Source organism: Nocardioides sp. YIM 152315 (assembly GCF_029210375.1).
Taxonomy (GTDB): Bacteria; Actinomycetota; Actinomycetes; order Propionibacteriales; family Nocardioidaceae; genus Nocardioides.
The window spans coordinates 1-55,634 of the sequence record NZ_JARGER010000012.1 but is presented as its reverse complement, the minus strand read 5'-3'; the positions used below and the strand labels follow the sequence as shown (position 1 = coordinate 55,634).

The 55,634-nt window shown below is 72.1% G+C and carries 57 protein-coding genes (1 of these 57 running past the window's edge); 23 read left to right on the top strand and 34 right to left on the bottom strand.

Annotation, left to right across the window (positions count from 1 at the left end):
- Positions 1-64 carry the beginning of a PP2C family protein-serine/threonine phosphatase gene (locus PZ894_RS02505; RefSeq protein WP_275742137.1) on the bottom strand. 1,046 nt of this gene lie to the left of the window's left edge, so 64 of the gene's 1,110 nt are visible here — the first part of the coding sequence; the start codon lies at positions 62-64; the stop codon falls past the left edge of the window.
- 164 nt (positions 65-228) lie between these two features.
- On the opposite strand from PZ894_RS02505, the gene PZ894_RS02500 reads away from it, so the two are divergent.
- The 5 genes from PZ894_RS02500 (at position 229) to PZ894_RS02480 (ending at position 6,368) form a co-directional block, all read left to right on the top strand.
- On the top strand, positions 229-1,266 hold the full coding sequence (locus tag PZ894_RS02500; RefSeq protein WP_275742136.1) for a LacI family DNA-binding transcriptional regulator: 1,038 nt from the start codon (positions 229-231) through the stop codon (positions 1,264-1,266).
- Positions 1,267-1,369: 103 nt separating this feature from the next.
- Complete coding sequence (locus tag PZ894_RS02495) at positions 1,370-2,995, top strand: alpha-amylase family glycosyl hydrolase (protein WP_275742133.1); 1,626 nt, start codon at positions 1,370-1,372, stop codon at positions 2,993-2,995.
- Between the two features lie 59 nt (positions 2,996-3,054).
- Positions 3,055-4,428: a sugar ABC transporter substrate-binding protein gene (locus tag PZ894_RS02490; RefSeq protein ID WP_275742132.1), complete on the top strand. Its 1,374-nt coding sequence runs from the start codon at positions 3,055-3,057 to the stop codon at positions 4,426-4,428.
- 75 nt (positions 4,429-4,503) lie between these two features.
- A complete protein-coding gene (locus PZ894_RS02485) occupies positions 4,504-5,394 on the top strand; it encodes a sugar ABC transporter permease (RefSeq protein WP_275742129.1) in 891 nt (296 codons plus the stop codon).
- Positions 5,391-6,368, top strand: a complete 978-nt coding sequence (locus PZ894_RS02480; protein ID WP_275742127.1) for a carbohydrate ABC transporter permease — start codon at positions 5,391-5,393, stop codon at positions 6,366-6,368. The genes PZ894_RS02485 and PZ894_RS02480 overlap by 4 nt, the downstream gene beginning before the upstream one ends.
- Before the next feature lie 6 nt (positions 6,369-6,374).
- Here PZ894_RS02480 and PZ894_RS02475 read toward each other — a convergent pair whose 3' ends face one another.
- The 6 genes from PZ894_RS02475 to PZ894_RS02450 all read right to left on the bottom strand — a co-directional run bounded on the left by PZ894_RS02475 (position 6,375) and on the right by PZ894_RS02450 (position 15,198).
- On the bottom strand, positions 6,375-9,092 hold the full coding sequence (locus tag PZ894_RS02475; protein ID WP_275742126.1) for a LuxR C-terminal-related transcriptional regulator: 2,718 nt from the start codon (positions 9,090-9,092) through the stop codon (positions 6,375-6,377).
- A gap of 43 nt (positions 9,093-9,135) precedes the next feature.
- Complete coding sequence (locus PZ894_RS02470) at positions 9,136-9,420, bottom strand: DUF4242 domain-containing protein (protein WP_275742124.1); 285 nt, start codon at positions 9,418-9,420, stop codon at positions 9,136-9,138.
- Between the two features lie 147 nt (positions 9,421-9,567).
- A complete protein-coding gene (locus tag PZ894_RS02465; protein WP_275742123.1) occupies positions 9,568-10,137 on the bottom strand; it encodes a hypothetical protein in 570 nt (189 codons plus the stop codon).
- 57 nt (positions 10,138-10,194) lie between these two features.
- Positions 10,195-12,552 carry an FAD-dependent oxidoreductase gene (locus tag PZ894_RS02460; RefSeq protein WP_275742121.1) on the bottom strand — a complete coding sequence of 786 codons (2,358 nt, stop codon included), beginning with the start codon at positions 12,550-12,552 and terminating at the stop codon, positions 10,195-10,197.
- Positions 12,553-12,676: 124 nt separating this feature from the next.
- The gene (locus PZ894_RS02455) at positions 12,677-13,591 is read right to left on the bottom strand and encodes an LPS biosynthesis choline kinase (protein WP_275742119.1); all 915 of its coding nucleotides are present in this window, start codon (positions 13,589-13,591) and stop codon (positions 12,677-12,679) included.
- Between the two features lie 2 nt (positions 13,592-13,593).
- Positions 13,594-15,198 carry an amino acid permease gene (locus PZ894_RS02450; protein ID WP_275742117.1) on the bottom strand — a complete coding sequence of 535 codons (1,605 nt, stop codon included), beginning with the start codon at positions 15,196-15,198 and terminating at the stop codon, positions 13,594-13,596.
- Positions 15,199-15,344: 146 nt separating this feature from the next.
- Here PZ894_RS02450 and PZ894_RS02445 point away from each other — a divergent pair, with 146 nt between their 5' ends.
- From PZ894_RS02445 to PZ894_RS02415, 7 genes are all read left to right on the top strand, one after another.
- Positions 15,345-16,079, top strand: coding sequence for an FCD domain-containing protein (locus PZ894_RS02445; protein WP_275742115.1), 735 nt, complete (start codon positions 15,345-15,347; stop codon positions 16,077-16,079).
- A gap of 11 nt (positions 16,080-16,090) precedes the next feature.
- Positions 16,091-17,461, top strand: coding sequence for a glutamine synthetase family protein (locus tag PZ894_RS02440; RefSeq protein WP_275742342.1), 1,371 nt, complete (start codon positions 16,091-16,093; stop codon positions 17,459-17,461).
- Positions 17,462-18,820 (top strand): aldehyde dehydrogenase family protein, encoded by a 1,359-nt coding sequence (locus tag PZ894_RS02435; protein WP_275742113.1) that lies wholly within the window; start codon positions 17,462-17,464, stop codon positions 18,818-18,820.
- A gap of 113 nt (positions 18,821-18,933) precedes the next feature.
- On the top strand, positions 18,934-19,713 hold the full coding sequence (locus tag PZ894_RS02430; protein ID WP_275742111.1) for a 3-oxoacyl-ACP reductase: 780 nt from the start codon (positions 18,934-18,936) through the stop codon (positions 19,711-19,713).
- Positions 19,714-19,723: 10 nt separating this feature from the next.
- On the top strand, positions 19,724-20,461 hold the full coding sequence (locus tag PZ894_RS02425; RefSeq protein ID WP_275742109.1) for a gamma-glutamyl-gamma-aminobutyrate hydrolase family protein: 738 nt from the start codon (positions 19,724-19,726) through the stop codon (positions 20,459-20,461).
- Positions 20,458-21,153: a glycerophosphodiester phosphodiesterase gene (locus PZ894_RS02420; RefSeq protein ID WP_275742107.1), complete on the top strand. Its 696-nt coding sequence runs from the start codon at positions 20,458-20,460 to the stop codon at positions 21,151-21,153. Before PZ894_RS02425 ends, PZ894_RS02420 begins: the two co-directional genes overlap by 4 nt.
- Entirely contained in the window at positions 21,150-22,139 is a 990-nt protein-coding gene (locus PZ894_RS02415) for an alpha/beta hydrolase (RefSeq protein WP_275742105.1), read from the top strand. The genes PZ894_RS02420 and PZ894_RS02415 overlap by 4 nt, the downstream gene beginning before the upstream one ends.
- A gap of 13 nt (positions 22,140-22,152) precedes the next feature.
- Here the strand turns inward: PZ894_RS02415 and PZ894_RS02410 are convergent, their stop codons facing one another.
- On the bottom strand, positions 22,153-22,812 hold the full coding sequence (locus tag PZ894_RS02410) for a nitroreductase family protein (protein WP_275742103.1): 660 nt from the start codon (positions 22,810-22,812) through the stop codon (positions 22,153-22,155).
- Between the two features lie 52 nt (positions 22,813-22,864).
- Here PZ894_RS02410 and PZ894_RS02405 point away from each other — a divergent pair, with 52 nt between their 5' ends.
- A complete protein-coding gene (locus PZ894_RS02405) occupies positions 22,865-23,224 on the top strand; it encodes a DUF4267 domain-containing protein (RefSeq protein WP_275742101.1) in 360 nt (119 codons plus the stop codon).
- Between the two features lie 13 nt (positions 23,225-23,237).
- Here PZ894_RS02405 and PZ894_RS02400 read toward each other — a convergent pair whose 3' ends face one another.
- From PZ894_RS02400 to PZ894_RS02385, 4 genes are read right to left on the bottom strand one after another with little or no spacing between them, the layout of a single operon-like run.
- Positions 23,238-24,002 (bottom strand): sulfite exporter TauE/SafE family protein, encoded by a 765-nt coding sequence (locus PZ894_RS02400; RefSeq protein WP_275742100.1) that lies wholly within the window; start codon positions 24,000-24,002, stop codon positions 23,238-23,240.
- The gene (locus PZ894_RS02395; protein WP_275742098.1) at positions 23,999-25,120 is read right to left on the bottom strand and encodes an SPFH domain-containing protein; all 1,122 of its coding nucleotides are present in this window, start codon (positions 25,118-25,120) and stop codon (positions 23,999-24,001) included. Before PZ894_RS02395 ends, PZ894_RS02400 begins: the two co-directional genes overlap by 4 nt.
- A 33-nt stretch (positions 25,121-25,153) precedes the next feature.
- Entirely contained in the window at positions 25,154-25,615 is a 462-nt protein-coding gene (locus PZ894_RS02390; protein WP_275742096.1) for an NfeD family protein, read from the bottom strand.
- Positions 25,616-25,624: 9 nt separating this feature from the next.
- On the bottom strand, positions 25,625-26,419 hold the full coding sequence (locus PZ894_RS02385) for an ABC transporter ATP-binding protein (protein WP_275742094.1): 795 nt from the start codon (positions 26,417-26,419) through the stop codon (positions 25,625-25,627).
- Positions 26,420-26,473: 54 nt separating this feature from the next.
- Between PZ894_RS02385 and PZ894_RS02380 the strand changes: the two genes are divergently transcribed.
- Positions 26,474-27,208 (top strand): hypothetical protein, encoded by a 735-nt coding sequence (locus PZ894_RS02380; RefSeq protein WP_275742092.1) that lies wholly within the window; start codon positions 26,474-26,476, stop codon positions 27,206-27,208.
- A 21-nt stretch (positions 27,209-27,229) separates the two neighbouring features.
- On the opposite strand, the gene PZ894_RS02375 is transcribed toward PZ894_RS02380, so the two are convergent.
- Positions 27,230-27,586 (bottom strand): VOC family protein, encoded by a 357-nt coding sequence (locus tag PZ894_RS02375; RefSeq protein WP_275742090.1) that lies wholly within the window; start codon positions 27,584-27,586, stop codon positions 27,230-27,232.
- A 60-nt stretch (positions 27,587-27,646) separates the two neighbouring features.
- Here PZ894_RS02375 and serB point away from each other — a divergent pair, with 60 nt between their 5' ends.
- A complete protein-coding gene (gene serB / locus PZ894_RS02370) occupies positions 27,647-28,861 on the top strand; it encodes a phosphoserine phosphatase SerB (protein WP_275742089.1) in 1,215 nt (404 codons plus the stop codon).
- Positions 28,862-28,870: 9 nt separating this feature from the next.
- Here the strand turns inward: serB and PZ894_RS02365 are convergent, their stop codons facing one another.
- From PZ894_RS02365 to PZ894_RS02350, 4 genes are read right to left on the bottom strand one after another with little or no spacing between them, the layout of a single operon-like run.
- Positions 28,871-29,377 carry a histidine phosphatase family protein gene (locus tag PZ894_RS02365; RefSeq protein ID WP_275742086.1) on the bottom strand — a complete coding sequence of 169 codons (507 nt, stop codon included), beginning with the start codon at positions 29,375-29,377 and terminating at the stop codon, positions 28,871-28,873.
- 4 nt (positions 29,378-29,381) lie between these two features.
- A complete protein-coding gene (fabI, locus tag PZ894_RS02360; RefSeq protein WP_275742084.1) occupies positions 29,382-30,155 on the bottom strand; it encodes an enoyl-ACP reductase FabI in 774 nt (257 codons plus the stop codon).
- 4 nt (positions 30,156-30,159) lie between these two features.
- A complete protein-coding gene (locus PZ894_RS02355; RefSeq protein WP_275742082.1) occupies positions 30,160-30,891 on the bottom strand; it encodes a beta-ketoacyl-ACP reductase in 732 nt (243 codons plus the stop codon).
- A 53-nt stretch (positions 30,892-30,944) separates the two neighbouring features.
- Positions 30,945-31,157: a dodecin gene (locus tag PZ894_RS02350; protein WP_275742080.1), complete on the bottom strand. Its 213-nt coding sequence runs from the start codon at positions 31,155-31,157 to the stop codon at positions 30,945-30,947.
- A 43-nt stretch (positions 31,158-31,200) separates the two neighbouring features.
- Between PZ894_RS02350 and PZ894_RS02345 the strand changes: the two genes are divergently transcribed.
- Positions 31,201-31,542, top strand: a complete 342-nt coding sequence (locus PZ894_RS02345) for a DUF3099 domain-containing protein (RefSeq protein ID WP_275742078.1) — start codon at positions 31,201-31,203, stop codon at positions 31,540-31,542.
- Between the two features lie 138 nt (positions 31,543-31,680).
- The gene (locus PZ894_RS02340) at positions 31,681-31,878 is read left to right on the top strand and encodes an acetone carboxylase (protein ID WP_275742076.1); all 198 of its coding nucleotides are present in this window, start codon (positions 31,681-31,683) and stop codon (positions 31,876-31,878) included.
- Between the two features lie 27 nt (positions 31,879-31,905).
- Here PZ894_RS02340 and moaA read toward each other — a convergent pair whose 3' ends face one another.
- Positions 31,906-32,895 (bottom strand): GTP 3',8-cyclase MoaA, encoded by a 990-nt coding sequence (gene moaA, locus PZ894_RS02335; protein ID WP_275742074.1) that lies wholly within the window; start codon positions 32,893-32,895, stop codon positions 31,906-31,908.
- Positions 32,896-32,940: 45 nt separating this feature from the next.
- Here moaA and PZ894_RS23485 point away from each other — a divergent pair, with 45 nt between their 5' ends.
- The gene (locus PZ894_RS23485; RefSeq protein ID WP_345799130.1) at positions 32,941-33,918 is read left to right on the top strand and encodes an SURF1 family protein; all 978 of its coding nucleotides are present in this window, start codon (positions 32,941-32,943) and stop codon (positions 33,916-33,918) included.
- A gap of 263 nt (positions 33,919-34,181) precedes the next feature.
- Here the strand turns inward: PZ894_RS23485 and PZ894_RS02320 are convergent, their stop codons facing one another.
- From PZ894_RS02320 to PZ894_RS02290, 7 genes are all read right to left on the bottom strand, one after another.
- Positions 34,182-36,050, bottom strand: coding sequence for an ABC transporter ATP-binding protein (locus PZ894_RS02320; RefSeq protein WP_275742340.1), 1,869 nt, complete (start codon positions 36,048-36,050; stop codon positions 34,182-34,184).
- Positions 36,051-36,073: 23 nt separating this feature from the next.
- Positions 36,074-36,871, bottom strand: coding sequence for an enoyl-CoA hydratase/isomerase family protein (locus tag PZ894_RS02315; RefSeq protein WP_275742070.1), 798 nt, complete (start codon positions 36,869-36,871; stop codon positions 36,074-36,076).
- Positions 36,872-36,897: 26 nt separating this feature from the next.
- Positions 36,898-38,496, bottom strand: a complete 1,599-nt coding sequence (locus PZ894_RS02310; protein ID WP_275742068.1) for an ABC-F family ATP-binding cassette domain-containing protein — start codon at positions 38,494-38,496, stop codon at positions 36,898-36,900.
- 161 nt (positions 38,497-38,657) lie between these two features.
- A complete protein-coding gene (locus PZ894_RS02305) occupies positions 38,658-39,503 on the bottom strand; it encodes a mechanosensitive ion channel domain-containing protein (RefSeq protein ID WP_275742066.1) in 846 nt (281 codons plus the stop codon).
- The gene (locus PZ894_RS02300; protein ID WP_275742064.1) at positions 39,500-40,411 is read right to left on the bottom strand and encodes a phosphotransferase; all 912 of its coding nucleotides are present in this window, start codon (positions 40,409-40,411) and stop codon (positions 39,500-39,502) included. Before PZ894_RS02300 ends, PZ894_RS02305 begins: the two co-directional genes overlap by 4 nt.
- Positions 40,412-40,421: 10 nt before the next feature.
- On the bottom strand, positions 40,422-41,993 hold the full coding sequence (locus PZ894_RS02295) for a hypothetical protein (RefSeq protein WP_275742062.1): 1,572 nt from the start codon (positions 41,991-41,993) through the stop codon (positions 40,422-40,424).
- Positions 41,990-42,898: an ABC transporter ATP-binding protein gene (locus PZ894_RS02290; RefSeq protein WP_275742060.1), complete on the bottom strand. Its 909-nt coding sequence runs from the start codon at positions 42,896-42,898 to the stop codon at positions 41,990-41,992. Before PZ894_RS02290 ends, PZ894_RS02295 begins: the two co-directional genes overlap by 4 nt.
- Before the next feature lie 52 nt (positions 42,899-42,950).
- On the opposite strand from PZ894_RS02290, the gene PZ894_RS02285 reads away from it, so the two are divergent.
- Positions 42,951-43,409 carry a MarR family transcriptional regulator gene (locus PZ894_RS02285; protein WP_275742059.1) on the top strand — a complete coding sequence of 153 codons (459 nt, stop codon included), beginning with the start codon at positions 42,951-42,953 and terminating at the stop codon, positions 43,407-43,409.
- A gap of 15 nt (positions 43,410-43,424) precedes the next feature.
- On the opposite strand, the gene PZ894_RS02280 is transcribed toward PZ894_RS02285, so the two are convergent.
- The 9 genes from PZ894_RS02280 to PZ894_RS02240 form a co-directional block, all read right to left on the bottom strand.
- Complete coding sequence (locus PZ894_RS02280) at positions 43,425-44,030, bottom strand: acVLRF1 family peptidyl-tRNA hydrolase (protein ID WP_275742057.1); 606 nt, start codon at positions 44,028-44,030, stop codon at positions 43,425-43,427.
- A 61-nt stretch (positions 44,031-44,091) separates the two neighbouring features.
- On the bottom strand, positions 44,092-44,460 hold the full coding sequence (locus PZ894_RS02275; RefSeq protein ID WP_275742055.1) for a metal-sulfur cluster assembly factor: 369 nt from the start codon (positions 44,458-44,460) through the stop codon (positions 44,092-44,094).
- Positions 44,453-44,905 carry a Fe-S cluster assembly sulfur transfer protein SufU gene (gene sufU / locus PZ894_RS02270; RefSeq protein WP_275742053.1) on the bottom strand — a complete coding sequence of 151 codons (453 nt, stop codon included), beginning with the start codon at positions 44,903-44,905 and terminating at the stop codon, positions 44,453-44,455. The genes PZ894_RS02275 and sufU overlap by 8 nt, the downstream gene beginning before the upstream one ends.
- 3 nt (positions 44,906-44,908) lie before the next feature.
- Positions 44,909-46,159, bottom strand: coding sequence for a cysteine desulfurase (locus tag PZ894_RS02265; RefSeq protein ID WP_275742051.1), 1,251 nt, complete (start codon positions 46,157-46,159; stop codon positions 44,909-44,911).
- 1 nt (position 46,160) lies between these two features.
- Complete coding sequence (sufC, locus tag PZ894_RS02260; protein WP_275742049.1) at positions 46,161-46,919, bottom strand: Fe-S cluster assembly ATPase SufC; 759 nt, start codon at positions 46,917-46,919, stop codon at positions 46,161-46,163.
- A gap of 67 nt (positions 46,920-46,986) precedes the next feature.
- Positions 46,987-47,337, bottom strand: a complete 351-nt coding sequence (locus PZ894_RS02255) for a non-heme iron oxygenase ferredoxin subunit (protein WP_275742047.1) — start codon at positions 47,335-47,337, stop codon at positions 46,987-46,989.
- Positions 47,334-48,470 carry a Fe-S cluster assembly protein SufD gene (gene sufD / locus PZ894_RS02250; protein WP_275742044.1) on the bottom strand — a complete coding sequence of 379 codons (1,137 nt, stop codon included), beginning with the start codon at positions 48,468-48,470 and terminating at the stop codon, positions 47,334-47,336. Before sufD ends, PZ894_RS02255 begins: the two co-directional genes overlap by 4 nt.
- A 26-nt stretch (positions 48,471-48,496) precedes the next feature.
- Complete coding sequence (gene sufB / locus PZ894_RS02245; RefSeq protein ID WP_275742042.1) at positions 48,497-49,915, bottom strand: Fe-S cluster assembly protein SufB; 1,419 nt, start codon at positions 49,913-49,915, stop codon at positions 48,497-48,499.
- Entirely contained in the window at positions 49,915-50,619 is a 705-nt protein-coding gene (locus tag PZ894_RS02240; protein ID WP_275742040.1) for a helix-turn-helix domain-containing protein, read from the bottom strand. The genes sufB and PZ894_RS02240 overlap by 1 nt, the downstream gene beginning before the upstream one ends.
- A gap of 100 nt (positions 50,620-50,719) precedes the next feature.
- Here PZ894_RS02240 and PZ894_RS02235 point away from each other — a divergent pair, with 100 nt between their 5' ends.
- The 4 genes from PZ894_RS02235 to PZ894_RS02220 all read left to right on the top strand — a co-directional run bounded on the left by PZ894_RS02235 (position 50,720) and on the right by PZ894_RS02220 (position 55,609).
- A complete protein-coding gene (locus PZ894_RS02235) occupies positions 50,720-53,071 on the top strand; it encodes a xanthine dehydrogenase family protein molybdopterin-binding subunit (RefSeq protein ID WP_275742038.1) in 2,352 nt (783 codons plus the stop codon).
- Between the two features lie 72 nt (positions 53,072-53,143).
- A complete protein-coding gene (locus PZ894_RS02230) occupies positions 53,144-53,956 on the top strand; it encodes an ABC transporter ATP-binding protein (RefSeq protein WP_345799131.1) in 813 nt (270 codons plus the stop codon).
- Positions 53,949-54,722, top strand: a complete 774-nt coding sequence (locus PZ894_RS02225) for an ABC transporter permease (RefSeq protein ID WP_275742035.1) — start codon at positions 53,949-53,951, stop codon at positions 54,720-54,722. The genes PZ894_RS02230 and PZ894_RS02225 overlap by 8 nt, the downstream gene beginning before the upstream one ends.
- Positions 54,713-55,609 (top strand): COX15/CtaA family protein, encoded by an 897-nt coding sequence (locus tag PZ894_RS02220; RefSeq protein WP_275742033.1) that lies wholly within the window; start codon positions 54,713-54,715, stop codon positions 55,607-55,609. Before PZ894_RS02225 ends, PZ894_RS02220 begins: the two co-directional genes overlap by 10 nt.
- Positions 55,610-55,634 lie beyond the last annotated feature (25 nt).

The window sequence follows — 55,634 nt, the reverse complement described above, 5'->3', positions numbered from 1 at the left end:
CGGCGACCCCGTTCACGAGGCCCGCGTGCCTCCGCGACCGCTGGGTCGTCGGGGTGGCAGCCACCACGCGAACCTATCCGCACGGCCGCGGCCGCGGCCCGATCGACACAATTCGATCACGGGCGGTCCGGTGTCATGCACTCGCTTGCACCGATTCCGGCACGCGGCCGTCGGATTCTTGCAACGGAGTGCGGGCACTTGCGGCGCGGATCGACTATCGTCGGGCCGGTGACGAGACGTCTGGCCGAGGTGGCGGCGCGCGCGGGCGTGAGCGAGGCGACGGTGAGCCGGGTGCTCAACAGCAAGCCCGGTGTCTCCGACGCCACCCGCGAGACCGTCCTCACGGCGCTCGACGTCCTGGGGTACGAGCGTCCGACCAAGCTCCGCGGCGAGCGGGCCCGCCTCGTCGGCCTGGTCCTGCCCGAGCTGCAGAACCCGATCTTCCCCGCGCTGGCGGAGGTGGTCGGCTCCCTGCTCGCGCAGCACGGCCTGACGCCGGTGCTCTGCACGCAGATCAACGAGGCCGGTGCGGAGGCGGCGTACGTCGACATGCTCCTCGACCAGCAGCAGGTCGCGGGCATCATCTTCGCCGGCGGCCTCTACAGCCAGGCGGAGGCCGACCACGAGCACTACCGCCGGCTGGCCCGGCGCAGACTCCCCGTCGTGCTGCTCAACGCCGGGATCGACGACATCCCCTTCCCCCGCATCGTCTGCGACGACGCGAGCGCCGTGGAGCAGGCGCTGGAGCACCTCCGCTCGCTCGGACACGAGCGGATCGGCTTCGTGCTCGGGCCGCGCGACCACCAGCCGTCGGTCCGCAAGCTCGCGGCCGCCCACGCCGTGCTCGCCGCCGAGGGCGCCCCGCTCGCCGACGCGCTCGTCGTCCACACCCAGTTCTCCCTCCAGAGCGGCCAGGCCGGCGCCACGACGCTGATCGGTCGCGGCGCCACCGCGCTCGTCTGCGCCAGCGACCCGCTCGCGCTGGGTGCGATCAAGGCGGTCCGTCGCTCGGGACGCCGGGTGCCCGACGACGTCTCCGTGATCGGGTACGACGACTCGGCGTTCATGTCCGCGGTGGAGCCACCGCTGACCACCGTGCGGCAGCCGATCGAGGCGATGGGCCGCGCCGCCGTCACCGCCCTCCTGGCCCAGCTCCGTGGCGACGAGCCCGTCGCCGACGAGCTGCTCTTCGAGCCGGAGCTGGTGGTGCGACGCTCCACCCGGCCCGCAACGGCGGCGCCGTCGCTTGCAGGATCTGCAAGGTAATTACGTTCTGTCGAGTTCTTGCAACAGCCTGCAAGCACTCCTAGCGTTCCCGTCGCCGTCACCCCTGTGATGGCGACCACAACCGGGAGCGAGGCCGTGACACGTGAGCACCGACTGGTGGCGGGGCGCCGCCATCTACCAGGTCTATCCGCGCAGCTTCGGGGACGCGAACGGCGACGGCTCCGGCGACCTCGCCGGGGTCCGCACCCGGCTCGCCTACCTGGCCGGCCTCGGCGTCGACGCCCTCTGGTTCACGCCGTGGTACCCCTCCCCGATGGCCGACGGCGGGTACGACGTCGCCGACTACCGCGCCATCGACCCGCTCTTCGGCGACCTCGCCGAGGCGGAGGCGCTGATCCGTGACGCCGCCGCCGTCGGCGTCCGCACGATCATCGACGTGGTCCCCAACCACGTCTCCGACCAGCACGTCTGGTTCGGGGCGGCGCTGGCGGCCGGGCGGGGCGCGCCCGAGCGGGAGCGGTTCTGGTTCCGCGACGGCCGCGGAACCGACGGCGAGCTGCCGCCCAACGGCTGGATCTCGGAGTTCGGGGGATCCGCCTGGTCGCGCGTCACCGGTCCCGACGGGCGGCCCGAGCAGTGGTACCTCCACCTCTTCGCCCCCGGCCAGCCCGACCTCAACTGGGGTCATCCCGAGGTGGTGGCCGAGCACGAGGAGATCCTGCGGTTCTGGTTCGACCGTGGCGTCGCCGGCATCCGCATCGACTCGGCCGCCCTGGTCGCCAAGGACGAGCGGCTCCCCGACGTACCCGGCACCCCGCACCGCGGCGAGCACCCGTACGTCGACCGCGAGGACCTCCAGGGCATCTACCGCTCCTGGCGACGCATCGCCGAGAGCTACGGCCCGGACCGGGTGCTGATCGGCGAGATCTGGCTGCCCGACGCGGAGCGGTTCGCCCGCTACCTGCGCCCGGGCGTCCTGCACTCGGCCTTCAACTTCGACTTCATGGCCGCCCCCTGGGACGGCAAGGCGCTGCGGGTGTCGATCGAGCAGACCCTCGACGTCCACGACCGCGTCGGCGCGCCCGCCACCTGGGTGCTCTCCAACCACGACGTGACCCGCCCGGTGACGCGCTACGGCCGCGAGGACACCGCCTTCGCCTTCGACACCAAGCGGTTCGGCACACCGACCGATCTGGCGCTCGGCACCCGCCGCGCCCGGGCCGCGGCGCTGCTCGCCATGGCCCTCCCGGGCGCGTTCTACCTCTTCCAGGGCGAGGAGCTCGGGCTGCCCGAGGCCGACATCCCGATCGACCGCATCGAGGACCCGATGCACGCACGGTCGGGAGGACTCGACCCGGGCCGGGACGGCTGTCGCGTGCCGTTCCCGTGGTCGGGCACGGAGCCGCCGTACGGCTTCAGCCCGCGCCCGGTCGAGACCTGGCTGCCCCAGCCGGTCGACTGGGGCAGCAGGACGGCGGCGGCGCAGGCCGGCGACCCCGGTTCGATGCTGTCGCTCTACCGGACCGCGCTGCGGCTGCGCCGCGACCGCCCCGATCTCGGGGCGGGGGACGGCGCGGGCCGCTTCGCGTGGCTCGACCTGGGACCCGACGTCCTCGCGTTCGCCCGCGGCGACCGCTTCGTCTCCGTCACCTCCTTCTCGGGCGGCCCGGTCGACCTGCCTGCGCACGCCCGGGTGCTGCTCACCAGCTCGCCGCTGGAGGACGGCCGCCTGCCGTCCGACGCCACGGCGTGGCTCGACCTCGGCTGATCCCGCACCACGAGCACTCACACCACCACCCGCACCACCCATCCACCAAGGAGTCACCCATGAGGAACCACCGACGGCGCGGGTTCACCGCGCTGGCGACCATCGCCTCGCTCGCCACCGTGTCCGCGCTCGCCGCCGCCTGCGGGAGCGACGACGCCGACCAGGAGGGCGACGGCAAGGTGCACATCACCGTCGAGGGCTGGCGACCCGGCGACGAGCAGGGCACCATCGACGCGGTCGAGAAGCAGGCCGGGGCGTTCATGAAGGAGAACCCCGACATCGTCGTCGAGCCGGTGGAGTGGGAGTGGAACGCCGAGACGTTCGCGACCCAGCTCGCCGGCGGCCAGCTGCCGACGTCGTTCCGGGTGCCGTTCACCGACACCTTGGGGCTCGCGGAGCGCCAGCAGATCGCCGACGTGACCGACTACGTCGACGACCTGCCCTACGCCGAGGACTTCAACCCGAGCGTCCTCGCGGCCGCCCAGGGCACCGACGGCAGGACCTACGGCCTCCCCACCGACGTCTACGGCGTCGGACTGCACTACAACCGCGACCTCTTCGAACAGGCCGGGCTCGACCCCGACGACCCGCCGACCACCTGGGACGAGGTGCGGGAGGACGCGGAGGCGATCGCCGAGGCGACCGGCAAGGCGGGATACGTGCAGATGTCCACCAACAACACCGGCGGCTGGATGCTGACGACGCTGACGTACGCCCTGGGCGGACGGATCGAGTCCGAGGACGGCACCCAGGCGTCGGTTGACAACGACGCCACCCGCGAGGGCCTCCAACTGCTGCACGACATGCGGTGGGAGGACGACTCCATGGGCAAGAACACCAACTTCGAGTGGGGCACGATCAACGAGGCGTTCGCCGCCGGCAAGGTCGGCATGTACATGTCCGGGTCCGACGTCTACAACGCCCTCGTGACGACCAACCAGATCGACCCCGCGTCGTACGGGCTCGCGGCGCTGCCTCTCGGCGACGGCGCCGACGTCGGCATCCTCGGCGGCGGCTCGGTCGCAGCGGTGAGCGCCAAGGCCTCGCCGGAGGAGCAGGAGGCGGCGGTGAAGTGGAACGACTTCTACCGCGAGCGCAAGAACTACGACCCCGACGCGGCCGTCGCCGACGCGTTGGTGCTCGCCGAGAGCGACCAGCCGATCGGCACGCCGACCCTCCCGATCTTCGACCAGGAGACGTGGCAGACCGTGGAGGACGCCAAGGCGGAGTACGTCAACGTGCCGCGGGAGCAGATGACGTCGTTCACCGAGGGCGTCTTCGACCAGGCGCTCGTCCCCGAGCCGGCCGCCCACACCCAGGAGGTCTACGCGATCCTCGACTCGGTCGTGCAGAAGGTGCTCACCGACGAGGGCGCCGACATCGACGCGCTGCTGGCGGAGGCCGACGACAAGGCGCAGGCACTGCTCGGCTGACCGACCTCCGGGCCGGCCGGCGTCCCTCCTCGACGACACCGGCCGGCCCGGGCCCCATGCACGTGAAAGGTGCTCATGTCCACGCTTCTGGCACGCGCCCGTGGCTCCGCCGCGACGGTCGTGTTCCTGCTGCCGATGCTCCTCGTCTTCGGCCTCTTCTCGTGGTGGCCGATCGTCCGCTCGTTCGTGATGAGCCTGCAGCAGACCAACCTGGTGACGCCGGCCGAGTTCGTCGGCCTCGACAACTTCCGGGCGGTGCTCGACGACCCGCTGCTGACCACCGCGGCGCAGAACACGCTGTGGTTCGCCCTGCTGGCGCTGGTCTTCGGCTATCCGGTGCCGCTCGTCCTGGCCGTCGTGATGAGCGACGTCCGCCGGGCCCGCGGCCTCTACTCCATGCTCGCCTACCTGCCCGTCGTGGTCCCCCCGGCGGTGGCCGTGCTGCTGTGGCGGTTCTTCTACGACGCCGAGCCGACCGGCGTCTTCAACACGATCCTCGGCTGGTTCGGCCTCGGACCGGTGCCCTGGCTGGAGGACCCGTCGTGGGCGATGCCGTCGCTGGTGCTCGAGGCCACCTGGGCGGCGGCCGGTGGCACGGTCATCATCTACCTGGCGGCACTGGTCTCGGTCCCTCCCGAGCTGTACGACGCGGCCGAGGTCGACGGCGCCGGCATCCTCGCCAAGGTCTGGCACGTCACGCTCCCCCACCTGCGCGGCATCATGCTGATCACGCTGATCCTGCAGATCATCGGGACGTCGCAGGTCTTCCTCGAGCCCTACCTCTTCACCGACGGCGGTCCCGACAACGCGACGCTGACGATCCTGCTGCTCGTCTACGACTACGCCTTCGCCAACACCACCGGCGGCGACTACGGCAAGGCGACGGCGCTCAGCCTGATGCTCGCTGGTGCCCTCGCCGTCCTGTCCGTCGTCTACTTCCGCCTGACCCGGAGGTGGTCGGAGTGAGCACCCTCGTCCAGCGCACGCCCGCGACCGAGCCCGAGCCGGCGCCCGACCTGGCCGGGCCGCAGCGGCCACCGCGCCGCCGACGTACGGCGCCGGAGGGCGAGTCGCGCACGATCACCTCGGCGTTCGAGCGCCGTCGCCCGGCGACCCGGGCGGCGCGCGTCGTCCTCAACGGCGGGCTGCTGGTCTTCCTGCTGATCGTCTGCCTCGGCCCGATCCTCTGGCTCGCGAAGTCGGCGATCACGCCGACCCAGGACACCCTCCGCGACCCTCTTGCGCTGTGGCCGAACGGCGTCGACTGGACCAACCTGCGCACCGCGTGGGTCGAGATCGACCTCCGGCTATACTTCTGGAACACGGTCGTCATCGCGCTCGGGTCCTGGGCGACCCAGATGGTCGTCGCGGTCACCGGCGGGTACGTGCTGTCGATCCTGCGGCCGCGCGGGTCGCGGGTGCTCTACGGGCTGGTGCTGTCGACGATGTTCGTGCCGGCGGTGGTGCTGCTGGTGCCGCTCTACCTGACCGTGCTCGACCTGCCGTTCACCCACTGGAACCTCGTCAACACCTTCTGGGGCGCGTTCCTCCCCGCCGGGGCGTCGGCCTTCAACGTCGCGCTGGTCAAGCGCTTCTTCGACAACCTGCCGCGCGAGCTGATCGACGCGGCCCGGGTCGACGGGTGCGGGGACTTCCGGCTCTTCTTCGGCATCGTCCTGCCGATGTCGCGGCCGGTCCTCGGCGTGGTCTCGGTCTTCGCTGTGCTCGCGGCCTGGAAGGACTTCGTCTGGCCGCTGGTGGTGCTGCCCGACCCGGCCAAGCAGCCCCTGTCGGTCCGCCTCCCCCGCCTCGCGGCCGTCACCGAGCTCGACGTCGTGCTCGCCGCGCTGCTGATCTCGTGCGCGCTGCCGATCGCCTTCTTCCTGGTCTTCCAGCGGCTCTTCCTGCGGGGTGGCCTGGAGGGCGCGGTGAAGGGCTGAGCGCCGTCAGGTCCGACCCAGCCCCAGTCGCCCCGCCAGCGCGGCCGCCTCGGCGCGGTTGCCCACGGCGAGCTTCGTCAGGATGTTGGAGACGTGGTGCTCGGCCGTCTTGCGGCTGATGAAGAGGGCGGCGGCGATCTCGGGGTTGCTGCGTCCGCCGGCGACCAGCACCAGCACCTCCATCTCGCGATCGCTGAGGGTGGCCAGGGCGGTCGGCGCGGCTCGGCCGAGGGACGCAGGCCCGGCGAGGGCGCGCGTGCGGGCGGCCTGGTAGGGGCAGCCGAGCCGGTCGAAGCGGTCGGCGAGCTGCGCGAACCCCTCCGTCGTCCCGCGCGCGAGGTCGGCGGCCCGGCCCAACATCAGCTCGGCGATGCCGTTGCCGCGGGTGGCGCCGGCCGCGAGCGCGAGCCGCTCGTCGAGGTCGGTCGCGTCCGTGAGGACCCCGGCCTCGGCCCACAGCGCGGCGTACCACGGCAGCCAGAGCTGCTGGTGCCACCGCTGCCCGCGTGGCACGTCGTCGGGCCGGAAGGCGAGCCGGGAGCGGGCCCGGTCGGGCCAGCCGCGGTCGAGGAGGTAGACGGCGTCGAGGGCCGCCGGCCACACGAGGCCCGGGAGGTCGTACCCGCGACGGTCGCGGGACAGCTGGCGGGTCAGGGCCACCCACTCGTCGCGTCCGGCGTCGTCGCCCAGCACGCCGTGCACCATGGCCACGGCGTACGCCGACGGCGCGAAGTTGTTCACGACCGGCCGTCCTGCTCGCTCCCAGGAGCTGCGGAAGGCCACCCCGTCGCGGACGACGTCGTCGAACCGCCCGGCCAGCGCCTCGAGCTCGAGCTTGCGGGCCAGCCCGATCTGCGGCTCCTCGCGGAGGAAGGGCAGGGCGGCCAGCGCGTCCGCGTGCTCCAGGCCCTCGCGCAGCAGCCCCGACGACAGGCAGACGTGCGCACCCATCAGGCTGGCGTCGGCGTGGTCCATGCCGCTGACGGCGTCCACCGGCACGGTCGCCATGCCCGCGAGGCGGGTCACGACCGCGGCGTACGCCGAGGCGAGGTCACCGGCCTGGAGATGCGCCGCGCAGAGCTGGTCGAGGGCACTGTCGACCAGCAGCGGATCGCCCACGGCTCGGGCGACGTCGACGGCCCGCTGCGAGTCGGCGACGACCCGCGCGCGATCGCCACGAGACACCTCCGCCACCACGACGGCCGCCTCCACGATCGCGGAGCCGGCGCCGAGCTCGCGGGCCCTCTCGAGCAGGGCATCGGTCTCGGCGGTGTCCGCCGGACGGTTCATGGTGCCCTCGTGCCGGTGCCACCAGGTCGCGACGTGGCACAGGTAGAGGGCGGCGGCGACGTCGTCCCCGCTCTCGTGCGCCGACTCCACCGCGCGCTCGCACAGCGCCACCGCCTCGCTGCCGACGTACCTGGCGAGCGCCGCCCGCGCCGCCCGGAAGAGCGCCTCGTGTCGCGTCGTGGGTGACCCGGTCAGGTCGGCGACCTGGACGTGACGCTGCTGGGCCTCACCCGGTCGACCCCGCTCGAAGACCACCGTCGCGAGGAGGTCGGCGAGCTCGGCGGAGGCAGCCCAGGCCAGGGCGGCACGGGCGTCGTCGAGGATCAGGTCCAGCTCGTCGCACCACTCGGCGTCGCCGGGGATCCGCGCGACGAGCCGACGCAGCGCACCCCGGCACCAGTCGAGGTGTCGCACCCGGATCGCGTCGGCCTCGCCCAGCTCGACCGAACGCTCGACGGCGTACTGCCGGATGGTCTCGAGCATCCGGTAGCGCGTGGGCCGACCGGGCCGCAGCGCGACCAGGCTCCAGTCCACGAGGCGTGCCAGGAGGTCGACCACCTGCACGGCGGGCCCCTCCACGATCTGCGCCGCGGCGTCGAGGTCGAACGGCGCCGCGAACACCGCCGTCGTCCGGAGCACCGCCTGCTCCTGCTCGTCGAGGAGGTGGTAGCTCCAGTCGACCGCGGCGCGCAGCGACCCGTGCCGGTCGTCGGTGGGGTTTGCGTAGCTCAGGACGTCCAGACCCCGGCGCAGCGCCAGGCACAGTCCGTCGAGCCCGAAGCTGGGTGCGCGGGCGGCGGCGAGCTCGATGGCGAGGGCCGTCCCGTCGAGCAGCCGGCAGATGGTGCGCACCGTCTCGACGTCCGCGTCGGTCAGGGCGCCGGTGGCCCCACTGGCCGCCATCCGCGCCTCGAAGAGCGCGACGGCGTCGCCCTCGTCGACGGAGAGGCCCGGCACGGCGTACACCGACTCCCCGGCCAGGTGCAGGCGGATCCTGCTGGTCGCCAGGATCCGCAGCTCCGGGCAGGCGCGGAGCAGCTCGGTCACGGCGGCCCGGGCTCCGCCCAGCAGGTGCTCGCAGTTGTCGAGGACGACGAGCACACGGCGGTGGCGCAGGGTGGCGGTCAACGACTCGAGCCGGGTCGACCGCGCGCGCTCGGGCACGCCCACGGCGTCGGCGATCGCGGGGACGACCATGTCGTCGTCGGTCACGGTCACCAGGTCGACGAAGGCGACGCCGTCGGCGAACTGCGCCGCGACGTCCTCCGCGACCGCCAGGCACAGCCGGGTCTTGCCGACCCCGCCCGGCCCGGTGGCGGTCACGAGGCGGTCACGGCGTACGACGCCGGCGAGTGCCGCGCGCTCCGTCGATCGGCCGACGAACGCGGTGAGCGTGCCCGGCAGTGCGGCGAGCTCCAGCGCGTCCGCGCCCATGGCGGGATTGTGACACGGCCGGAGCCCGCACGCAGTGACTCGCTCAGGCGCCTGCCTGCGCGGCGGAGTGGGGGCCGAACTCGTGGGCGACCACCGAGACCGTGTTGGCCGGGAACCCTCCGCGCCGGGCGTGCTCGAGGACCGTCGCGACATCGTCGGTCTCGTGGACACAGTAGATCTTGTCGCCCGCGACGTAGCTGTTGACCCACGTGTAGGGCACGTCGAGCTCCGCGACGACGTCGTTCGAAGCCTGGGCGATGCCCGCCAGCTCGGCGGGCGTGAGCATGCTCGCGCCCGGGATCTCGCGCTCGATGATGAATCTCGTCATGGTCGTCTCCTGGGGTGTGGACCGCCGGCACGGTGCCGACGGCCCGTTCAGGATCCGGCGGGGGCCGGGCCAGCCGCAGCGGGCAGGTGCCCCATTCGCTCCCCCATTCGCGTGCCGTCCTCCGGCATGGGTGAGCGCCGGCCACGGTCACGGCTCGGCCAGGACGACGTTCACGTCGGTGACCTGGCCGACGTCGTTCACCCAGAGCTGCACGGCCCAGTAGTCCACACACGTGCGCGGCCCGCTCGGCGTGAGGGTGACCGACCTCCCGGACGGCCCGTGGGCGGGATGGGCGCAGGGATGGGACGGCGGGTGCCTGGTGACAACGATCCGCCCGTCGTACCCGCTCAGCAGGTCGACGGCCGAGAACGGGCAGAGCGCGCCGGCGTACGGCCCGCCGTCCGGGCAGGTGCGCCACTCCTCGCGGCGGCCGGCGTCGTGGTTGGACAGCACCTCGGTCAACCGGCCGCCCAGGTAGAGGTTCACGGGGGTGTCGATCGGCGGGGACGTCGCCTCGCCGCGCGCGAAGCGCAGGAACAGGCGGGCGGTGCGCTCCCGGTCGGCCGTGACGGTCGTCGCGGTCGGAGCGTCGCGAGGCGAGGGAGCCGAGGCGGACGCCGCCGCCTCCTGAGCGGACCGCCCGCGAGCCTCCTCCCGCACGTCCGGCGCGCACCCGGCCACCGCCAGCGCCAGCACGACGATCATCCAGGTCCGCACCGCGGCCACCTCCTCGTTCGCGGGTACGACGCGACGGGCGGCGGATCGGTTGTCAGGTCATCCGAGCGGGGCCTTCAGCGATGCGCGTACGGCGTACCGCTCTCCGGCGACGTCGACCTCGAAGGCCCCGTCCGACAGCCAGTCGCTGGTGACCGGGCCGTCGCGCCGCACGTAGCCGAGACCCACGCTCGAGCCGACCGTCTCGCCCCACGCGGCGCTGGTGACCTGGCCGATCGGTGCGCCGTCGCGCAGCAGCAGCTCGCCACCCCACAGCATCGGCTCGGGCGACGACACCACCAGTGACACGAGCCGCCGTCGCGGGCCACCCCCGGCGAGCGCCTCCCGGTGGGCGCCGAGCGCCACCCGCCCCAGGAAGTCCTTGGTGCCGCGCAGGGCCGTCGCGAAGACCAGGCCGGCCTCGACCGGGCCGACGTCGGGCGTGAGCTCGCGGCCGAAGGCGCGGTAGCCCTTCTCCAGGCGCAGCGACTCGATCGCGTAGTAGCCGGCCGGCACCGCACCGGCCGCCGAGATCGCGTCGTGGGCCGCGAGCGCGGCGCCGACCGGCACGAGGAGCTCCCAGCCGAGCTCGCCGACGTAGGTCATCCGGGTCGCGCGCAGGCGCACGCCGGCGACGGTCACCTCCCGGCTGGTGGCGAAGGGGAAGCCGTCCTCCGACCAGTCGTCGTCCGACAGCCCGGTGAGCAGGGACCGGGAGCGCGGCCCCATGACGCCGAGCACGGCGTACCGCTCGGTGACGTCCTCCGCCGGGACCCCGTGGCGGGCGAGCCAGTCGAGGTCGCGGACCGTGGTCGCGGAGCTCGAGACGAGCAGGAAGGAGTCGTCGCCGGTCCGGGTCACGGTCAGGTCGGCCTCGTAGGTGCCGCGCTCGTTGAGGAAGGGCGTGTAGACGCAGTGCCCGACCGGCACGTCGACGTCGGCGGCGCACACCCACTGCAGCCCGGCGAGCGCGGACGGCCCGGCGACGACGTACTTGGAGAACGACGTCTGGTCGAAGACCGCCACGTCCGTCCGCGTCGCCCGCTGCTCGACCGCGGATGCCGTCAGCCACGCGGGCTTGCCCCAGGTGTACTCGAGCGCCGGGGCGAAGACGTTGGGCCGCTCCCAGCCCATCCGGGTGCCGAAGAGCGCGCCCGCCTCCGCCAGCCGGACGTGCAACGGCGACGTGCGCTGCGGCCGGCCCGACTCGAGCTCCCGGTTGGGCCAGGGGACGGCGTAGTGCAGCCCGAGCACCTCCGAGACCCGTGAGCGCAGCCAGTCATGGTCGCCGTGGAACGGCGCGAAGCGGCGTACGTCGACCGCCACCAGGTCGTCCTGCGGCTCCCCCGCCACGATCCACTCGGCGAGCGCGCGGCCCGCGCCGCCGGCCGAGGCGATGCCCACGGAGTTGAAGCCCGCACCCACGAAGAAGCCGCGCAGGCCCGGCGCCTCGCCGAGCAGGAACTGGTTGTCGGGCGTGAACGACTCGGGACCGTTGTAGAACTTGCGGACCCCGGTCTCCTCCAGCGCCGGCACCCGGAGCAGCGCCTGGTCCATGAGCACCGAGAAGTGGTCCCAGTCCTCCTCGAGCAGCTGGAACTCGAAGGGATGGGGCAGGTCGTCGGGCGAACGCCACGGCTTGGCCTCGGGCTCGAAGCCGCCGACGACCAGGCCGCCGGTCTCCTCCTTGAAGTAGGTCCAGCCATCGGGGTCGCGCATGATCGGCAGGTCCGGGTGCGCGCCCGGCACCGCCTCGGTGACGACGTAGAAGTGCTCGGCCGAGTGCAGCGGCACGGTGGCGCCCACCAGGTCGCCCAGCGCCTTGGCCCACTGGCCCGCGCAGTTGACGACCACCTCGGACTCGATGTCGCCCCGGTCGGTCCGCACGCCCGTCACGCGGCCGTGGTCCGTGTCGAAGCCGGTCACCCTCACCCGCTCCACGATCCGGGCGCCGCGCTGCCGCGCACCGCGGGCCAGCGACTGGGTCAGGTCTGCCGGGTTGACCTTGCCGTCCCCGGGCAGCCAGAGCGCACCCAGCAGGTCGGCCACCTGCATCGGCGGCCACAGCTCCTCCGCCCGGTCCGGTGTGACCAGCTCGCAGGGCATGTCGTAGGCGACCGCGTTGGCGGCGGTACGACGCAGCTGGACCATCCGGTCCTCCGTGCGTGCGACGATCACGCCGCCGACGTCGCGGTAGCCCGTGGCCAGCCCGGTCTCGGCCTCCAGCGAGGCGTAGAGCTCGGCGGAGTACTGCACCAGACGGGTCCCGCTCTCCGACGCCCGCAGCGGCCCGACCAGCCCCGCGGCGTGCCACGTGGTGCCGCACGACAGCGTCCCCTGCTCCAGCAGCAGCACGTCGGTCCACCCGAGCTTCGTCAGGTGGTAGGCCACCGAGCAGCCGATCACGCCGCCGCCCACGATGACGACCCGTGCGCGGGACGGAAGGTGGTTTCGAGACGGTTGCTGCGCAACCTCCTCAACCACCGTGTCCCCGGTGGTTGAGGAAGGCGCGCTAGCGCCGGTCTCGAAGCCACCGGCCGCCTCAACCACCGCTGACCTCCTCGAGCAGCCGGGTGAGGTCGGGGCCGCGGAAGGTCGCGGCGGCCTTCTCGTAGCGCTCGGCCCCCCAGCCGCGGAAGTCGAACTCGATCGGGCTGGCCGCCGCCTGGATGAACCCCCACAGCGCCCAGCCGTACTCGCTGCACAGCATCTGCAGACGCACCCGGGCCAGGTCGGCGCGGCGGGGCGAGCCGAAGTACGCCGCGGCGTACGCCTCGACCTGCTCGGGTGAGAAGTTGCACTCGGTGGCGGTGTTGCCGAGCTCGAAGCAGGGGTCGTTGTTGCCGGAGTACTCGTAGTCGATCAGCCAGACCCGGCTGCCGTCGTCGATGAAGTTGGCGGCGAGCAGGTCGTTGTTGCACGGCACCGTCGGCCGGTGGGTGCTGCCCAGGGCGCGGCGCACGTCGGCCCATGCAGGCGCGTGGTCGTCGTAGCCGGGCGGCAGCCAGTAGCCGTGCTCGCGCACGGTGCGCAGGTAGGTCGCCTGCCGCGCGAACATGTCGAACCCACCTGCGAACCGCGGCCCGGCGTGAAGTCGCCGGGTCGCCTCGGCCGCGCGACGCAGCACGTCCGGGTCGGTGAGGTCCGGGTCCTCGAGCGACCGGCCGGGGAGGAACTCGATGACCAGCAGCGCGAGGTCGGGGCGGTACTCCAGCACGCGCGGCCCGGCACCGGCGTCGGCGGCCGACGCCGTGTTGGCGGCCTCCGCGTCGCGGTCGATCCCGAGCAGGGTCGCGTCGCCGAGCGCCCAGCGCACGACCAGGTCGAGTGGGCCGTCGGGGTGGTCGTCGTCGGTGACGACGTGCAGGTTGCGGTTGGTGAGGCCGCCCGGGAGGTCGGACACACGCCACGACCGCCCCGCCAGGCAGGCGAGGCGGTCGAGAGCCGGGGCCGTCACCGTCAGTCGTCGAACGCCTCGACGACCGCCTGGTCGATGGTGTGCTTGGGACCCTTGAACCAGTGTCGCGCCGAGGCGAACCACCAGATCGTCAGCACCACCAGGGCGCCCACCGTCACGATCGGAGCGTAGTTGACGAACTTCCACTCGAACTCGTCCCGGAACGGGTTGGCGGCCGGCGTCGTCGGCATCATCAGGAAGACGCAGACGATGACGATCTCCGCCACGGCGATGGGGTTCATCCACTTGTACTTCGACCCGTTGTTCCACGAGCCGAGCTCGAACCGGTCGCCGTGCCGCCAGCGCAGGAAGATCGGGATCGCGAACGCGAGGTAGAGCCCGATCACCGCGATCGAGGTGACGGCGTAGAACGCGAGCGGCACCGGGGTGCCGTTGACGTCGACCTCGATCAGCGCCGGGAGGGTCAGCACCGCGGCGGCGACACCGACGAAGACGACGGCGTTGGCGGGGACCCGGGTGCGGGTCAGGCGCTGCAGGGTCGGCGAACCGGGGATCGCCCCGTCGCGGCTGAACGCGAACGTCATCCGCGAGGCCGAGGTCATGCACGAGGTCGCGCAGAAGAACTGGGCGGAGGCGGAGATGAACAGCACGAACGTCGCCCAGTTCTGCCCGAGCGCGGCCAGGAAGATGGGCTGCACGCCTCCACCCGCGAGGGCGTTGTCGGGCTGGCCGGCCTCGTTGTTCGGGATGGCGAAGACGACGCAGAGCAGCAGGATGTAGCCGCCGAGGACGGAGTAGAAGATCGAGCGCCAGATGCCCTTCGCCGCCGCCTTGGACGCCTCGGCGGTCTCCTCCGAGAGGTGGGCGCAGGCGTCGAAGCCGGTGATCGTGTACTGGGTGAGCAGGAAGCCGAAGGGCACGATCGCGAACCAGAACGCCAGGTTGGTGGTGCTGCCGTCGGCGTAGCCGGAGTTGTTGAAGCGCTCGGTGAACACGTAGCTGAAGCTCTGGTGCTGGTCGGGCACGAAGATCAGCACCAGGACGATCAGGCTGGCGCCGACGACGTGCCACCACACCGAGACGTTGTTCATGATCGCCATCAGGTGGCTGCTGAAGATGTTGAGCACCGAGGCCAGGGCCAGCACGACGACGAAGATCAGGAACACCCTCGTGAGCGAGTAGTCGGCGGCGAAGGACTCCGAGTAGGTGCTGACGGTGAGGTCGATGAACGTCGCGCAGCCGTAGGAGACGCCGGCGGTCACGGCGACCAGGCCGATCAGGTTGAGCCAGCCGGTGAAGAAGCCGGCCGCCGGCCCGCCGAGCTTGGACGCCCACCAGTAGATGCCACCCGACGTCGGGTAGGCAGACACCAGCTCGGACATCGTGAAGCCGATGATCAGGATGAACGCGCCGAGGATCGGCCACGACCAGGAGATCGAGATCGGCCCGCCGTTGTTGAAGCCTGCTCCGAAGTTCGTGAAGCAGCCGGCCAGGATCGAGATGATCGAGAACGAGATCGCGAAGTTCGAGAACCCCGACCAGGACCGGTTCAGGTCCTGCTTGTACCCGAGGCGCGCCAGGTGCTTCTCGTCGTCGCTGAGCTCGGGAACGGGATGAGTCGGGACGGGCTCGTGTGCTTCGGGCATCAGGCACCCCTCCGGGAGTTCGCGCGAATGTGAACCGGACGCTAGACCCGGCCGGAACGGGGTGTAAAGACGTGGCCGCAAAAATGGTATGAACTCAGACCATTGGTGTCATTGACGCGACCGGTCGTGAACCGAAGGATGTGTGCGTGACCGCCTCCCCCGAACCGCACCTGCCGGGCGCGGTGCTGCGGCCGGTGCGCGGGCACCACGCGTTCGAGGCGTGCGTCGAGCAGCTCGGCACGGCGATCCGGCTCGGCGTCTACCCGCTCGGCACGACGCTCCCCGCGGAGCGCGACCTCGCCGCGATCCTGCACGTCTCGCGTGCGACGCTGCGCGAGGCGATCGTCGCGCTGCGCCAGGCCGGACTCGTCGAGACCAGGCGAGGCCGCGGCGGCGGCACCGTCGTCACGTTGAAGCCCCGCACCCCCTCCGCCCGGGCGGCGGCTCGGATCTCCGCGGAGCGACGCCACGACTGGCTCGACGCCCTCGAGTACCGGCGCATCGTCGAGCCGGGCGCGGCGTACCTCGCGGCGCGCAACCGTCCCGTCGGCGTACGCCGCGAGCAGCTCGAGCAGGCGCACGCCGAGGTGGCCGCGGCCCGCAAGCCGGCCGCGCACCGGCAGGCCGACTCCCGCTTCCACCTGACGGTCGCGTCGCTCGCGGACTCGGCCCGGGTGATCGAGGCGGTCACCTCGGTGCAGTCGACGCTGCACGAGATGCTGCTGGCGATCCCGGTCCTCGGCACCAACATCGCCCACTCCGACCTCCAGCACGCCGCCCTGGCCAAGGCGATCGTCGCCGGCAAGCCGGAGCGGGCGCGCCAGGTGATGGAAGAGCACTGCGACGACACGTCCGCGCTGCTGCGCGGCCTGGTGGGATAGGAGTCCCCGTGATGGAACCGCGCAACGACCGGCACCTCTCGATGGAGCAGCTGCTCTCGCTCATCGAGGCGGGCGAGATCGACACCGTCGTCGTGGCCTTCACCGACATGCAGGGGCGGCTCCAGGGCAAGCGTCTGCACGGCCGCTACTTCGCCGACGTCGTCGTCGAGCACGGCACGGAGGGCTGCAACTACCTGCTCGCCGTGGACGTCGACATGAACACCGTCGACGGCTACGCCATCTCCTCGTGGGAGAAGGGGTACGGCGACATGGAGCTGGTCCTCGACGACCGGACGATCCGCGTGCTGACGCACCTCCCCGCGACCGCGATGGTCCAGTGCGACCTGGTCTGGCCGGCGGACCACGCTCCGGTCGCGCAGTCGCCACGGTCGATCCTGAGGCGCCAGCTCGACCGCGTCGCGGAGCGCGGCTGGCAGGCGCTGGCCGGCACGGAGCTCGAGTTCATCGCGTTCGACACGACGTACGAGGCCGCCCACGCGGCGCGCTACCACGACCTGACGCCGGCCAACCAGTACAACGTCGACTACTCGATCCTCGGCACCAGCCGCGTCGAGCCACTGCTGCGCGCGGTCCGCAACACCATGTACGACGCCGGCCTCGACGTCGAGGGTGCCAAGGGAGAGTGCAACCTCGGGCAGCACGAGATCGGCTTCCTGTACGCCGAGGCGCTCGCGACGGCCGACAACCACGTGGTCTACAAGACCGTCGCCAAGGAGGTCGCGGCCCAGCAGGGCAAGGCGATCACGTTCATGGCGAAGTACAACGAGCGCGAGGGGAGCTCGTGCCACATCCACCTCTCGCTGCGCGGCCAGGAGGGAGAGCTCGTCTTCTGGGACGCCGACCGGGGCGAGCGGACCGCGCTCTACGACCACTTCGTCGCGGGCGTGCTGGCGACCGCCGCCGACTTCACCCTGCTCTACGCACCGAACATCAACTCCTACAAGCGGTTCGCGGACGGGTCGTTCGCGCCGACGACGATCGCGTGGGGGCTCGACAACCGCACCTGCGCCGTCCGCCTGGTCGGCCGCGGCGCGGGCGCCCGGATGGAGAACCGCATCCCCGGCGCCGACGTGAACCCCTACCTGGCACTGGCCGCGATGCTCGCCGGAGGACTGCACGGCATCGACCACGAGCTCCGTCTCGAGCCCGCCCTCGAGGGCAACGCCTACACGTCCGGCCGGGCGAAGGTGCCGGCGACGCTCGGTGACGCGCGCGCGGCGTTCGTGTCGTCGGCCGTCGCGCGGGCAGCCCTGGGCGACGACGTCGTCGACCACTACGTCAACATGGCCGACGTCGAGCTGGCGGCGTACAACGCGGCCGTCACCGACTGGGAGCTCTTCCGCGGATTCGAGAGGCTGTAAGTGAGCGACACCCACACCGTCATCAACCCGGCGACCGCGACCCCGGTCACCGAGGTCCGTCTCGCCACCGCCGACGAGGCGGACGCGTCGATCGAGGCCGCCCACGCGGCGTTCCCGGCCTGGCGGGCGATGGCGCCCGGCGAGCGCGCCGGCCTGCTGCGGCGCTTCGCCGCCGTGGTCGACGCGCACGTCGACGAGCTCGCCGAGATCGAGGTGCGCAACGCGGGGCACACCTGGGGCAACGCCCGCTGGGAGGCCGGCAACGTCCGCGACTGCCTCAACTACTACGCCGGCGCGCCCGAGCGGCTCTTCGGCCGGCAGATCCCCGTGCCCGGCGGCGTGGACGTCACCTTCCACGAGCCGCTCGGCGTGGTCGGGATCATCGTGCCCTGGAACTTCCCGATGCCCATCGCCGGCTGGGGACTCGCACCCGCGCTCGCCGCCGGCAACACCGTCGTGCTCAAGCCCGCCGAGCTGACGCCGCTCACCGCGATCCGCATCGGCGAGCTCGCGCTGGAGGCGGGGCTGCCCGAGCACGTGCTGACGGTCATCCCGGGCAAGGGCTCGGTGGTCGGGGAGCGGTTCGTGACGCACCCGCTGGTGCGCAAGGTCTGCTTCACCGGGTCGACCGAGGTCGGGAAGCGCATCATGGCGGGCTGCGCCGAGCAGGTGAAGCGGGTGACGCTCGAGCTCGGCGGCAAGAGCTCCAACATCGTCTTCGCCGACGCCGACGTCGCGGCGGCAGCGGCCAGCGCGCCGTACGCAGTCTTCGACAACGCCGGCCAGGACTGCTGTGCGCGGTCGCGGATCCTCGTCGAGCGCTCGGCGTACGACAAGTTCCTGTCGCACCTGGAGCCGGCGGTCTCCGCGCTCCGGGTGCTGGACCCGAGCGACGAGTCGTCGGAGATGGGTCCGCTGATCTCGGCGCAGCAGAGGACGACGGTGACGGCGTACCTCGACGAGGTCTCGGTCGCGTTCTCGGGCTCGGCACCCGGCGGCGCGGGCTACTGGGTCGCCCCGTCGGTCGTGACCGTCGACGACCCCGGCACCAGGATCTGGCGCGAGGAGGTCTTCGGCCCGGTCGTGGCGGTGATGCCGTTCGACGACGAGGCCGATGCGGTCGCGAAGGCCAACGACACCGAGTACGGCCTGTCCGGCTCGATCTTCACCACCGACCTGGCCCGCGGACTGAGGGTCGCGCGGGCCGTCGAGGCCGGCAACCTCAGCGTCAACTCGCACGCGTCGGTGCGCTACTGGACGCCGTTCGGCGGCTACAAGCAGTCCGGGCTCGGCCGGGAGCTCGGCCCGGACGCCCCGATGGCGTTCACCGAGGAGAAGAACGTCTTCATCGCACACTAGGAGGACCCACGCGGAATACCCGGTGCACCGGGTATTCCCACACTTCTCGGGGGTTGCAACGGCCCAGAAGTGACAGAAGAGCCTGAGAAGTAGCGAACGAGAGAGGCACGAACGTGGCAGGACGCATCCAGGACCGGGTGGCGGTCGTCACCGGCGGCTGCTCGGGCATCGGGCTCGCGACGGTCCAGCGCTTCGTCGAGGAGGGCGCGAAGGTCGTCATCGGCGACATCGACGACGAGCGAGGGCACCAGCTAGTGGGCCAGCTGGGGGGCGAGGGCGTCGCGACGTACGTGCACGTCGACGTGACCTCCAAGGAGGAGGTCGACGCGCTCTTCAGCACCGCGAAGGACACCTACGGGTCGGTCGACATCGCGTTCAACAACGCCGGCATCAGCCCGCCCGAGGACGACTCGATCCTCGACACCGACCTCGACGCGTGGCGCCGGGTGCAGGAGGTCAACCTGACCTCGGTCTACCTGTGCTGCAAGGCCGCGCTCCCCCACATGCTCGAGCAGGGCAGGGGCTCGATCATCAACACCGCGTCGTTCGTCGCGGTCATGGGCGCGGCCACCTCGCAGATCTCCTACTCGGCGTCCAAGGGCGGCGTGCTGTCGATGACCCGGGAGCTCGGCGTGCAGTTCGCGCGGCAGGGCGTGCGGGTCAACGCGCTGTGCCCCGGCCCGGTCAACACACCGCTGCTGCAGGAGCTCTTCGCCAAGGACGCCGAACGCGCCGCGCGCCGGCTCGTGCACGTGCCGATGGGGCGCTTCGGCGAACCCGAGGAGATGGCCGCCGCGGTGCTCTTCCTGGCCTCCGACGACTCGTCGTTCATGACGGCCAGCACGTTCCTCGTCGACGGAGGCATCTCCGGGGCCTACGTCACGCCGCTGTGAGCGCCGCACGATGACCGCGCCGCTGATCGGCCTCACCACCTACCGCGAGGTCGCCGCCTGGGGCGTCTGGCAGCAGCGCGCCGACCTGCTGCCGACCCAGTACGCCGCCGCGGTCGAGGAGACCGGCGGCGTACCCGTCCTGCTGCCACCCGTGACCCCGGCCGCGGCGGCGGAGGCCGTCGTCGCCCGGCTCGACGGCCTGGTCGTCAGCGGCGGCGCCGACGTCGACCCGGAGCGGTACGCCGAGGCGCCGCACCCCCGCACGACGGGCTGGCGCCCCGACCGGGACGCGTGGGAGGTCGCGCTCCTGGACGCCGCCGAGGCGGCCGGGCTGCCCGTGCTCGGCGTCTGCCGCGGCATGCAGGTGATGGCGGTGCGCTCCGGTGGCGCGCTCGACCAGCACCTCCCCGACCTGGTCGACCACGAGCGGCACTCCCCCGGCGGCGACGAGTTCGGGGCGATCGAGGTGACCACGACGCCCGGCACCCGGGTCGCCGCGCTGCTCGGCGACCGCCTCTCGGTCAACTGCCACCACCACCAGTCGGTGCGCACGCACCCGGGATTCGAGGCGACGGCGCACGCGTCGGACGGGACCGTCGAGGCGATCGAGCTCAGTCACCAGGGCCAGGGCGACCGGTTCTGCATCGGCGTGCAGTGGCACCCCGAGACGGCCGCCGACGTCGGCCTGCTCGCCGGCCTCGTCCGCGCCGCCGCCGCCTATGCCGCCACCTACGCTGGGAGCCGATGAGGCTCTCCCGCCGTCACGACCCGATCCTGGTCAGCGCCCACCGGTGCCTGACCCGCGACGCCATCGAGGCGGCCCTGCGGCTCGGCGTCGACTACGTGGAGTTCGACCTCCAGCGGTGCGCCGACGGCACGCTCGTGGTGCACCACGACCCCGTCGATGCACCTCCACGCGGTGCGCTGACCTTCGACGACGCGCTCGACCTGCTGACCGGTCGCAGCCGCGCCCACCTCGACGTGAAATTCGTCGGTGACGGCGTGGTCGACGCGGTGGCCCACGCGGTGGCGCGCCTCGGCACCGACCGCCTCATCGTCACCACGCTCGACGACCGGTCGGTCGCCGCGGTCCGTGACTGGTCGGACCGGCACGCCCCGGCGCTGCTGGTCGGGCTGTCCCTCGGCCGCGGTGTCACCGGGTCGCCGGTGCTGCGCCAGATCGGCATCCGGGTCTCCGAGCTCTGGCCCGGACGGCGCTACGGGCGGTCGCGGGCCAACCTGGTGGTCGCCCACCACTGGCTCGCCCGACTCACCGTCGCCCGGTTCGCCCGCCGCCACCGCCTTCCGCTGCTGGTGTGGACCGTCGACACCGCGCCGTCGCTGCGCCACTGGACCCGCACCGGCCGCGCGTGGCTGGTCACCACGAACCACCCCGACCTCGCCCTGCGCCTGCGTCGTCCTGAGAGACTTGCGCCATGACCACCCGGTTGAGTCGCAGCGTGTTCGACGAGCTGGTCCCCGACGTGCTGGGCGAGCCCTACCTCGCCGAGACGATCACGCTGCCGCCCGACGACGAGGGCGCGGTCGTCGCGACCCTCGTCGTACGACGTGCGACCGAGCCGACCGGACGCGCGGTGCTGCACGTCCACGGCTTCTGCGACTACTTCTTCCAGACGGCGTACGCCGAGTGGTGGAACGAGCGCGGCTACGACTTCTACGCGCTCGACCTGCGCAAGTACGGCCGGTCGCTGCGGCCGCACCAGACGCCCAACTACGTCACGGACCTGCGCGAGCACTTCCCGGAGCTCGACTCGGCGTACCTGCGCGTCACCGGCCGGGACGGGCACGACCACGTCGTCATCAGCGCCCACTCCACCGGCGGCCTCATCGTGTCGCTGTGGGCCAACGAGCGCCGCAGCCAGGACCGCCCGCTCGACCTCGCGGGCATGGTGCTCAACTCGCCCTGGCTCGACATGCAGGGCGGCGCGTTCGTCCGCGGACTCGGCACGTCGGTCGTCAAGCAGGTCGGGGCGCGGCGCCCGAAGCGGCTGATCCCGCGCACGATCGAGGGTCACTACGGCCGCAGCCTGCACGCCGACCACGCCGGAGAGTGGACGTTCAACACCGACTGGAAGCCGCTCGACTCCTTCCCGGTCACCTTCGGGTGGCTGCGCGCGATCAGGCTCGGGCACGACGAGCTGCACCGTGGCCTCGACGTCGGGTGCCCGGTGCTCGTGCTGTCGTCGTCGGGCACGCGCTGGCCCAAGGAGATGGGGCCCGACGCGCACAGCTACGACATCGTGCTCGAGGTGCCGCAGATCCGGCAGTGGGCCACCGCGCTCGGCAGCCACGTCACGTACGCCGCCATCGAGGGCGCCCGGCACGACGTCATCCTCTCGCTCCCGGAGCCCCGGGAGAAGGCGTACGCCGAGCTCCACCGGTGGATGTCGACCTACGTCGACTGAGCACTGGCGCCGCTCAGAAGGCCGCGCCGTCGAAACGCTCTCGCGTGACGAACTCCTCGACCGGGCGGCGCCTGAGCTTCGTCAGCTGCTTGACGGGCCTGCCGAGCGGGAGGACGGCGGCGACGGCGTACTGCTCCGGGATGCCGAGGAGCTCGCGCACGGCCGGCTCCTCCGCGACCGCCATCGTGGTGATCGTGCCGCCGAAGCCCTCGTTGCGGGCGGCGAGCAACACGTTCCACACGAGGGGGTAGACCGAGGCGCCGCTGACCACGCCGACCCGGTCGAGATGCTGGTCGAGAGCCGCCACGACGCCGAGGTCGACGCAGACGACGAGGACGGCGGCCGCGGTGAGCACCGGCCCGGTGAAGTGCTCCGGCACCTCGGTGGCGGCGATCTCGTCAGGTCCCGGACGGGGTGGCTCCAAGGGGTTCCACGGGCTCTGCCCGGCCTTGATCTGGGCGACGTAGCGGCGGACCGCCGGCGCGTTGAGCTCGGCCAGGCGCTCGCGGGTCCCCCGGTCGCGGACGACGATGACGTGCGTGCCCTGCCGGTTGCCGCCGCTCGGGGCGAAGCGCGCGTGGTCGAGGATCCGGTGCAGGATCTCGTCGGGCAGCGGGTCGCCGGTGAACTCCCGCACGGCCGCCGTCGAGCGCATCACGTCGTACAGGTCCATGGAGCGAGCCTGTCACGGCCGGCGTCGGCGGGCGACCGCTACGGTGCACGACATGAACCCTGTGACCGGCCTGTCCATCGGGCGCATCGCCGTCGGCACCGCGGCGTTCGTGAACCCGGAGCTCGGAGCGCGGATGTTCCAGCTCGACCCGGCGAGCAACCCGCAGCTCCCCTACGTCACCCGCCTCTTCGGCTCTCGCGAGATCGCCCTCGGAGTGGTGACGCTGCTGGCCCGCGGCCGGCGGGCCCAGCGTGGCCTGATCGGCCTCGGCGTCCTGGTCGACGCCGGCGATGCCGCCGCCGGGTACCTCGCCCTGCAGGACGGCTCGCTCACCCGGAAGTCGGCGATGGCCATGATCGGGCCCGCCCTCGGTGCCGTCGGGTCCGGGATCGTGGGCCTCGTCAAGAGCTGAGTCGCCGCCGGGATCACCCGAGCAGGAACGCCGCCAGCGCGACGGTGCCGACGAGCACGATGGCGATCCGCAGGCCCAGCGGCGGCAGGCGTCGGCCGACGAGGCCGCCGAGCTGGCCACCGAGGACCGAGCCGACGCCGATCAGGAGCACCACCCACCAGTCGACCTCGGCGACCACCACGAAGATCAGGCCGGCCACGGCGTTCACGATCGCCGCGAGGACGTTCTTGACCGCGTTCAGCCGCTGCAGCGCCTCGTCGATGCCCGTGCCGAGCACGGCCATGAGGAGCACGCCCTGCGCGGCGCCGAAGTAGCCGCCGTAGACGCCCGTGGCCATGACCCCGGGCCAGACCCACCACGTGCCGTGGTGGGGCGTCCCGCCGGCGGCTTCGTGGCGGCGGGCGACCCACGCCGAGATGCGCGGCTGGAGGACCACGAGCACCAGGCCGAGCAGGATCAGCGCCGGCACGATCGCCTCGAACGCGCCCTCCGGCAGCACGAGGAGCAGCACGGCGCCCGCCGTACCCCCGACGAGCGAGGCGACGGCGAGGCGCCGCACCCGCGACCGTTGGCCCCTGAGCTCGCGGCGGTAGGCGATCGCGCCGGAGATCGAGCCGGGCACGAGCCCGATCGTGTTGGAGACGTTCGCGGTCACCGGCGGCACGCCGAAGGCCAGCAACGTGGGGAACGTGATGAGCGTCCCGGACCCGACGACCGTGTTGATGGTCCCGGCCGCGACCCCCGCGAGCAGGATCGCGACGACCTCGAAGAACGTCACTGGTCGGGCGGCACCTCACCGGGGTCGACCGCCGGGTCGGTCTCGGTCGGCGTCGCGCTCCGACCGGGGTTCGCCGCGCTGGCGGCCTCGGCGATCGCTGCCTCGACCGCTGCGCTGGTCTCGCGCAGCTGCGGGTCCGTCGCGGGCTCCCTCGGGGTCGACGGCCCCATGTCGACCCGCTTGATCGGCCCGTCCACCTGCTGCGGGATCCCCTGCAGGCTGTTCATCGTCGAGCCGAGGCCCTCGAGGGCCTTGCCGATCTCGCTCGGCACGATCCACACCTTGTTGGCGTCGCCCTCGGCGATCTTGGGCATCATCTGGAGGTACTGGTAGGCCAGCAGCGACTGGTCCGGCTGCCCGTCGTGGATGGCCTGGAACACGGTCTGGATCGCCTGCCCCTCGCCCTGCGCGCGCAGGATCGCGGACTCCCGCTCGGCCTGGGCCCGCAGGATCTGGGACTCGCGATCGCCCTCGGCGTTCAGGATCGAGGACTGCTTGTTGCCCTCCGCGGTGAGGATCGCGGACTGCCGCTGTCCCTCGGCGGTCAGGATGAGCGCCCGCTTGTCGCGGTCGGCGCGCATCTGCTTCTCCATCGCGTCCTTGATCGACGGCGGCGGGTCGATGCCCTTGATCTCGACCCGGTTGACGCGGATGCCCCACTTGCCGGTGGCCTCGTCGAGGACGCCGCGCAGGCCGTTGTTGATCTCCTCGCGGCTGGTCAGGGTCTGCTCGAGGTCCATGCCGCCGACGATGTTGCGCAGCGTCGTCATCGTCAGCTGCTCGACCGCCTGGATGTAGTTGGAGATCTCGTACGTCGCGGCGATCGGGTCGGTCACCTGGAAGTAGATGACGGTGTCGATCGAGACCGTCAGGTTGTCCTCGGTGATCACCGGCTGCGGGGGGAAGCTCACGACCTGCTCGCGCAGGTCGATCAGGTAGCGCACCCGGTCGACGAACGGCACGACGACGTTGAGGCCGGCCGGGAGCGTCTTGAGGTACTTCCCGAACCGCTCGACGACCCCGGCCCGCGCCTGCGGGACGATCCGGATCGTCTTGGCCAGGAGCACCACGACGAACAGCAACAGCAGCGCCAGCAGGATCAGCAGGGCGAGTTCCATGGCGGACTCCTTCGTCGGTTCGGTCGGTCGGGACTAGCTGTCGAGCTCGGGGATCGGGTGGACGTACGCCGTGGCGCCGCGGATCTCGAAGACCTCCACGGTGGTCCCCGGCTCGATCGTCACGTGCTCGTCGTACGGCGCGGCGCTCCAGGTCTCGCCGGCCAGCGAGATCCGGCCCACGGACAGGCCGGTGATGCGCTCGGTCACGGTGGCGCGCTGGCCGACCAGCTTGCCGGTGCCGAGCACGAGGTCAGGACCCTGGTGCAGCCTCGCGACGAGCGAGGGCCGCACGACGGCCAGCATCCCGATCGCGACGACCGCGGCCACGACGAGCTGGAGCACGATCGCACCACCCGCCGCCGCCGTCACGGCGCCACCGAGGGCACCGACGGCGAGCATGACCAGCACGAGGTCGAGGCTGAGCAGCTCGGCGATCCCGAGGAACGCCGCCACCCCGAGCCACGCGGCCCACGCATGGTCCCCCAGCCAGTCCATGCCTGAACCCTATCTGTGCCGTGTCCGCCGGCGCGCGGCCCACCGCCCGTCCTCGTGCGTGAGGACCAGCGGCATGCCGAAGGTCGACGACAGGTTCGCGGCGGTGACGACCTCCTCGATGGGACCTGCCGACACGACCTCACCACGACGCAGCAGCATCGCGTGGGTGAAGCCGGGCGGGATCTCCTCGACGTGGTGCGAGACCAGGACGGTCGCCGGCGACGCCGGATCCGCGGCGAGCACCGACAGCGTCGACACCAGGTCCTCGCGCCCGCCCAGGTCGAGCCCGGCCGCCGGCTCGTCCAGCAGGAGCAGCTCCGGGTCGGCCATCAGCGCACGGGCGATCTGCACCCGCTTGCGCTCACCCTCGCTGAGCGTGCCGAAGGAGCGGTCGACCAGGTGGACGGCGCCGACCTCGGTGAGCAGGTCGGTGGCCCGGTCGTGGTCGAGCGCGTCGTACGCCTCGCGCCACCGGCCGATCACGCCGTACGACGCCGACACGACCACGTCGTGCACGCGCTCGGGCCGCGGGATGCGCTCGGCGAGCGCCGCGCTGGTGATGCCGATGCGCGGCCGGAGCTCGAAGACGTCGACCGTCCCGAGCACCTCGTCGAGGATGCCCGCGACGCCGGAGGTCGGGTGCATCTGCGCGCTGGCGACCTGCAGCAGCGTGGTCTTGCCGGCGCCGTTCGGCCCCAGGACCACCCAGCGCTCGTCGTCCTCGACGCGCCAGCTCACCCGCTCGAGCAGGGTTGCCTGTCCGCGCCGGATCGTGACCTCGACGAAGTCCAGGACGGCGCTCATGCCGGACACCATATCCAGTGGACGATGACCGTCCGCAGCGTATCGTCACGGGCCGTGACGACACCGCTTCCGGCCGCGGCCAGGCTCGCCTGGTGGGGTACGGCGTGGCTGCGCGGCCACGCCGTCGCCGACCTGGTGGTCGACGCGGTCATCGACACGGATGCCACCCACACGTTCGCGCGCCTGCCCGGTGCCGAGGGCACCGAGACGCTCGTCGCCGGGCTCGCCCGCCTGCGGTCGACGGGCGCGACCGCGCTCGGCGCGGCGTTCCCCGTGGAGGGAGATCCGGCGGGCCTCGGCGGGCCTACGGCGTTCAACGCCGACGCTCTCGAGGTCGGCCAGGCCGTCGTGGCCGTCGACGCGGACCTGGGGCTGGTGCCGCGTCGCACCGGTGCCGCGGTCGCATGGGTCGCCCAGCCGGCCGACCGCCGTCAGCTGGTCGACGTCGGCGAGGCCGATCGCGGACTCCGCGCGGCGTTGCTCGCGACCGCCGCGGCGTTGGCGGACCTCGACGTCGCCCGGTGGCGGCCCGAGGTCGCCGACCGACTGATGAACCTGCGGCACCTCGACGTCCCCACCGCGCCGCCGGGCGTGCCGGGGCGCTGCGTCGAGCTCGCGGCCCGCGGCCTGCAGGCGACCGGCATCGTCGACCTCGCGCTCGAGGACGAGGGCGGGTCGGTCACGGTCCACGAGGAGCGGGCCCGTCGCGACGCGCTCCTGCCGCTGCAGCGTGCGGGCCGGCACGCGCTCGTCGCCGCGTGCTCGCCCGAGGTCTGGCCGCCCGCCTGAGGCGGCCGCTCTCTTCAGCAGTCAGGCGTGGGCCCAGACGCCCAGCTCGTTGCCGCTCGGGTCGGTGAAGTGGAAGCGCCGCCCGCCCGGGAACTCGTAGGGACCCTCTACCACCTCCCCTCCGGCGGCTCGGACGGCGTCGACCGTGGCATCGAGGTCGTCGGAGAAGAGCAGCACGAGCGCGCCACCGCGGCCCGCCTGCCCGGCCCGGTTGAGGCCGCCCACCTCGCCGTCGCCGTCGGGAGCGACGATGCCGGCGTAGTCGGGACCGTAGTCGTTGAACCGCCAGCCGAACGCGGACTGGTAAAACGCCCGGGTCGCCGCCAGCCGCGGGGCGCCGAGCTCGAGGTAGTCGATCGCGTGATGGATGTTGGCCATGGACCCAGCATGGACGCCTCCACCGACAATGGCGCGGCCAGCGATAGCCTCGCGCTTGAGATGAACCTCGCGAAGCCAGAGACCCTCCTGATCACCCTGACCGGCAAGGACCGACCTGGTGTGACGTCGGCGGTGTTCGGCGCGCTCGCGAGCGCCGGCCTCGAGGTCGTCGACATCGAGCAGATCGTGCTGCGCGGCCGGCTCGTGCTCGGCGTGCTGGTCACCACGCCCCGCAATCTGGCGCGCGTGCGGGCCGCCGTCGAGGACACCGCAGCAGCGCTCGGCATGGACGTCGACGTCGAGACCGGTGTCGGCGACAACAGGGCGAGGAGCGCCGGCCGGTCGCACGTCACGGTCATCGGCCTCCCGCTCCGGGCCGCGGCGATGGCCGCGATCGCCGGACGCATCGCCGACGCCGGGGCCAACATCGACCGCATCGAGCGGATGGCCCGCTACCCGGTCACCGCGATCGACCTGCACGTCTCCGGCGTCGCGACCGACGCGCTGCGCACCGTGCTCGCTCCCGAGGCCGCCGAGCACGGGATCGACGTGGCCGTGCAACCCGCCAACCTCATGCGGCGCGGCACCCGCCTCATCGTGATGGACGTCGACTCGACCCTGGTCCAGGGCGAGGTCATCGAGATGCTCGCGGCCCATGCCGGCTGCGAGGCCGAGGTCACCCGCGTGACCGAGTCGGCGATGCGGGGCGAGATCGACTTCGAGGAGTCCCTGCGGTCCCGCGTCGCCCTGCTGGCGGGCGTGCCGCAGCGAGCGCTCGACGAGGTCTACGACGCGATCGAGCTCGCCCCGGGTGCGCGGACCATGGTCCGCACGCTGCGTCGACTCGGCTACCGGTTCGCGATCGTCTCGGGCGGCTTCAGCCAGATCACCGACCGCCTCGCCGCCGACCTCGGCATCCACTTCGCCCGCGCCAACGAGCTCGAGATCGTCGACGACCACCTCACGGGTCGCATCGTCGGGCCGGTCGTCGACCGCGCCGGCAAGGCCGCCGCACTGCGGGAGTTCGCCGCCGAGATCGGCGTGCCGGAGGCCGCGACCATCGCGATCGGCGACGGCGCCAACGACCTCGACATGCTCAACGCCGCCGGCCTCGGCATCGCCTACAACGCCAAGCCGATGGTCCGCGACGCCGTGGACACCTCGGTCAACGTGCCCTACCTCGACGCGATCATGTACCTGCTCGGCATCTCCCGCGAGGAGGTCGTGGCCGCCGACGCCGAGGCCGGGATCGTCACGCCGGCGCCGCCGGTCTGAGCCTGGGGCTCAGCCGCGACCGACGTGGAACGCCTCCAGCCGGGCGGAACCCTCGCCGAGGTCCGGCCACGCGCCGTCGTACGAGAAGACCGCGACCGCGCTCGTCGGGAACTCCGAGGCCATCGCCGTGCCCGCCTCGACCGAGCCGGTGCCGTCGTCGAGGAGCTGCGCGAGGTAGGCCATGGTCGGGTTGTGGCCGACCACGAGCAGTGCGGACGCCTCCGAGGGCACCAGCCGGATGATGTCGAAGGCAGCGTCGGGGCCGGCGTCGTACAGGCCCCGGTCGAGGTCCGGGTCGAGCGACCAGCCGGCGCCCGACGCCACGGCCTCCCAGGTCTCCCGGGTGCGCAGCGCGGCCGACACGAGAGCGTGGTCGGGGACGAAGCCGGAGGACGACAGCCAGGCGCCCGCGGCGGCCGCGTCGCCGCGCCCCCGCTCGGCCAGCGGCCGCTCGAAGTCGGTCGGGCCGTCCTGCTCGGCCTTCGCGTGTCGCATCACGACCAGCCGCCGCGCCATGGCCTCAGGCTCCCATGGCGTGGAACCCGCCGTCGACGTGCACGATCTCGCCCGTGGTGGCCGGGAAGAAGTCCGAGAGCAGCGCGCACACGGCCTTCGCGGTCGGCGTGTGGTCGGTGTTGTCCCAGCCGAGCGGCGACCGGTCGCTCCACATCGACTCGAGCTCCTCGAACCCGGGGATCGCCTTCGCGGCGAGCGTCTTCAGCGGACCGGCCGAGACCAGGTTGACCCGGATGCCCTCCGGTCCCAGGTCGCGGGCCAGGTAGCGGGAGCAGGACTCCAGGCCGGCCTTCGCGACGCCCATCCAGTCGTACGCCGGCCACGCCACGGTCGCGTCGAAGGTCATGCCGACCACCGAGCCACCGTCGGCCATCAGCGGTCGGCACGCCTGGGTCAGCGACATGAGGGAGTACGCCGACACCTGCACCGCCTGGGCGACGTCCGCCCACGGACCGGTGAGGAACCTGCCGCCGAGCAGCGTCTCGGGATTGCCGTACGCGATGGAGTGCACGATGCCGTCGAGCCCGTCGACGTGCTCGCGCACCTGGGCCTCGAGCCCGGCGAGGTGCGCCTCGTCCGTGACGTCGAGCTCCAGCACCGGCGGCTCGACGGGGAGCCGCTTGGCGATGCGCCGGGTGATGCCGAGGGCGCGCCCGAAGTTGGAGATCAGCACGGTCGCGCCCTGCTCCTGCGCCACCTTCGCGGTCGCGAAGCCGATCGAGCTGTCCATCGTCACGCCTGCGACGAGGATGCGCTTGCCCTCGAGGATGCCTGCCATGTCTTCAGTGCCCCATTCCGAGTCCACCGTCGACCGGGATCACGGCCCCGGTGACGTACGCCGCGCCGGGGCCGGTCAGCCACAGCACCGTCTCCGCGATCTCGTCGACCGCGCCGTACCGTCCCAGCGGCACCTGCGCGAGGATCGCCGCCTTCTGGTCGTCCGTGAGCACCCCGGTCATGTCGGTCTCGATGAAGCCGGGCGCCACGACGTTCGCCGTGATCGACCGGGACCCGAGCTCGCGGGCGATGGAGCGGGCCATGCCCACCAGGCCCGCCTTCGAGGCCGCGTAGTTGACCTGGCCGGCGGACCCGAGGAGGCCCACGACCGAGGAGATGAGGACGATCCGTCCGCGGCGCAGCCGCAGCATGCCCTTCGACGCCCGCTTGGCGACCCGGAACGAGCCGGTCAGGTTGGTGTCGATCACCGAGGACCAGTCGTCGTCCGACATCCGCAGCAGCAGCGTGTCGGCCGTGATGCCCGCGTTGGCGACCAGGACCTCGACGGGACCGTGCGCCTCCTCGATCTGCGTGAACGCGGCCTCGACCTGCTCGGTGTCGGTGATGTCGCACCGCACGTCGAGGGTGCCCTCCGGCCCGCCGCCGCTGCGGGTGGTCACCGCGACCCGGTCGCCGTTCGCGACGTACGCCTCGGCGATCGCGCGGCCGATGCCGCGGTTGCCGCCGGTGACGAGCACTGACCTCGGCTCCTGGGCTCTCTCGTCTGCTGGGCTCACGTCAGGTGACGCTAGCGACTACCGATCAGTAGGCCGAAAGAGGCCCGGGCGGATCAGTCGTCCTCGAGGCGGAATCCGACCTTCATGCCGACCTGGAAGTGCTCGACGGTGCCGTCCTTGATCTGCCCGCGGACCTGGGTCACCTCGAACCAGTCGAGGTGGCGCAGGGTGCGCGAGGCGCGCTCGACGCCGTTGCGGACGGCGGCGTCGATGCCGTCCGGGGACGTGCCGACGATCTCGGTGACGCGGTAGGTGCGGTTCGTCATGCCCCCGAGCGTAGCGAGGGCGCCGCCGACGTACGATGGATCAATGGCCAGGGACGTGCATCGACACGGCACCCGCCACGGCAGCCGGCACGACGACGAGGCGGTGCGGATCACGACGGCCGCCACCAGTCGGGAGGCCGAGATCGCCGGACGGCAGCGCCGCTATGTCGTGTCGATGGCCATCCGTACCGTCTGCTTCGTGGCGGCCGTCGTCGTCGGCCCCGGGGTGCTGCGGTGGGTGCTGGTCGCCGCCGCGCTGCTCCTCCCGTACGTCGCCGTGGTGATGGCGAACGCCGTCCGGACCAAGGACGACGGGTTCTCCCTACCCAATCAGCAGTATGTCCGCGAGCTCGAGGAGCGCCCTGAGCGCGACACTCCGCCGTGAGGTCGTCCGGCTCCTTGACTTCACCCCACCGGGTGACAGAATCCGAGGCGCGAGTCGGGTCTCCCCCGTCCTGGCTCGTCGTGGTGCCGGACGGCTTCCCCCGTGGCTGTCTGGCACCACTTCATTTCAGGAGGCATCGTGACCGAGGCCGAAGGCCCCGACGTCTGCTCGGCGAAGGGCTGCCAGGCCCCCGCCGCGTGGGAGCTCCAGTGGAACAACCCCAAGCTCCACACCACCGACCGGCGCAAGGTCTGGCTCGCCTGTGACGAGCACCGGGAGTCGCTCTCCGACTTCCTCGCCGCTCGGCAGTTCCTCAAGGACGTCGTGCCGCACTGACGGGGGCTGCGATCGGCGCGTCCGACGTCACCCGCCGATGGCGGACATCGGGCGGTCGGGCTGCAGGAACGTCGGGTCGTCGATGCCGTGGCCGGCCCGCTTGCCGCGCATCGCCACGATCCAGCGCTCGGCGATCTCCTCGTCGGTGGCGTCGCCGCGCAGAGCCGCCCGCAGGTCGGACTCCTCACGCGCGAAGAGGCAGTTGCGGATCTGTCCGTCGGCGGTCAGGCGCACCCGGTCGCAGTCGCCGCAGAAGGGCCGGGTGACCGACGCGATCACGCCGACGGTGCCCGGACCCCCGTCGACGTGGAAGAGCTCCGCCGGGGCGCTCCCGCGCGGCTCGTCGACCGGCGAGAGCACGAACTCGGCGTCGAGGGCCGCGAAGATCTCGTCGGCCGTCACCATCCCCTCGCGCGACCAGCGGTGCTGGGCGTCGAGCGGCATCTGCTCGATGAACCGCAGCTCGTAGCCCTCGTCGAGGGCCCAGCGCAGCAGCTCCGGCGCCTGGTCGTCGTTGAGGCCGCGCATCAGCACGGCGTTGACCTTCACCGGGCCGAGACCGGCGGCCCGCGCCGCCTCGAGGCCCGCGAGCACGTCGTGCAACCGGTCGCGACGGGTGATGGCGAGGAAGCTCTCGGGGCGGATGCTGTCGAGGCTGACGTTGACCCGGTCGAGCCCGGCGGCGGCGAGCGTCGTCGCGGTGCGGGCCAGGCCGAGCGCGTTGGTCGTCAGGGAGGTCTCGACGCCGAGCTCGTGCGTGCGCCGCACGATGTCGACGAGGCCCCGGCGTACCAGCGGCTCGCCGCCGGTGAAGCGCACCTCGCGGATGCCGAGCATCTCCACGCCGATCCGGACCAGCCGGACGACCTCGTCGTCGGTCAGCACCGTCTCGTCGGGCAGCCAGTCGAGGCCCTCGGCGGGCATGCAGTAGGAGCAGCGCAGGTTGCACCGATCGGTCAGCGAGACCCGCAGATCGGTCGCCACGCGGCCGTACCGGTCCTCCAGTCGTCTCTCCACCCCTCCGAGTCTAGGGTGCACCCGGTCGCCGGATAGCCTCGTGGGGTGCGGTCATGGCGGTTCCTGCTCAGCCGACGGTGGCTGACCTTCGGCGCCATCGTCGTGCTGCTGTGCTACGCGGCGTGGTGGCTCGGGCAGTGGCAGTTCCACCGGCTGGAGGAGCGCAAGGAGAGCAACGCCGTCGTGCGTGCCAACGAGGACCGGGCGCCGTCGCCCGTCGGCGACGTGCTCGCGCCGGGACGGCCGGTCACCGAGGACGACGAGTGGCGCCAGGTCACCGCGACGGGGAAGTACGACGTCGACGACACCATCATCGTCCGTTACCGCACCCGCGACGGGCAGTCGGGCATCGACGTCGTCGTCCCCCTCGTCACCGGCGACGGTGCCACTCTCCTCGTCGACCGGGGCTGGATGGCGACCGACAACCAGGGCGCCGAGCCGGACGACGTACCCACCCCGCCCGGCGGCGAGGTGACGGTCGAGGGCTGGGCACGCGCGGACGGCACGGGCGAGAGCACGGCCGTCAGCGGGCGCTCCACCCGGGCGATCTCGAGCGAGCGGATCGGCGCGGCCATCGGGGCGGAGGTGTACGGCGGCTTCGTGGTGCTGGAGTCCGAGGACGGCGAGCCGGCCGCCGGGCTCGAGCCTGTCGAGCTGCCCGAGCTCAACAACGGACCCCACTTCTTCTACGGCCTCCAGTGGTGGTTCTTCGGCCTGCTCGCGGTCGTCGGGTTCGGCTACCTCGCCTGGGACGAGCGGCGCACCCGCCGTTCCGGCGACGCCGACGACTCGCCGGAGCAGGAGGGCGGTGAGCGCAAGCGGAGGCGTGCGGCGCGCAACGCCCGCAAGCAGCAGGTGAAGGCGGCCTACCAGCGGGCGTACGACGACGAGCGCGCCGCGCGCGCGGCTCACAGGGCCCGGACCATGCCCCCGTCGACCGGCAGCATCGAGCCCGAGACGAACGACGCGGCCGGCGACAGCACGAAGGCGGCCACCCGGTCGAACTCCTCCGGCTCGCCGTAGGCCGTGTGGATCAGCTCCGCGCCTGCTACGCGACGCACGCTGGCTGCGTCGAGCTCCGTGAGCCGCTCGGTGCCGGCGTCCGGGCCGCCCGCAGCTTCATCAAGGGATGAAGGTCGACCCGCGGTTCCCGGGGTGAGCTCGGCGAGGGAAGCGCGACCTCGCCGACAACCCTTGATGAAACCGCAAGCGCGCCCCGACCGAGCGCGCCCCGACGCCGCCGAGGACCGCGCCGCCGACCAGTCGTACAGCGTCGGGCGACTCAGCTACACGGGCACCGGCGGGTCGGCGATGAACTGCGTGCGGTAGAGGTCGGCGTAGAGGCCGCCCTCGGCCAGCAGCCGGGCGTGGGTGCCGCGCTGCACGATGCGGCCGTCGTCGACCACGAGGATCTGGTCGGCGTTGCGCACGGTGGAGAGCCGGTGCGCGATGACCAGCGACGTGCGCCCCTCGAGGGCCGCGTCGAGGGCGCGCTGGACGGCGGCCTCCGACTCGCTGTCGAGGTGCGCGGTCGCCTCGTCGAGCACCACGATCGCGGGCGCCTTCAGCAGCAGGCGCGCGATCGCCAGCCGCTGCCGCTCGCCACCGGAGAGACGGTAGCCGCGGTCGCCGACGACGGTGTCCAGGCCGTCGGGGAGGGTGCGGACCAGGGTCGCGACCTGAGCCGCCTCCAAGGCGTCCCAGACCTGCTGCTCGGTCGCGCCTGGGCGGGCGTAGAGGAGGTTCTCGCGGATCGTGTCGTGGAACATGTGGGCGTCCTGGGTCACGTAGCCGACGACGTCCTCGAGCGAGTCGAGCGCGACGTCGCGTACGTCGTGCCCGCCCACGCGGACCGCGCCGTCGCCGACGTCGTAGAGCCGCGCCACGAGATGCGTGATCGTCGTCTTCCCGGCGCCCGACGGACCGACGAGGGCGACCATCTCGCCCGGCTCCGCGGTGAACGTGATGTCGCTCAGGACCTGTCCGCCGTCGCGGCTGTCGGTGCGCGCGATGGCCTCGAGCGATCTCAAGGAGACGTCGTCGGCGCGTGGGTAGCTGAACGCCACGTGGTCGAACTCCAGGCGTCCGGTCGTGCGCGGCAGGACGAGGGCGTCCGGCTTCTCCCGGATCAGCGACGGCAGGTCGAGCACCTCGAAGACCCGCTCGAAGCTGACCAGCGCGGTCATCACGTCGATGCGGACGTTGGAGAGGCCCTGGAGCGGACCGAGCAGCCGGACCAGGAGCGTCGCGAGGGCGAGGAGCGTGCCGACGGTCAGCACGCCGTCGAGGGCGAGGTGGCCGCCGACGCCGTACACCAGCGCCGTCGCGAGCGCCGGCACCGCGAGCATCGCGGCCATGAACACACGCTGGATCAGGGCGATGCGCACGCCGAGGTCACGCACGACCGACGCCTTCGCGGCGAAGACGTCGTCCTCCTCGTCGCGGCGGCCGAAGAGCTTGAGCAGCATCGCCCCGCCGACGTTGAACCGCTCGGTCATGGCGTTGCCGAGGTCGGCGTTGCCGTCCATCTGCGTGCGCGTCAGCCCGGCCAGCCGGTTGCCGACCCAGCGCGAGCACACGTAGAGGAGCGGGAAGAGGACGAGGCACAGCAGCGTGATCTGCCAGCTCAGCGCGATCATCGCCACGCCGACCACGGCGACGGAGATGAGGTTGGAGACCGCGCCCGAGAGGGTTGACGTGAAGGCACGCTGGGCACCGATCACGTCGTTGTTGAGCCGGGAGACCAACGCACCGGTCTGCGTGCGCGTGAAGAACGCCAGCGACTGCCGCTGGACGTGGCCGAACACCTGGGTGCGCAGGTCATAGATGAGGCCCTCGCCGATGCGCGAGGAGAGCCAGCCGACCAGCACAGTGAGCAGTGCGTCGAAGACGGCGACCGCGGCCATCGCGAGCGCCAGCGTGGTGACCAGGCCGCCGTCGCCGGCGAGGATCCCGTCGTCCACGATGCGCTGCACGAGCAACGGCGAGACGACGACGAGACCGGCGTCGACCACGGTCAGCAGCAGGAAGAACGCGATCAGGCGCCGGTGCGGCGCGGCGTACGCGAGGACGCGGCGCACGGTGCCCCGGGCGAGGGGCTGCTCGACGGCGCTGCGATCGGCGCGCATCGACCGGAACGCCGGTCCCATTCCCATTCCCGACACGATGCCCTCCTTCGTCAGCCTCCCATGAGGGACGCCAGCTCCCGGAACCTCCGGACCTGGGCCTCCCGCTCGAGGCGGCGCTGCTCGTCGAGGGTGCGGTCGGCGGCCCCCTGCAGCAGTGCCTTGGTCTCGCTCACCGCGCCGGCCATCGGAGCGGTCAGGGCGCCGACGAGGTCCGCGACGGTGGCGTCCAGCTCGGCGGCAGGTACGGCGGTCAGTGCGAGCCCGATGTCGACGGCCTCCCGCGCGCCCACCATCCGCGCCGTGGCGCAGATCTCCAACGCCCTGGCGTACCCAACGCACTCGACGAGCGGCTTTGTTCCCGTCAGGTCGGGCACCAGGCCGAGCGCGGACTCCTTCATGCACAGCTGGGCGTCGTCGGCGAGCACGCGCAGGTCGCACGAGAGCGCCAGCTGGAAGCCGGCGCCGATCGCATAGCCCTGCACCGCCGCGATCGAGACGAACCGCGGGTCGCGCAGGAACGTGAAGCCCCGCTGGTAGGCGTCGACGGTCGCCGAGACCTCGTCGTCGGAGAGCGCGAGGAGTCCGGCGACCGACTCCTCGCCGGAGGTGTTCGTCGGGTCGAGCATCGCGCGGTCCAGGCCCGCCGAGAACGATTGCCCCGCCCCCGTCACGAGCACGACCCGTACGTCGTCGGGAAGGGCTGCCCCGACGTCGGCGAGCGCACGCCACATGGTCGGCGTCTGGGCGTTGCGTACGTCGGGGCGGTGCAGCGTGATCGTGGCGACCGGACCGGCCACGTCGTACCTCAGGCCGGCCTCGAGCAGGATGTCGGCGTCCATCGTGGTCATGGTCCGCAGACTAGACCGCGGCACCGTCAGGCCAGCGACACCAGTTCGGCGTAGTCGGCGTTCCAGAGATCCTCGACACCATCGGGCAGGATCAGCACCCGGTCGGGCTCGAGCGCGAAGACCGCCCCCTCGTCGTGGGTGACCAGCACGATCGCGCCCTCGTAGCTGCGGATCGCGGCCAGCACCTCCTCGCGCGAGGCGGGATCGAGGTTGTTGGTGGGCTCGTCGAGCAGCAGCACGTTGGCGCTCGAGACGACCAGGCTCGCCAGGGCCAGCCGCGTCTTCTCGCCGCCGGAGAGCACCTGGGCGGGCTTGTGCGCATCCTCGCCGGAGAAGAGGAACGAGCCGAGGACCGAGCGGGCCTCGGTGTCGGTGAGCTGGGGCGCGGCGCTCTGCATGTTCTCGAGCACGGTGCGCTCGACGTCGAGGGTCTCGTGCTCCTGCGCGTAGTAGCCGATCTTGAGGCCGTGGCCGGGCACGACCGCGCCGGTGTCGGGCCGGTCGATGCCGGCGAGGATCCGCAGCAGCGTCGTCTTGCCCGCCCCGTTGAGGCCGAGGATGACGACGCGGGAGCCCTTGTCGATCGCGAGGTCGACGTCGGTGAAGACCTCGAGCGAGCCGTAGGACTTCGACAGCTCCGCGGCCGTGAGCGGTGTCTTGCCGCACGGCGCGGGCTTCGGGAAGGCGATCCGGGCCACCTTGTCGGACTGCCGCTCCCCCTCGACACCGGCCAGCAGCCGCTCGGCACGCTTGAGCATGTTCTGTGCGGCGGTGGCCTTGGTGGCCTTGGCGCGCATCTTGTTGGCCTGGTCGGTGAGCGTCTTCGCCTTGTTCTCGGCGTTCATCCGCTCGCGCTTGCGGCGCTTCTCGTCGGTCTCGCGCTGCTGGAGGTAGGCCTTCCAGCCCATGTTGTAGACGTCGATCTCGGCGCGGTTGGCGTCGAGGTGGAGGACCTTGTTGACGGTCTCCTCGAGCAGCCCGGTGTCGTGGCTGATCACGATGAGCCCGCCCTTGTGGGCCTTGAGGAAGTCGCGCAGCCAGAGGATCGAGTCGGCGTCGAGGTGGTTGGTGGGCTCGTCGAGCAGCAGCGTCTCGGCGCCGGAGAAGAGGATGCGCGCCAGCTCGACCCGGCGGCGCTGACCTCCGGAGAGCGTCTTCAACGGCTGGCCGAGGAGGCGGTCCTCGATGCCGAGGCTGTGCGCGATCTGCGCGGCCTCGGACTCGGCGGCGTACCCACCGCCGGCGTGCAGCTCGGCGTCGGCCCGCTCGTAGCGACGCATCGCCCTCTCGCGCACCTTGGGGTCGTCGCTGGCCATCTGCGCCTCGGCCTGACGGAGGCCGCGTACGGCGGCGTCGAGGCCGCGCGCGGAGAGGATCCGGTCGCGGGCCAGGACCTCGGGGTCGCCGATCCGCGGGTCCTGCGGGAGGTACCCGACGTCGCCGGTCGTCTGCACGCTGCCGGATGCGGGCAGCGCCTCGCCCGCGAGGATCTTGGTGAGCGTCGTCTTGCCGGCGCCGTTGCGGCCGACCAGGCCGACCTTGTCGCCGGCGGCGACCCGGAAGCTGACGTCCTCCATGAGCAGGCGCGCGCCCGCCCGGACCTCGAGCTGGTGGGTGGTGATCATGAGGATTGAAGTCTAGTTGTGGGTACGGTCCCGGCTGACATCGGCGGCGCGGAGGTGGACGGAGGGCGCTCATGCGCTTCAACCCCAAGGCCCGGCTGGACACACGGCGTACGTCGGACGCCGGCCCGATGGGCGACACCGACCACCTTCACCGGCTGACGTCAGGTGGTGTCGGGCGGTCGCGGACCCACGGCGGGCGCCGGCCACGAGACCGTAGCGTCGAGGTCGCCGCCGGCCCGGAGCGCCGCGGCCACGTCGGCGATCACCCGCGAGCGGACCTCGATCGCGGCGTCCGGGGCGTGCCAGACGTGGAGCCGGAAGACGACCCGGCGGGGACTGACGTTCATGAGCCGGACGGCCGGCGCCGGGGACCCGAGCACGCCGTGGCCGGCGACGGCGGCGACCCGCGCGGACTCGGGAGCGGCGAGGAGGTCGGCGTCCGCTCCCGTGGCGGTCACGCTGACCTCGATCTCCGACCGGGTCGTCCCGTGGGTCGAGAAGTTCAGGAGCGGGCTGTCGAGCACCTCGGAGTTCGGCAGGTACACGGTGACGCCGTCGGCCGTCCGGATCACCACGCTCCGCATGTTCAGGTCGACGACGTGCCCGCGGTGGCCCGACGACTCGATGAGATCGCCCAGCTTGAGGGTGCGCCGGCTCTGGAGCACCAGGCCTGCCCCGAAGCTGTCGGCGATGCCGCGGCCGATCAGGACCAGCGCACCGAGCACCAGCAGCAGGGCGACCAGGACCGGCTTGATCGGCGCGCCGAGGACGCTCAGGGCGACGCCGACGCCGAGGAGGTAGATCGCGTACCGCACCACCCGCGCGACACCCACGACGGCGTCGCGGGAGAGGCCGCCGACGCGTTCCCCGATCCGCAGCGTCGCGCGCACGGCGTACCGCGCCAGGAGCAGGGTCGCGACGACCACGACGGCCGCCCAGAGCACGGTCCACCCGTCGAGGTCGAGGTCGCCGAGTGGGGTCTTCACCGCCCACGGGAGGGTTGTCATCGGCGCTGCACCAGGGCCTCGATGTGTGGGAACTGCCGCTGCAGCGCGCGCAGGTGCGGCGCGACGGCGGGATGCCGGAACTTCCCGGCCAGCGCTCCCTCGCCCCGTGCGGCCCGCGCCAGCGCCCACTCGGCGCGGTTCAGCACGGTGTAGACGGCAGCGACCCGGGCACCGAGGGTCACCTCCTCCCGGGTCGCCAGCCCGTCGGGCAGTCCCATCAGGTACGCGTCCACGAGGGGCTCCAGCTCCTCGCGGGCGGCGAGGGCGTAGTAGCCGAGGTCGGCGCCGACCGGTCCCGTCCCGAGCGTCGCCCAGTCGATGGCGACGACGTCGTCGCCGTCGCGACCGAGCAGGTTGGCCGGTACGGCGTCGCCGTGCTGCGGGACCTGCACCAACGCGTCCGCGGCCGCCAGCAGCTCGGCGCGCCGGATCCACAGGTGGTCGGAGACGTCGGCGACCGTGGTGCGCGCGAGCGTCTGCCAGCCTCCGTTGCGCTCGACGCGCGCCAGCCGGTCGCGCAGCTGGTTGCGGGCGAGCCAGGGCGCGGCCGCGAGATGGGCGCCGGCGAAGCGGCCGAGCGCGTGGGCGGCGAAGAGTCCGGTGGTCGCGGCGTCCTCGACCCACTCCTCGACGATGGTGAGCCCCTCGTCGTCCTCCTCGACGGCGGCCGACCCCGGTGCGCGCAGGCCCGGCGTCGAGGCGACGGTCCCGGCGGTGATGACGTCCGCGGGCCGCCGCCAGTAGGCGAAGTGGCGCGGGTCGGACAGCTGTGGGGCATCGCCGGGCGCCGGTGCGGCGAGCCGCTTGACGACGACCGGCTGCGCACCGAGCACGGTCCTCCAGACGCCAACCGTCGAGGCGCCACCACCGCCGGGCAGTGGGTGCCACCCGGGTTCGGGCTGCCACATGTCCCGCACGCTAGTGCACGTCGCGCCGCGCGAAGGCCACCTGACCCACGACACTCAGGACGAGCGCGACTCCGACGAGCGCCAGCGCCGGAGCCCAGTCGAACGACTCCGCCGGGACCATCGGGAGGTGCTCGAACGGCGAGACGTCCTGGAGCCACTGCGGCAGCCCGAAGAGCTCGCCGAAGAGCATCACCACCGCCGCGAACACCAGCGGCACCCACGCGAGCACCGACCAGCGCGGCAGCGCGCCGTACAAGACCCGCGCGACGCCGCTGAGCACGAGCACCGGGCCGACGTACTGGAGCACCGGCCAGGTGATGTCCCACGCCGCGTCGCCGTCGCCGGTCACCATCAGGTAGCCGGCACCCAGCCCGACACCCGAACCCACGAGCACCAGCACGGTCCCCGCGACCGTGACGACGACGTGGCCGAGCAGCCAGCGCCGGCGCGGCAGCGCCGTCGCGAGCACGACCTCGAGGTGGCCGTTCTCCTCCTCGCCGCGCGGCCGCAGCGCCGAGGAGATCGCGCCGCCGGCGGCCACCACGGCGAGCATCAGCACGGCCGTGCCGTAGAAGCCGGTGGCGAGGTCGGTGCCGGCCTGGGCGAACATCTCCTGGGACACGTCGGACTCCCCCAGCAGCGACTCGACGTCGTCGCCGATCGCGCCGTACGCGAGGCCGAAGAAGAAGAGGCCGGCCGTCCAGCCGATCACCGCGCCGCGCTGCAGCCGCCAGGCCAGGCCCCCGCCACTGCGCAACCCGTACGGCGCCCGCGGGCGGCCCGGCCGGGCCGCGACCATCCCGGAGCCGTAGTCCCGGCGACCGAACAGCGCGTACGCCGAGGCGACGGCGGACGCCGCGCCGGCGAGCATCAGCAGCGCCGGCCACCAGCGCAGGCCGGAGAACTGGTGCATCGCCTGGTACCAGCCGATCGGCGAGATCCAGCTCAGCACCCCGTTGCCGACGTCGCCGATCGCACGCAGGACGTAGGCGACCGCGATGACGCCGCCGGCGATGCCGTACGCCGAGCGGGTGCTCGCGGTGACCTGCATCGCGACCAGCGCCGTGCCGGTGAAGACCCAGCCGCAGGCCGTCACGCCCAGCCCGAGGCCGAGGGAGTCGGCACCGGCCAGGCCGTAGGCCGTGAGCGAGACGGAGACCAGCAGCCCGAGCACGAGGTTGGCGAGCGCGGCGACCAGCGCGGCCGCGGTCATCGGCGCGTAGCGGCCGACGGCCGAGGCCCGCAGCAGCTCGTCGCGGCCGCTCTCCTCCTCGACGCGGGTGTGCCGGCCGACGAGGAACATGCTCATCAGGCCGGCGACGATCGCCCCGAACGCCGTGGTCTGCCACGCCGTCTGGCCGCCGAGGGTGTCGAGCGCCCGCGCCGGGCCAGCCATCGCGATGAACGCGGCGTTGGACGACGCGCTGGCCGCGGCCGCGTCGTAGTCGGCCTGCGTGGTGTAGAGCCCGTCGACGCTGTAGACGGTCGCGACGTAGAGAGTCGTGCCGCCGAGCACCCACCACAGCAGCATCCAGCGGTCGCGCCGCAGGAAGGTGAGCAGGAACGTCGCCGTGCCGGTCACGACGCGTCCGGCTCGATCTCGTCGCCGTAGTGGCGCAGGAAGAGCTCCTCCAGGGTCGGCGGCTGGCTCGTGAGCGTGCGTACGCCGCCGGCGACGAGCAGCTGCAACGCGCCGTCGAGCCGGGCGGTGTCGACCTGGAAGCGCACCCGGGTGCCCTCGACGACGAGGTCGTGGACTCCGGGCGCGGCGTCGAGCCCGTCGACGGGGCGGGTGAGCTCGGCGCTGACCGAGGTCCGCGTGAGGTGCCGCAGCTCGGCGAGCGTGCCGCTCTCGACGACCTTGCCGGCGCGGATGATGCTCACCCGGTCGCCGAGCTCCTCCACCTCCGCGAGGATGTGGCTGCTCAGCAGCACGGCGTGGCCGCGGTCGCGGAACGCGTCGACGTACCGCTGGAAGACCGACTCCATCAGCGGATCGAGACCCGAGGTCGGCTCGTCGAGCACGAGCAGGTCGACGTCGGAGGCGAGCGCGGCCACCAGGGCGACCTTCTGCCGGTTGCCCTTCGAGTAGGCCCGGCCCTTCTTGCGCGGGTCGAGCTCGAAGGCGTCGACCAGGTCGGCGCGTCGCGTCTCGTCGAGGCCGCCGCGCAACCGGCCGAGCAGGTCGATGACCTCTCCCCCGGTCAGGTTCGGCCACAGGTTGACGTCGCCGGGCACGTAGGCGAGCCGACGGTGCAGGTCGGCGGCCTGGCGCCACGGGTCACCGCCGAAGAGCCGGACGTCGCCGCCGTCCTTGCGGAGCAGGCCGAGCAGCACCCGGATCGTGGTCGACTTGCCCGCGCCGTTCGGTCCGAGGAAGCCGTGCACCTCCCCCGCGCCCACCTGGAGGTCGAGCCCGTCGAGGGCGCGGAAGCTCCCGAACCTCTTCACCAGCCCGCTGACGTCGATGACGTTCGCATCGGTCACGCCCCGACCCTACCTCGTGTTCAGAGAATTCTGAATCTTGTAGACTGCGCGCATGTCGGACGAACGCCACCGGGCCGTCGAGCGGGTCGGCGCGGCCCTGACCGCCGCCGGACTCGCCCGCCTGCCCGCCAGGGTGTTCGCCGCCCTGCTCGTCGACGACGACGGACGGATGACGTCGGCGGAGCTGGTGGAGGAGCTCGCGATCAGCCCGGCCGCGGTGTCCGGGTCGGTGCGCGTGCTGGAGCAGCTGGGCTGGAGTCGCCGCGAGCGTGAGCGCGGCTCCCGCCGCGACTTGTACGCCGTCGACGACGACGCCTGGCGCAGCGCACTGCTGCAGGGTGACCAGACGTACGCCGCGATCGAGGCGGCGTTCGCGGCGGCCGCCTCGGGGGCGTCCCCCGCGGCCCGCGACCGCCTCGAGCTCTCCCGCGAGTTCCTGGTCTTCGTGCGCGAGGAGCTGGGCACCCTGGCCGAGCGATGGGAGGCCCGCAAGCGCGACCTCGGCCACTGAGACCCGCGAACGCGGTCAGGCGTTCTGCACCGCGATCCGCGCCGCGCACGCGTCGACCACGGCCTGCTCGAGCACGCCGCGCCGCGGATCCGGCACGGCCAGCCAGGATCCGGCGACGGGCAGCGCGCGCAGCCGCGGGTCCGCCAGCACCTCCTCGACCGCCGCCCGGTCCCCGCCGGTGACCACCGGGCCGGTGAGCCCGCCCAGGATCCGCGCGGCGTGGTCGGCCGCGGCCTCGAACGCCCGTCGCGCCTGGTTGTCCCGGCGCCGCGCGAACCGCTGCTGGCTCTGGCCGCCGGCCTTCGTGCGGCCCTGCACGTGCCGCTGACCCACCTTGCTCGAGACGACCTCCGTGCCCCGCAGCCGGGCGACCGCGAACCCGCCCTTGCGGACCAGCAGCACTCCCCAGTCGTCGGGCACGCCGATCGCCGCCGCGAACGACTCGGCGTCCGCCGGACCGGCGTACGTGCACCCGAACGGCAGTCGGGCCGCGAACGTCGAGCCGTCGTCGGCGACGCCCGCGAGCGCGCCGTCGGCGGTCGACAGCGTCGCCGGCCCGTGGCGCACGGCGAAGTTCGAGACCCAGCGGGTCACGCGATCCGCGGGCACCACGACGTCCATGCACCCGACGCTAGCGGCCGGCCGGGGGAACGGCCCCCGCGTGTCGCGAGCGGCTCGGGCCTCAGACGTTGAACCCGAGGGCCCGCAGCTGCTCGCGGCCGTCCTCGGTGATCTTGTCCGGGCCCCACGGGGGCATCCACACCCAGTTGATGAGGACGTCGTTGACCATGCCCTCCAGGGCGCCGTTGGTCTGGTCCTGGATCACGTCGGTGAGCGGGCAGGCCGCCGACGTCAGCGTCATGTCGAGCACGACGTTGGTGTCCTCGTCGACGTGCACGCCGTAGACCAGGCCGAGGTCGACGACGTTGATGCCGAGCTCGGGGTCGACGACGTCCTTCATCGCCTCGGTCACGTCCTCGACGGTCACGGTCGAGGTCCCGACGCCGCCGGTGGCCTCCGGCACCTCGGGGAGATCGGAATGGTCAGCCATGAGAGTCCTCCAGGGATCGGGCGGTGGCGTCCTTCCAGGCCATCCACGAGAGCAGGGCACACTTCACGCGTGCGGGGAACTTCGCGACGCCGGCGAACGCGATGGCGTCCTCCAGCACCTCCTCGTCGGGCTCCACGGCGCCCTTGCCCTGCATCAGGGTCAGGAACGTCTCGTGGATCGACATCGCCTCCTCGACCGGCTTGCCGATGACGAGGTCGGTCAGCACGGAGGCGGATGCCTGCGAGATCGAGCAGCCGACGGAGTCGTAGGACACGTCGGCGACGGTGCCGTCGCTGACGTGGACGCGGAGCGTCACCTCGTCGCCGCAGGTCGGGTTGACGTGGTGGACCTCCGCCTCGAAGGGCTCCCGCAGGCCCTTGTGGTGGGGGTTCTTGTAGTGGTCCAGGATGATCTCCTGGTAGAGCGCATCGAGTTGCTGGGACATCGCTCAACCCAACTTGAAGTAGGAGCGGGTGTATTCCAGGCCCTCGACCAGCGCGTCGACCTCGGCCGGCGTCGTGTAGAGGTACGACGACATCCGCGTCGAGCTCTGCACCCCGAACCGGGCGTGCGCGGGCTTGGCGCAGTGGTGGCCCGCCCGGATCGCGACGCCCCGCGAGTCGAGGACCTGCGCCACGTCGTGCGGGTGCACGCCGTCGATCTCGAACGAGATCGCTCCCCCGCGCTCGGTCGCGTCGAGCGGGCCCAGCACGGTCAGGCCGGGCACGGTCCGCAGCCCCTCGAGCGCGTACGCCGTGATCGCCTGCTCGTGGCGGTGGATCGCGTCCATGCCGATGTGCGACAGGTAGTCGACCGCGGCGCCGAGCCCGACGGCCTCGACGATCGGCGGCGTGCCGGCCTCGAAGCGGTGCGGCGCCGACGCGTACGTCGAGCGCGCCATCGTCACCGTCTCGATCATCTCGCCGCCACCGTGGAACGGCGGGAGCCCGTTGAGCAGCTCCTCCCTGCCCCACAGGACGCCGACGCCGGTCGGGCCGACCACCTTGTGGCCGGTGAAGACCAGGAAGTCGCAGCCGGTCGCGGCCACGTCGACGGGCAGCTGCGGCGCCGCCTGGGAGGCGTCGATGACCGAGTGGGCACCGAACGCCTTCGCACGCGCCACGAGGTCGGTGACGGGGTTGATGGTGCCGAGCATGTTGGAGACCCAGGTGAAGGCGACCACCTTGGTGTGCTCGTCGATCAGGGCGTCGGCGTTCGACAGGTCGAGCCTCCCGTCGTCGGTGAGCCCGAACCACCGCAACTCGGCGCCCGACCGCTCACACGCGAGCTGCCACGACACGATGTTGGAGTGGTGCTCCATCTCGGTGATCACGACGTTGTCGCCGGGGCCGAGGTCGAGGGTGCGCGCCAGCAGGTTCAGCGCCTCGGTGGCGTTCTTGGTGAACACCACCTCGTTGCGCGACGGCGCGTTGATGAAGGCCGCGACCTTGTCGCGCGCGCCCTCGAACGCCTCGGTCGACTCCGCGCCCAGCGCGTGCATCGCCCGGGCGACGTTGGCGTTGTGCCGCTCGAGGTGGTCGACCATCGTGTCGATGACGACCTGCGGCTTCTGCGAGGTGTTGGCGCTGTCGAGGTAGACCAGCGGCCGGCCGTCCGCGACCGACCGGCTGAGGATCGGGAAGTCGGCTCGGATCACCTCCAGCTCGGGGAGGAGGCCGGCCAGCTGGGTCGTGGTCATGTCAGACCGCCGCCCCGACGTACTTCTCGTAGCCGTTGGCCTCCAGCTCCTCGGCCAGCTCCGGACCGCCGGACTCGGCGACCCTGCCGTCAACGAAGACGTGCACGCGGTCGGGCTCGATGTAGCGCAGGATCCGCGTGTAGTGGGTGATCAGCAGGACGCCCTTGCCCTCCTGCGCGCGGAACCGGTTGACACCGTCGGCGACGATCTTGAGCGCGTCGATGTCGAGGCCGGAGTCGGTCTCGTCGAGCACCGCGACCTTGGGGTTCAGCAGCTCGAGCTGGGCGATCTCGTGGCGCTTCTTCTCGCCACCGGAGAAGCCCTCGTTAACCGACCGCTGCGAGAACGTCGGGTCGAGGTTGAGGCTGCCGAGGGCGGTGTTGACGTCCTTGACCCAGGTGCGCAGCTTGGGCGCCTCGCCGTCGATGGCGGTCTTCGCGGTCCGCAGGAAGTTCGCGACCGAGACCCCCGGCACCTCGACGGGGTACTGCATCGCGAGGAAGAGGCCCGCGCGCGCCCGCTCGTCGACGGACATCGCCAGCACGTCCTCGCCGTCGAGCGTGACCGAGCCACCGGTGACGGTGTACTTCGGGTGCCCTGCGACGGAGTACGCCAGGGTCGACTTGCCGGAGCCGTTGGGGCCCATGATCGCGTGCGTCTCGCCGTCCTCGATGGTCAGCGTGACGCCCTTGAGGATCTCCTTGGGACCGTCCTCGGTGGTGACCGAGACGTGCAGGTCCTTGATCTCCAGAGTGCTCATGACGGGGCCCCCGCAAAGTTGTTCGCGGAGGAGTGAAGCGGGGGAAGCGAAGAAGTTTGTGGGGTGGTCATGTGGGGGTGACTCCGTTCAGCGTGGTGGTCGTGTCTACGTAGATGTCACTGGTGCCGTCAGGATTGGCGCGGACCTCGATCGGGAACGTCGCGACGGGCTCGGTGGCCGGGAGGCCGGTGGGCTTGCCGGTGCGCAGGTCGAAGCGCGAGCCGTGCAGCCAGCACTCGACGGTGCAGTCCTCGACGTCGCCCTCGCTCAGCGGGACGGCTGCGTGGGAGCAGAGGTCCTGGAGGGCGAAGTAGTCGCCGTCGTGGCCGGCGATCGCGACGTCGTACTCCCCGATCGTGACGCCGAGCGCCTCGTCGGTGGGCACCTCCGTGATCGCGCAGGCTCGCTCGAAGCTCATGCGGAGGCGTCCTTGAGGAGGTTCTTCGCGAGCTCCGCCTCGACGGTCTGGAGCAGCTGCTCCTCGACCGACGGGATGCCCACCTTGCGGATCAGGTCGTTGAAGAAGCCGTGCACGACCAGGCGGTGCGCCTCCTTCTCCGAGACGCCGCGCGAGCGCAGGTAGAACAGCTGCTCGTCGTCGAAGCGCGCCGTGGCGGATGCGTGGCCCGCGCCCTCGATCTCGCCGGTCTCGATCTCGAGGTTCGGCACCGAGTCGGCCTGGCAGCCGTCGGAGAGGACCAGGTTGCGGTTCTCCTCGTAGGTCTCGATGCCCTCGGCGACCTTGCGGATCAGCACGTTGCCGATCCACACGGTGTGCGCGCCCTCGCCCTGCAGCGCCCCCTTGTAGAGCACGTGGCTCTTGGTCTTCGGCGCGTTGTGGTCGGCGAAGAGCCGGTGCTCGAGGTGCTGGCCCTCGTCGGCGAAGTAGAGGCCGAGCAGCTCCGCGTCGCCGCCCGGGCCGGCGTACTCGACGTTGGCGTGCATGCGCACCACGTCGCCGCCGAACGAGACGGAGGTGTGCTTCACCGTCGCGTCGCGGCCGACCCGGATGGCGTCGCGGCCGAGGTGGACGGCGTCGTCGTCCCAGTCCTGCAGCGACAGCACGTTGGCCACGGCACCGTCGCCGACCAGGACGGTCGTGAGGGCGGAGTAGCGCGCGGAGCCGGTGTGCACGATCGCGACCGTCGCCTGCGCGTGCCGGCCGACGCGGACGAGCAGCCGGCCCCAGACCAGGTCGTCGATCGACTCGCCGTGCAGACGCAGCACGATCGGCTCGGCGACCTCGGCCTCGGCCGGGACGTCGAGCAGGACGGCACCGCCCGCCTGCGCGGCGGCCAGCGCGGAGGGCCGGTCGTTGGGCGCGAGCTCACCGATCTCGCGCGCCTCCTCGGCGGAGATCTCGGTGAGCGTCACGCCCTCCGGCAGGGTCGTCGTCCACGTGAGGCGGGCGTCGGACGCCTCGCCGTCGAGGATCCCGCGCAGCCGCCGGAGCGGCGTGAAGCGCCAGATCTCCTCGCGACCGGTCGGCACCGGGTGGTCCGCCAGGTCGTACGACGCGGGCGGGTTGAGATGGCTCTCGATCCGGTCCATCTCGAGAGCGTCAGCGACAGCAGTCACTACCCGACTGCTCCTTCCATTTGCAGTTCGATCAGGCGGTTGAGCTCGAGGGCGTACTCCATCGGGAGCTCCTTGGCGATCGGCTCCACGAAGCCGCGGACGATCATCGCCATCGCCTCGTCCTCCTGCATGCCTCGCGACATGAGGTAGAAGAGCTGGTCGTCGGAGACCTTCGAGACGCTCGCCTCGTGGCCCATGGACACGTCGTCCTCGCGGATGTCGACGTAGGGGTAGGTGTCCGAGCGGCTGACCTGGTCGACCAGCAGCGCGTCGCACAGCACGTTGGACTTCGAGCCGTGGGCGCCCTCGTTGACCTGGATCAGGCCGCGGTACGACGTACGCCCACCACCCCGAGCGACCGACTTCGACAGGATCGAGCTCGAGGTGTGCGGCGCGGCGTGCACCATCTTGGCGCCCGCGTCCTGGTGCTGGCCCTCGCCGGCGAACGCGATCGACAGCGTCTCGCCCTTGGCGTGCTCGCCCATCAGGTAGACGGCGGGGTACTTCATCGTCACCTTGGAGCCGATGTTGCCGTCGACCCACTCCATGGTCGCGCCGGCCTCGCAGGTCGCGCGCTTGGTGACGAGGTTGTAGACGTTGTTGGACCAGTTCTGGATGGTCGTGTAGCGGCAGCGGCCGCCCTTCTTCACGATGATCTCGACCACCGCGGAGTGCAGCGAGTCGGAGCTGTAGATCGGCGCCGTGCAGCCCTCGACGTAGTGCACGTAGGCGTCCTCGTCGACGATGATCAGCGTCCGCTCGAACTGACCCATGTTCTCGGTGTTGATCCGGAAGTAGGCCTGCAGCGGGATGTCGACGTGCACGCCCTTCGGCACGTAGATGAACGAGCCGCCCGACCACACCGAGGTGTTGAGGGCGGCGAACTTGTTGTCGCCGACCGGGATGACGGTGCCGAAGTACTCCTTGAAGAGGTCCTCGTGCTCCTTCAGCGCGGTGTCGGTGTCGAGGAAGACGACGCCCTGCTCCTCCAGGTCCTCGCGGATCTGGTGGTAGACGACCTCCGACTCGTACTGCGCGGCGACACCCGCGACGAGGCGCTGCTTCTCCGCCTCCGGGATGCCGAGCTTGTCGTAGGTGTTCTTGATGTCCTCGGGGAGCTCCTCCCACGAGGTCGCCTGCTTCTCCGTGGAGCGCACGAAGTACTTGATGTTGTCGAAGTCGATCGCCGACAGGTCCGAGCCCCACGTCGGCATCGGCTTGCGGTCGAAGAGCTTGAGGCCCTTCAGGCGCAGGTCGAGCATCCACTGCGGCTCGCTCTTCTTGGCCGAGATGTCGCGGACGACGTCCTCGTTGAGCCCGCGCTTGGCCGCGGCGCCGGCGTCGTCCTTGTCGGCCCAGCCGAACTCGTAGCGACCGATGCCCTGGAGTTCCGGGTTGAGTTCTTCGATCGAGGTCATCAGCTGACCCGCTCCTTCTTCTTGTCGGAAACCGTGGGGACGTGCGGGATGCAGGTGGTGCAGACCCCGTCGCCGTGGGCGATGGTGGCCAGGCGCTGCACGTGCCGGCCGAGGACCTGGCTGATCGCCTCGGTCTCCGCCTCGCACAGCTGCGGGAACTCGTGCGCGACGTGCGAGACCGGGCAGTGCTGCTGGCACAGCTGCTCCCCGATCGGCAGGTCGCGCACGGACGCGGCGTACCCCTCGTCGGAGAAGATCCTCGCCAGGATCTCGGCCGAGCCGAGCTCGGGGTGCTCCGCGCGGATCCCTTCGAACCGCTCTCCGATGAACGCCACGCGGCGGGTGGCGAATTCCCGGACGGCGTCGTCGCCGCCGGTCTCGCGGAGGAACCGCAGCGCCTGCACGGCGAGGTCGTCGTACTGCTGGTCGAAGCCGTCGCGGCCGGACTCCGTCAGGGCGAAGACCTTGGCCGGTCGACCGCGGCCCCGGGTGGCCTGGCTGCGCGGCTCGCGCGCCTCGACGGCGCCCTCCTCGAGCAGCTGGTCGAGGTGGCGGCGTACGGCGGCGGGGGTCAGGTCGAGCCGCTCCGCGAGCGCCGCGGCCGTCGAGGGTCCGTTGACGAGGATCGACCGCGCCACGCGCTGCCGCGTCGGCTGGTCGTGCCCCGCTCCCTCGGGAGCGAGGGGAGCCTCGTCGAATTCCACAACACCAGTGTGCCGTTATTGATTTGGCCGCTTCAAGTAAGGCCCACCTAACCCGCGCCGAAGCGGAGACCCCGTCCAGCTGCACCGTAACCTCGGCTCCATGCCGGGATCTGTGCTGGGAACCATGGTGCGCAGGGTCGAGGACCCCGAACTGCTCGTGGGGGCCTCGACCTACGTCGACAACGACCAGTCCCCGGGCGTGCTGCACGCGGCCTTCGTCCGCAGCCCGCTCGCGCACGCGGTCGTCGCGAGCATCGACACCACCGAGGCCGCGGCGGCGCCGGGCGTGGTCGGGGTCTTCACGGCGGCCGACCTCGGCGACGGCGCGGTGCCGCCCTTCGCCGTCGTCAACCCGGCCGTCGAGCGGCACGCCCTGGCGACCGACAAGGTCCGCTACGTCGGCGATCCGGTCGCGCTCGTCGTCGCCGAGACCCGTGCGCAGGCCGTGGACGCCGTCGAGCTGGTCGAGGTCGACTACGACGACCTGCCCGCCGTCGTCGACATGGAACGGGCCCTGGAGCCGGGCGCGCCCCTGCAGTTCGAAGAGCTCGGCTCCAACGTCGCCGCGTCCCGCAAGGACGACGACCAGGACGACCCGTGGGAGGGGGCCGCGCATGTCGTCCGGGTGCGCATGGAGAACCAGCGCGTCGCGACCGCGCCGATCGAGGGCCACGCGATCCTGGTGCGTCCCGGCGCGGACGAGGTGACCGTGCACGTCGCGACCCAGCAACCGCACGGCGCGCGGGACCAGGTCGCCGCCTTCACCGGCCTCGACCCCGATCGGGTCCGGGTGGTGGCCCCGCACGTCGGGGGTGCGTTCGGCGGCAAGGCCGGCGTCACCGCCGAGCACCTCGCGGTGGTCGCGGCCGCTCGCCTGCTCGCGCAGCCGGTGAAGTGGGCCGAGACCCGGTCGGAGACCATGCTCTCGATGCACAGCCGCGGTCAGGTGCAGTACGCCGAGCTCGGCCTCGACGCCGACGCCCGGATCCTCGGGATGCGGCTCCGGCTCGTGGGCGACTGCGGCGCGTACGCCGGCTTCGGCGGGTCGTTCGTGCTCGGGGGGACACGCCTGATGTCGACCGGCGTCTACCGGGTGCCGCGGTTCGTCTACGCCGCGATCGCGGCGCTCACCAACACCGCGCCGATGGGCGCGTTCCGCGGAGCGGGCCGGCCCGAGGCGGCCGCGCTCGTGGAGCGGCTCATGGACGTCGCCGCGGCCGAGGTGGGCCTCGCGCCCGAGGAGCTCCGTCGCCGCAACCTGATCCAGCCCGACGATTTCCCGTACCGCACCGCGACCGGCGCACGCTACGACGTCGGCGACTACGACCTCCCGCTTCGCGAGGCCCTGCGCATCGCCGACGTCGACGGCGCGCGGGCCGAGCAGCGGCGGCGCCGCGAGGCGGGCGAGGTGCGGCAGCTGGGGATCGGCATCGCGACGTACGTCGAGATCACGGGGTTCGCGGGCACGGAGTTCGGCTCGGTCGAGGTGCACGACGACGGCACCGCGACCGTGATGGCCGGCACGTCGGCGCACGGTCAGGGCCACGCGACGTCCTTCGCGATGCTGGTCTCCGACCGGCTCGGGATCCCCATGGACCGGATCCGCTTCGTGCAGTCCGACACGGCCGTCGTCCGCTCCGGCGGCGGCACCGGCGGGTCCCGGTCGCTGCAGCTCGGCGGGTCCGCGATCGATCGCGCCGCGACCAAGGTCGCCGACAAGGCGCGCGCCGTGGCGGCGGGTCTCCTCGAGGCCGATCCGGCCGACGTCGAGGTCGTCGACGGTACCTTCGCGGTCCGCGGCACGGGCGTGCGCGTCTCGTGGCCCGCGGTCGCCGCCGAGGCCCACCGCGACCACGGCGGCCTGACCGACGTCGACGACTTCTCGACCGACGAGGCGACCTTCCCCTTCGGCGCGCACGTCTCGATCGTCGAGGTCGACACCGAGACCGGTCACGTACGCCCGCTGCGACACGTCGCCGTCGACGACTGCGGCCGGATCCTGAACCCGCTGCTGGTCCAGGGGCAGCAGCACGGCGGGGTGCTCCAGGGCGTCTCCCAGGCGCTGTGGGAGCACTTCGAGTACGACGAGGAGGGCACGCCGCTCACCTCGACGTTCGTCGACTACGCGATCCCGACGGCGGCCGACGCGATCGCCTGGGAGGTGTCCAGCACCGAGACCCCCACCCCGATCAACCCGCTCGGGGCCAAGGGCATCGGCGAGTCCGCCACGATCGGCTCGACACCCGCCGTCCAGAACGCCGTCGTCGACGCGCTCGGCCACCTCGGCGTACGCCACCTCGACCTGCCCTGCACCCCCCAGCGGGTCTGGCGCGCCGTCGAGCAGGCGCGCGCCGGCACCCTGCCGGAGCTGTGGCGCGAGCCACCCGCTGCCTTCGACCGGATCCCGTCGGACTCGGCGGGATCATCGGTGACCGAGGGCGCCGACGTGTGAGCCAGCGCTCATTCCTAGACTTCTCGCGTGCCCGCTGACCCCGCTCCTGCTGTCGAGGTCGACGGTCTGGTGATGCGCTACGGCGACAAGGTCGCCGTCGACGGGCTGTCGTTGACCGTGGAGCGGGCGACGATCACCGCGGTGCTCGGCCCCAACGGAGCCGGCAAGACCACGACGCTCGAGACCTGCGAGGGCTACCGGCGACCGCACCGTGGCGCGGTCCGCGTGCTCGGCCTCGATCCGGTGCGCGACCGGCGCGACCTGCTGCCGCGCATCGGCGTGATGCTGCAGGGCGGGGGCGCCTGGAGCGGCGTGCGCGCCATGGAGATGCTCGACCACGTCGCCCGCCTGCACGCGCACCCGCTCGACACGGGGATGCTGTCCGAGCGGCTCGGCCTGGGCGAGTGCGGGCGTACGCCGTACCGCCGCCTGTCCGGCGGTCAGCAGCAGCGGCTCGGACTGGCGATGGCCCTCGTCGGTCGCCCCGAGATCGCGTTCGTCGACGAGCCCACGGCAGGGATGGATCCGCAGGCGCGCCGGACGACGTGGGAGCTCCTCGACGAGCTGCGCCGCGACGGCGTCACGGTCGTGCTGACGACGCACTACCTGGACGAGGCGGAGCAGCTGGCCGACCAGGTGCACATCATCGACCGCGGTCGCCTGATCGCCTCGGGCACACCGGAGGAGCTGACCCGCGGCTCGTCGGCGACGGTGCGCCTCGTCGTCGACCAGGAGCTCCCCGTGGACGCCGAGTCCGCGCTGCGCAGCTCCGTCGCCCGGTGGAGCACCGAGCACGGCGTCGGGGTGCGCTCGATCAGCTTCGGCTCCCGCACCCTCGAAGACGTCTTCCTGGAGCTCACCGGGCGGGGTCTCGGACATGAGTGAGCTCGACTTCACGCCCCGGCCGGGCGGTGCGACGCTCCGACGTCAGGTGCTCGCCCAGGCGCGGATGGAGGCGCGGCTGATGCTCCGCAACGGCGAGCAGCTGCTGCTCGCCGTGGTGGTCCCGGTGCTCGTGCTGATCGGCGGCGTGACCGCCGGGGAGCACCTCGCGCTCGACCTCGAGACGTCCCGCCCCCTCGTCGACATCTTCACGCCCGGCGTCCTCGCGCTCGCAGTGATGTCGACGTCCTTCACGTCCCTGGCGATCGCCACCGGCTTCGAGCGGCGGTACGGCGTGATCAAGCGCCTCGGGAGCTCGCCGCTCCCCCGCTCGGGACTGCTGGCCGGCAAGGTCGGCGCCCTGCTCATGGTGCAGCTGCTGCAGGTGATCGTGATCGGCGCCGTCGGCCAGCTGCTCGGCTGGACGCCGGAGCCCGGGGTGCTCGGTGTCGCGCTCGCGATCCTCCTCGGCACCGCCGCGTTCGCGTCGCTGGGGCTCTTCGTCGCCGGGGTGCTCCGCGCCGAGGCGACCCTCGCCGTCGCCAACCTGGTCTACCTGCTGCTGATGGCCGGCGGCGGTGTCGTGCTGCCCCTGAGCGCGTACGGCGCGTTCGGCGACGTCGTCCGGTGGCTGCCCTCCGGCGCACTCGGCGAGGCGATGCGCACGGCGTTCCTGGACGGCGGTGTCGCGTGGCGCGACCTCGGCGTACTCATCATCTGGGCCGTGCTGGGCACGGCACTCACGGCGAGGACCTTCAAGTGGGAGTGACGTCACGGGTGTGGCAGCGGGTGCGCCGGCTCGACGAGTGGCTCGTCGGGTGGGCGTGGGCGTCGATCGTCGGGAACTGCCTGCTCGTCGTGACCGGCGGCGTGGTGCGCCTCACCGACTCGGGGCTGGGCTGCCCCACCTGGCCCCGGTGCACGGACGAGTCGTTCACCCCCCACGGTGCCTACGACGTGCACTCGGCGATCGAGTTCGGCAACCGGCTCCTCACCTGGGTCCTGGTCGCGATCGCCGTCGCCACCTTCGTCGCCGCATGGCAGTCGCGCCGCCGCGACCTGCGCACGCTGGCGCTCGTCATCGCGCTCGGCATCCCGGCCCAGGCCGTCATCGGCGGCATCACCGTGCTCACCGACCTGAACCCGTGGATCGTCTCGCTCCACCTGCTGTGCTCGTTGGCCATCATCAACGTGGCCGTCCTGCTGCTCCAGCGCGTGCGTCGACCTGCTCCCGAGGCATCCCTCCGCGGCCCGCTGCTGTGGCATGCCTGGGGGACGTTCGGCGCCGCCTGGGCGGTCCTCTACGTCGGCACGGTCGTCACCGGCGCCGGTCCGCACGCGGGCGACGCGGGCTCCGCCCGCAACGGGCTCGACCCGCTGCAGTGGAGCCAGGTGCACGCCGACCTGGTCTTCCTGCTGCTCGGGCTCACCATCGGCCTCCTGCTGGCCGCCCTCGCGACCCGGCAGCCCCGGCGGACCGTCGTCGCGGTCGCGGTGCTCCTCGGCGTCGAGCTGGCGCAGGGACTGATCGGCTTCGTGCAGTACTTCACCGACCTCCCGATCGTGCTCGTGGGCTTCCACATGCTCGGCGCCGCCGCCACCGCCGCGACCGTCACCTGGGCGTTGCTCCAGGTGCGAGAGCCCGTCCGCGACTGACCCCGCGCCCGCCCGGTGCAGCGGG

Excerpts from the sequence above, each read along its gene's own strand:
- PZ894_RS02450 (WP_275742117.1), bottom strand. The coding sequence starts at position 15,198 with ATGCCCGAAGCACACGAGCCCGTCCCGACTCATCCCGTTCCCGAGCTC.
- PZ894_RS02405 (WP_275742101.1), top strand. The coding sequence starts at position 22,865 with ATGAACCCTGTGACCGGCCTGTCCATCGGGCGCATCGCCGTCGGCACC.
- PZ894_RS02470 (WP_275742124.1), bottom strand. The coding sequence starts at position 9,420 with ATGACGAGATTCATCATCGAGCGCGAGATCCCGGGCGCGAGCATGCTC.
- PZ894_RS02225 (WP_275742035.1), top strand. The coding sequence starts at position 53,949 with ATGAGTGAGCTCGACTTCACGCCCCGGCCGGGCGGTGCGACGCTCCGA.
- serB (WP_275742089.1), top strand. The coding sequence starts at position 27,647 with ATGAACCTCGCGAAGCCAGAGACCCTCCTGATCACCCTGACCGGCAAG.
- sufC (WP_275742049.1), bottom strand. The coding sequence starts at position 46,919 with ATGAGCACTCTGGAGATCAAGGACCTGCACGTCTCGGTCACCACCGAG.
- PZ894_RS02420 (WP_275742107.1), top strand. The coding sequence starts at position 20,458 with ATGAGGCTCTCCCGCCGTCACGACCCGATCCTGGTCAGCGCCCACCGG.
- PZ894_RS02310 (WP_275742068.1), bottom strand. The coding sequence starts at position 38,496 with ATGATCACCACCCACCAGCTCGAGGTCCGGGCGGGCGCGCGCCTGCTC.
- PZ894_RS02415 (WP_275742105.1), top strand. The coding sequence starts at position 21,150 with ATGACCACCCGGTTGAGTCGCAGCGTGTTCGACGAGCTGGTCCCCGAC.
- PZ894_RS02375 (WP_275742090.1), bottom strand. The coding sequence starts at position 27,586 with ATGGCCAACATCCATCACGCGATCGACTACCTCGAGCTCGGCGCCCCG.
- sufU (WP_275742053.1), bottom strand. The coding sequence starts at position 44,905 with ATGTCCCAGCAACTCGATGCGCTCTACCAGGAGATCATCCTGGACCAC.
- PZ894_RS02475 (WP_275742126.1), bottom strand. The coding sequence starts at position 9,092 with ATGGGCGCGGACGCGCTGGAGCTCGCCGCACTGCCGGGCACGCTCACC.
- sufB (WP_275742042.1), bottom strand. The coding sequence starts at position 49,915 with ATGACCTCGATCGAAGAACTCAACCCGGAACTCCAGGGCATCGGTCGC.
- PZ894_RS02265 (WP_275742051.1), bottom strand. The coding sequence starts at position 46,159 with ATGACCACGACCCAGCTGGCCGGCCTCCTCCCCGAGCTGGAGGTGATC.
- PZ894_RS02490 (WP_275742132.1), top strand. The coding sequence starts at position 3,055 with ATGAGGAACCACCGACGGCGCGGGTTCACCGCGCTGGCGACCATCGCC.
- PZ894_RS02440 (WP_275742342.1), top strand. The coding sequence starts at position 16,091 with ATGGAACCGCGCAACGACCGGCACCTCTCGATGGAGCAGCTGCTCTCG.
- PZ894_RS02395 (WP_275742098.1), bottom strand. The coding sequence starts at position 25,120 with ATGGAACTCGCCCTGCTGATCCTGCTGGCGCTGCTGTTGCTGTTCGTC.
- PZ894_RS02235 (WP_275742038.1), top strand. The coding sequence starts at position 50,720 with ATGCCGGGATCTGTGCTGGGAACCATGGTGCGCAGGGTCGAGGACCCC.
- fabI (WP_275742084.1), bottom strand. The coding sequence starts at position 30,155 with ATGGCAGGCATCCTCGAGGGCAAGCGCATCCTCGTCGCAGGCGTGACG.
- PZ894_RS02425 (WP_275742109.1), top strand. The coding sequence starts at position 19,724 with ATGACCGCGCCGCTGATCGGCCTCACCACCTACCGCGAGGTCGCCGCC.
- PZ894_RS02230 (WP_345799131.1), top strand. The coding sequence starts at position 53,144 with ATGCGCTACGGCGACAAGGTCGCCGTCGACGGGCTGTCGTTGACCGTG.
- PZ894_RS02280 (WP_275742057.1), bottom strand. The coding sequence starts at position 44,030 with ATGGACGTCGTGGTGCCCGCGGATCGCGTGACCCGCTGGGTCTCGAAC.
- PZ894_RS02320 (WP_275742340.1), bottom strand. The coding sequence starts at position 36,050 with ATGGGAATGGGACCGGCGTTCCGGTCGATGCGCGCCGATCGCAGCGCC.
- PZ894_RS02485 (WP_275742129.1), top strand. The coding sequence starts at position 4,504 with ATGTCCACGCTTCTGGCACGCGCCCGTGGCTCCGCCGCGACGGTCGTG.
- PZ894_RS02390 (WP_275742096.1), bottom strand. The coding sequence starts at position 25,615 with ATGGACTGGCTGGGGGACCATGCGTGGGCCGCGTGGCTCGGGGTGGCG.
- PZ894_RS02315 (WP_275742070.1), bottom strand. The coding sequence starts at position 36,871 with ATGACCACGATGGACGCCGACATCCTGCTCGAGGCCGGCCTGAGGTAC.
- sufD (WP_275742044.1), bottom strand. The coding sequence starts at position 48,470 with ATGGACCGGATCGAGAGCCATCTCAACCCGCCCGCGTCGTACGACCTG.
- PZ894_RS02350 (WP_275742080.1), bottom strand. The coding sequence starts at position 31,157 with ATGACGAACCGCACCTACCGCGTCACCGAGATCGTCGGCACGTCCCCG.
- PZ894_RS02365 (WP_275742086.1), bottom strand. The coding sequence starts at position 29,377 with ATGGCGCGGCGGCTGGTCGTGATGCGACACGCGAAGGCCGAGCAGGAC.
- PZ894_RS02275 (WP_275742055.1), bottom strand. The coding sequence starts at position 44,460 with ATGGCTGACCATTCCGATCTCCCCGAGGTGCCGGAGGCCACCGGCGGC.
- PZ894_RS02385 (WP_275742094.1), bottom strand. The coding sequence starts at position 26,419 with ATGAGCGCCGTCCTGGACTTCGTCGAGGTCACGATCCGGCGCGGACAG.
- PZ894_RS02300 (WP_275742064.1), bottom strand. The coding sequence starts at position 40,411 with ATGTGGCAGCCCGAACCCGGGTGGCACCCACTGCCCGGCGGTGGTGGC.
- PZ894_RS02305 (WP_275742066.1), bottom strand. The coding sequence starts at position 39,503 with ATGACAACCCTCCCGTGGGCGGTGAAGACCCCACTCGGCGACCTCGAC.
- PZ894_RS02285 (WP_275742059.1), top strand. The coding sequence starts at position 42,951 with ATGTCGGACGAACGCCACCGGGCCGTCGAGCGGGTCGGCGCGGCCCTG.
- PZ894_RS02345 (WP_275742078.1), top strand. The coding sequence starts at position 31,201 with ATGGCCAGGGACGTGCATCGACACGGCACCCGCCACGGCAGCCGGCAC.
- PZ894_RS02410 (WP_275742103.1), bottom strand. The coding sequence starts at position 22,812 with ATGGACCTGTACGACGTGATGCGCTCGACGGCGGCCGTGCGGGAGTTC.
- PZ894_RS02255 (WP_275742047.1), bottom strand. The coding sequence starts at position 47,337 with ATGAGCTTCGAGCGAGCCTGCGCGATCACGGAGGTGCCCACCGACGAG.